The 56,852-nt window shown below is 64.5% G+C and carries 44 protein-coding genes and 1 tRNA gene (1 of these 45 running past the window's edge); 17 read left to right on the top strand and 28 right to left on the bottom strand.

What is annotated here, in order from left to right; all coding sequences use genetic code 11:
- The 3 genes from ABD919_RS16110 to ABD919_RS16100 all read right to left on the bottom strand — a co-directional run.
- Positions 1 to 107, bottom strand: the start of a protein-coding gene (locus tag ABD919_RS16110) for a T9SS type A sorting domain-containing protein (protein ID WP_345237063.1). Its footprint begins 1,855 nt before the window's first position; only the first 107 of its 1,962 coding nucleotides appear in the window; its start codon is at positions 105 to 107; its stop codon lies off the left edge, out of view.
- Between the two features lie 229 nt (positions 108 to 336).
- Complete coding sequence (locus ABD919_RS16105; RefSeq protein WP_345237062.1) at positions 337 to 1,101, bottom strand: PASTA domain-containing protein; 765 nt, start codon at positions 1,099 to 1,101, stop codon at positions 337 to 339.
- Positions 1,102 to 1,140: 39 nt separating this feature from the next.
- Entirely contained in the window at positions 1,141 to 3,915 is a 2,775-nt protein-coding gene (locus ABD919_RS16100) for a D-alanine--D-alanine ligase family protein (RefSeq protein ID WP_345237061.1), read from the bottom strand.
- 421 nt (positions 3,916 to 4,336) lie between these two features.
- On the opposite strand from ABD919_RS16100, the gene ABD919_RS16095 reads away from it, so the two are divergent.
- The 5 genes from ABD919_RS16095 to ABD919_RS16075 all read left to right on the top strand — a co-directional run bounded on the left by ABD919_RS16095 (position 4,337) and on the right by ABD919_RS16075 (position 13,560).
- Positions 4,337 to 5,536: a phosphoglycerate kinase gene (locus ABD919_RS16095; RefSeq protein WP_345237060.1), complete on the top strand. Its 1,200-nt coding sequence runs from the start codon at positions 4,337 to 4,339 to the stop codon at positions 5,534 to 5,536.
- A gap of 577 nt (positions 5,537 to 6,113) precedes the next feature.
- Entirely contained in the window at positions 6,114 to 6,656 is a 543-nt protein-coding gene (locus ABD919_RS16090; protein ID WP_345237059.1) for a phage tail protein, read from the top strand.
- Between the two features lie 147 nt (positions 6,657 to 6,803).
- Positions 6,804 to 7,514: a phage tail protein gene (locus ABD919_RS16085; protein ID WP_345237058.1), complete on the top strand. Its 711-nt coding sequence runs from the start codon at positions 6,804 to 6,806 to the stop codon at positions 7,512 to 7,514.
- Between the two features lie 71 nt (positions 7,515 to 7,585).
- Positions 7,586 to 11,956, top strand: a complete 4,371-nt coding sequence (locus ABD919_RS16080) for an Ig-like domain-containing protein (RefSeq protein ID WP_345237057.1) — start codon at positions 7,586 to 7,588, stop codon at positions 11,954 to 11,956.
- 332 nt (positions 11,957 to 12,288) lie between these two features.
- Positions 12,289 to 13,560: a cation:proton antiporter gene (locus ABD919_RS16075; protein ID WP_345237056.1), complete on the top strand. Its 1,272-nt coding sequence runs from the start codon at positions 12,289 to 12,291 to the stop codon at positions 13,558 to 13,560.
- A gap of 415 nt (positions 13,561 to 13,975) precedes the next feature.
- Here the strand turns inward: ABD919_RS16075 and ABD919_RS16070 are convergent, their stop codons facing one another.
- From ABD919_RS16070 to ABD919_RS16050, 5 genes are all read right to left on the bottom strand, one after another.
- Positions 13,976 to 14,323, bottom strand: a complete 348-nt coding sequence (locus tag ABD919_RS16070) for a hypothetical protein (RefSeq protein ID WP_345237055.1) — start codon at positions 14,321 to 14,323, stop codon at positions 13,976 to 13,978.
- 99 nt (positions 14,324 to 14,422) lie between these two features.
- The gene (locus ABD919_RS16065) at positions 14,423 to 15,922 is read right to left on the bottom strand and encodes a hypothetical protein (RefSeq protein ID WP_345237054.1); all 1,500 of its coding nucleotides are present in this window, start codon (positions 15,920 to 15,922) and stop codon (positions 14,423 to 14,425) included.
- Positions 15,923 to 16,079: 157 nt separating this feature from the next.
- Entirely contained in the window at positions 16,080 to 16,718 is a 639-nt protein-coding gene (locus ABD919_RS16060; protein ID WP_345237053.1) for a hypothetical protein, read from the bottom strand.
- A gap of 35 nt (positions 16,719 to 16,753) precedes the next feature.
- On the bottom strand, positions 16,754 to 18,010 hold the full coding sequence (locus ABD919_RS16055) for a site-2 protease family protein (RefSeq protein ID WP_345237052.1): 1,257 nt from the start codon (positions 18,008 to 18,010) through the stop codon (positions 16,754 to 16,756).
- Positions 17,970 to 18,632, bottom strand: a complete 663-nt coding sequence (locus ABD919_RS16050; RefSeq protein WP_345237050.1) for an HAD family hydrolase — start codon at positions 18,630 to 18,632, stop codon at positions 17,970 to 17,972. Before ABD919_RS16050 ends, ABD919_RS16055 begins: the two co-directional genes overlap by 41 nt.
- 185 nt (positions 18,633 to 18,817) lie before the next feature.
- On the opposite strand from ABD919_RS16050, the gene ABD919_RS16045 reads away from it, so the two are divergent.
- A tRNA-Ile gene (locus tag ABD919_RS16045) sits at positions 18,818 to 18,891 on the top strand.
- Between the two features lie 235 nt (positions 18,892 to 19,126).
- On the opposite strand, the gene ABD919_RS16040 is transcribed toward ABD919_RS16045, so the two are convergent.
- Positions 19,127 to 19,555 carry a hypothetical protein gene (locus tag ABD919_RS16040; protein WP_345237049.1) on the bottom strand — a complete coding sequence of 143 codons (429 nt, stop codon included), beginning with the start codon at positions 19,553 to 19,555 and terminating at the stop codon, positions 19,127 to 19,129.
- Between the two features lie 198 nt (positions 19,556 to 19,753).
- Between ABD919_RS16040 and ABD919_RS16035 the strand changes: the two genes are divergently transcribed.
- Positions 19,754 to 20,227, top strand: coding sequence for a LexA family protein (locus ABD919_RS16035; protein ID WP_345237048.1), 474 nt, complete (start codon positions 19,754 to 19,756; stop codon positions 20,225 to 20,227).
- A complete protein-coding gene (locus ABD919_RS16030) occupies positions 20,202 to 21,497 on the top strand; it encodes a Y-family DNA polymerase (RefSeq protein ID WP_345237047.1) in 1,296 nt (431 codons plus the stop codon). Before ABD919_RS16035 ends, ABD919_RS16030 begins: the two co-directional genes overlap by 26 nt.
- A 54-nt stretch (positions 21,498 to 21,551) precedes the next feature.
- Here ABD919_RS16030 and ABD919_RS16025 read toward each other — a convergent pair whose 3' ends face one another.
- From ABD919_RS16025 to ABD919_RS15990, 8 genes are all read right to left on the bottom strand, one after another.
- On the bottom strand, positions 21,552 to 22,550 hold the full coding sequence (locus ABD919_RS16025; RefSeq protein WP_345237046.1) for a DUF1259 domain-containing protein: 999 nt from the start codon (positions 22,548 to 22,550) through the stop codon (positions 21,552 to 21,554).
- Between the two features lie 47 nt (positions 22,551 to 22,597).
- Positions 22,598 to 23,932 carry a chromate efflux transporter gene (chrA, locus tag ABD919_RS16020; protein ID WP_345237045.1) on the bottom strand — a complete coding sequence of 445 codons (1,335 nt, stop codon included), beginning with the start codon at positions 23,930 to 23,932 and terminating at the stop codon, positions 22,598 to 22,600.
- A gap of 143 nt (positions 23,933 to 24,075) precedes the next feature.
- Positions 24,076 to 25,191 carry a VWA domain-containing protein gene (locus ABD919_RS16015; protein ID WP_345237044.1) on the bottom strand — a complete coding sequence of 372 codons (1,116 nt, stop codon included), beginning with the start codon at positions 25,189 to 25,191 and terminating at the stop codon, positions 24,076 to 24,078.
- A gap of 153 nt (positions 25,192 to 25,344) precedes the next feature.
- Positions 25,345 to 27,651 carry a DUF5682 family protein gene (locus tag ABD919_RS16010; RefSeq protein WP_345237043.1) on the bottom strand — a complete coding sequence of 769 codons (2,307 nt, stop codon included), beginning with the start codon at positions 27,649 to 27,651 and terminating at the stop codon, positions 25,345 to 25,347.
- A gap of 143 nt (positions 27,652 to 27,794) precedes the next feature.
- Positions 27,795 to 28,298 carry a hypothetical protein gene (locus ABD919_RS16005; RefSeq protein ID WP_345237042.1) on the bottom strand — a complete coding sequence of 168 codons (504 nt, stop codon included), beginning with the start codon at positions 28,296 to 28,298 and terminating at the stop codon, positions 27,795 to 27,797.
- Positions 28,299 to 28,325: 27 nt separating this feature from the next.
- Positions 28,326 to 29,405: an ATP-binding protein gene (locus ABD919_RS16000; RefSeq protein ID WP_345237041.1), complete on the bottom strand. Its 1,080-nt coding sequence runs from the start codon at positions 29,403 to 29,405 to the stop codon at positions 28,326 to 28,328.
- Between the two features lie 57 nt (positions 29,406 to 29,462).
- Positions 29,463 to 31,016 carry a DUF5691 domain-containing protein gene (locus ABD919_RS15995; protein WP_345237040.1) on the bottom strand — a complete coding sequence of 518 codons (1,554 nt, stop codon included), beginning with the start codon at positions 31,014 to 31,016 and terminating at the stop codon, positions 29,463 to 29,465.
- A 120-nt stretch (positions 31,017 to 31,136) separates the two neighbouring features.
- Positions 31,137 to 32,492, bottom strand: coding sequence for an SWIM zinc finger family protein (locus ABD919_RS15990; RefSeq protein WP_345237039.1), 1,356 nt, complete (start codon positions 32,490 to 32,492; stop codon positions 31,137 to 31,139).
- 279 nt (positions 32,493 to 32,771) lie between these two features.
- Between ABD919_RS15990 and ABD919_RS15985 the strand changes: the two genes are divergently transcribed.
- Positions 32,772 to 33,713: a 1-phosphofructokinase family hexose kinase gene (locus ABD919_RS15985; protein WP_345237038.1), complete on the top strand. Its 942-nt coding sequence runs from the start codon at positions 32,772 to 32,774 to the stop codon at positions 33,711 to 33,713.
- 120 nt (positions 33,714 to 33,833) lie between these two features.
- Here ABD919_RS15985 and ABD919_RS15980 read toward each other — a convergent pair whose 3' ends face one another.
- Both ABD919_RS15980 and ABD919_RS15975 read right to left on the bottom strand, forming a co-directional pair.
- The gene (locus ABD919_RS15980) at positions 33,834 to 34,901 is read right to left on the bottom strand and encodes a DUF6268 family outer membrane beta-barrel protein (RefSeq protein ID WP_345237037.1); all 1,068 of its coding nucleotides are present in this window, start codon (positions 34,899 to 34,901) and stop codon (positions 33,834 to 33,836) included.
- A gap of 86 nt (positions 34,902 to 34,987) precedes the next feature.
- Positions 34,988 to 35,443: a DUF2147 domain-containing protein gene (locus tag ABD919_RS15975; protein ID WP_345237036.1), complete on the bottom strand. Its 456-nt coding sequence runs from the start codon at positions 35,441 to 35,443 to the stop codon at positions 34,988 to 34,990.
- A 342-nt stretch (positions 35,444 to 35,785) separates the two neighbouring features.
- Between ABD919_RS15975 and ABD919_RS15970 the strand changes: the two genes are divergently transcribed.
- The 3 genes from ABD919_RS15970 (at position 35,786) to ABD919_RS15960 (ending at position 40,394) form a co-directional block, all read left to right on the top strand.
- Entirely contained in the window at positions 35,786 to 37,921 is a 2,136-nt protein-coding gene (locus tag ABD919_RS15970) for a carboxy terminal-processing peptidase (RefSeq protein ID WP_345237035.1), read from the top strand.
- Between the two features lie 131 nt (positions 37,922 to 38,052).
- Positions 38,053 to 38,694: a sce7726 family protein gene (locus ABD919_RS15965; protein WP_345237034.1), complete on the top strand. Its 642-nt coding sequence runs from the start codon at positions 38,053 to 38,055 to the stop codon at positions 38,692 to 38,694.
- A 113-nt stretch (positions 38,695 to 38,807) separates the two neighbouring features.
- Entirely contained in the window at positions 38,808 to 40,394 is a 1,587-nt protein-coding gene (locus tag ABD919_RS15960) for a glycerol-3-phosphate dehydrogenase/oxidase (protein ID WP_345237033.1), read from the top strand.
- Here ABD919_RS15960 and ABD919_RS15955 read toward each other — a convergent pair.
- Positions 40,326 to 40,913 (bottom strand): hypothetical protein, encoded by a 588-nt coding sequence (locus ABD919_RS15955; RefSeq protein ID WP_345237032.1) that lies wholly within the window; start codon positions 40,911 to 40,913, stop codon positions 40,326 to 40,328. The genes ABD919_RS15960 and ABD919_RS15955 overlap by 69 nt on opposite strands.
- 174 nt (positions 40,914 to 41,087) lie before the next feature.
- Between ABD919_RS15955 and dinB the strand changes: the two genes are divergently transcribed.
- Positions 41,088 to 42,128, top strand: coding sequence for a DNA polymerase IV (gene dinB, locus ABD919_RS15950; protein WP_425556417.1), 1,041 nt, complete (start codon positions 41,088 to 41,090; stop codon positions 42,126 to 42,128).
- A 75-nt stretch (positions 42,129 to 42,203) separates the two neighbouring features.
- Positions 42,204 to 42,881, top strand: coding sequence for a YceI family protein (locus ABD919_RS15945; RefSeq protein ID WP_345237030.1), 678 nt, complete (start codon positions 42,204 to 42,206; stop codon positions 42,879 to 42,881).
- A gap of 222 nt (positions 42,882 to 43,103) precedes the next feature.
- Here the strand turns inward: ABD919_RS15945 and ABD919_RS15940 are convergent, their stop codons facing one another.
- Positions 43,104 to 43,688, bottom strand: coding sequence for an HPP family protein (locus tag ABD919_RS15940; RefSeq protein ID WP_345237029.1), 585 nt, complete (start codon positions 43,686 to 43,688; stop codon positions 43,104 to 43,106).
- A gap of 191 nt (positions 43,689 to 43,879) precedes the next feature.
- On the opposite strand from ABD919_RS15940, the gene ABD919_RS15935 reads away from it, so the two are divergent.
- Positions 43,880 to 44,629, top strand: coding sequence for a TIGR04283 family arsenosugar biosynthesis glycosyltransferase (locus tag ABD919_RS15935; protein WP_345237028.1), 750 nt, complete (start codon positions 43,880 to 43,882; stop codon positions 44,627 to 44,629).
- 16 nt (positions 44,630 to 44,645) lie between these two features.
- Here the strand turns inward: ABD919_RS15935 and ABD919_RS15930 are convergent, their stop codons facing one another.
- From ABD919_RS15930 to ABD919_RS15920, 3 genes are all read right to left on the bottom strand, one after another.
- On the bottom strand, positions 44,646 to 45,683 hold the full coding sequence (locus tag ABD919_RS15930) for an NAD(P)H-dependent oxidoreductase (RefSeq protein WP_345237027.1): 1,038 nt from the start codon (positions 45,681 to 45,683) through the stop codon (positions 44,646 to 44,648).
- A gap of 126 nt (positions 45,684 to 45,809) precedes the next feature.
- Positions 45,810 to 46,739, bottom strand: a complete 930-nt coding sequence (locus ABD919_RS15925) for an NmrA family NAD(P)-binding protein (RefSeq protein WP_345237026.1) — start codon at positions 46,737 to 46,739, stop codon at positions 45,810 to 45,812.
- A gap of 373 nt (positions 46,740 to 47,112) precedes the next feature.
- On the bottom strand, positions 47,113 to 47,955 hold the full coding sequence (locus ABD919_RS15920) for a phytanoyl-CoA dioxygenase family protein (protein ID WP_345237025.1): 843 nt from the start codon (positions 47,953 to 47,955) through the stop codon (positions 47,113 to 47,115).
- A 127-nt stretch (positions 47,956 to 48,082) separates the two neighbouring features.
- Here ABD919_RS15920 and ABD919_RS15915 point away from each other — a divergent pair, with 127 nt between their 5' ends.
- The gene (locus ABD919_RS15915) at positions 48,083 to 48,502 is read left to right on the top strand and encodes a hypothetical protein (protein ID WP_345237024.1); all 420 of its coding nucleotides are present in this window, start codon (positions 48,083 to 48,085) and stop codon (positions 48,500 to 48,502) included.
- A 103-nt stretch (positions 48,503 to 48,605) separates the two neighbouring features.
- Here ABD919_RS15915 and ABD919_RS15910 read toward each other — a convergent pair whose 3' ends face one another.
- Together ABD919_RS15910 and ABD919_RS15905 are read right to left on the bottom strand one after the other, a co-directional pair.
- On the bottom strand, positions 48,606 to 50,096 hold the full coding sequence (locus ABD919_RS15910; RefSeq protein WP_345237023.1) for a phytoene desaturase family protein: 1,491 nt from the start codon (positions 50,094 to 50,096) through the stop codon (positions 48,606 to 48,608).
- A 38-nt stretch (positions 50,097 to 50,134) separates the two neighbouring features.
- Positions 50,135 to 50,746, bottom strand: coding sequence for a lipase maturation factor family protein (locus tag ABD919_RS15905; RefSeq protein ID WP_345237022.1), 612 nt, complete (start codon positions 50,744 to 50,746; stop codon positions 50,135 to 50,137).
- A gap of 468 nt (positions 50,747 to 51,214) precedes the next feature.
- Between ABD919_RS15905 and ABD919_RS15900 the strand changes: the two genes are divergently transcribed.
- Positions 51,215 to 52,693, top strand: coding sequence for an NCS1 family nucleobase:cation symporter-1 (locus ABD919_RS15900; RefSeq protein ID WP_345237021.1), 1,479 nt, complete (start codon positions 51,215 to 51,217; stop codon positions 52,691 to 52,693).
- A gap of 36 nt (positions 52,694 to 52,729) precedes the next feature.
- Here ABD919_RS15900 and ABD919_RS15895 read toward each other — a convergent pair whose 3' ends face one another.
- Both ABD919_RS15895 and ABD919_RS15890 read right to left on the bottom strand, forming a co-directional pair.
- A complete protein-coding gene (locus tag ABD919_RS15895; protein WP_345237020.1) occupies positions 52,730 to 53,167 on the bottom strand; it encodes a hypothetical protein in 438 nt (145 codons plus the stop codon).
- A gap of 292 nt (positions 53,168 to 53,459) precedes the next feature.
- Complete coding sequence (locus ABD919_RS15890) at positions 53,460 to 56,708, bottom strand: AsmA family protein (RefSeq protein WP_345237019.1); 3,249 nt, start codon at positions 56,706 to 56,708, stop codon at positions 53,460 to 53,462.
- Between the last annotated feature and the right edge of the window lie 144 nt (positions 56,709 to 56,852).

The raw sequence follows: 56,852 nt of genomic DNA, 5'->3' as shown, positions 1-56,852 counted from the left end.
GGGTCGGCTGTCAGCGGCCGGATAAGCTGCTGGGCCTGCAGGGGCCCGCTGGCCAGCAAAAAACCTGACAAGGCCAGGGCGAACCCGCTGCGGAGTAGTGTCGTCATAAAGTATGCCTTTAGAAGCTCAACGCGCCGGGTAGCCGAAAAAGTGCTTAAATGCCCGCGGTGCTGCCATAATTTACCTGTTGCCTTACTTACTGCTGTTACGGGGTGGCTGCCGAAGCTTCGGTTTTGGTTTCTGGTTTCTTATTAGAACGACACCCAGAAACTAGCAACCAGAAACAAGAAACATTCTGCTACAGTGCGCATCGCATAAGTTCGGGGAGAGCCGCAGTTACTTAGCTATCCACAAATCGACCAGCGCGCCCATGCGGATGGTAGCATCGGGGCCCGCTACCGGGCGCTGCCGCACCACGGTGCCGGGCGTTTGTCCGTCGGCAGCGGCCTGCTCAAACACTTCGCCTACCTGCAGGCCCTGGCCAACCAGTAGCGTGGTGGCTTCGTCCTGGGGCATGTTGATGAGGTTGGGCACGGCAAACTCCTGGTTGCCCTGCCCGTCGCCCACCACCAGGTCGACCTTGGTGCCTTTGGCCACGGGGGCGCCCGGTGCAATCTCCTTGCCGTCGACGAGCTGCTTGAGCACCTGCCCGGCGGCCAGGTCAGGCACCAGCTGCAGCTGGCCCACCACCAGGTCGTAGCTTTTCAGGATGAGCATGGCCGTCTTCGACGAGTTGCCCGTCAGCGTGGGCATCTTGATGACCGGCGGGTTTTTCATGGACACCTGCAGGTAGATTTTGCGGCCTTCCTTTACCTTTTCGCCGGGGGCAGGGTCCTGGGTGAGCACCGTGAAGGGCGCTACGCCGGGGTTGTAGCTGGAGTCGTCCACGAAGTACGCCAGGTTGCGCTCGTCGAGGTAGTCTTCCAGCGTGGCCAGGTTCATGCCCGTCACCTTGGGCACCGTAATGGTTTCGCCGTGGTGGGTGCTGATGGGCAGGTACACGTAAAAGAAGCCCAGCAGCAGCAGCAGCGCCACCACCACAATGATGAAGAGGTGCTTGAAAACGTCGGCTGGGGTATCGGCAGATAAGAACTTAGACATTAGACATCAGACGTTAGACATGAGAAGAAGACTACAGGGTTAGCGAGACAATTTCTCATGTCTCTTGTCTAACGTCTCTTGTCTCTTTTTTCCAAACTCCAGAATCTTATCTACAAACTGGTAGGGCGTGTAGCCGGCGATGGCCGTCTGGTGGAAGATGCAGGTGGCGGGCGTCATGCCGGGCAGGGAGTTCACCTCGATGATGAGCACCTCCACCTCGCCTTCCGGCCGCACCCGCACAAAGGCGTCGATGCGGGCATAGCCCTGAATGTCGAGCACTTCGGCCACGCGGCGCAGCACAGCCTTCACCTCGTTGGAGATGCGCTGCCGCTCGGTGGGGTCGGTGGCGTAGCGGGCCGGGGTGATGTTCTGGCCTTCGCCGGCCAGGAACTTCTCTTCCAGGCTCAGCACCTCGCCGGTAGCCAGGGCCTCGCTGGCTTCAAACACCTCAATCTGCAGCTGGCCCTGCTCGTCGTAGCTGGTGAGCAGGCCGCCGGTGACTTCCAGGAAGTGCGCCGCCCCGTCGCGGCCGATGAGGGTTTCGACCAGGAAGGCATCCTTGCGGGGAAACTCTTCCTTAAAGCCCAGGCTCAGCACCGTGGCCGGGCCTTCGAGCAGGTCTTCCTCGCTGCGGAAGATGAGCTGGCAGAAGGCTTCCAGCTCCGCGCGGCTTTTGATTTTCTTTACGGCCGAGGAGCAGCCGTCGTCGGCCGGCTTGGCAATGAAAGGGTAGGGGAACTGGGTTTCCAGCGCGCGGTAGAAGCCCTCGGCGTCGGCCTGCCACTCCAGCTTGGGGGCCATGCGGTGGTCGGCCACGCGCAGGCCGGCCTCGCGCAGGCGCTTGTTGGTTTCGAACTTGTTGATGGTGACGCTGCTGCTGGCCACGCCCGAGCCGTTGTAGGGCAGGCCGTACTTTTCCAGCTCCTGCTGCAGGGCGCCGTCTTCGCCGGGGCGGCCGTGCAGGGCAATAAACACCTCGTCGGCCAGCTGGGCCAGCTCCTCGAAGGAAATGCGGCGGGGCTGGGCCACCGGCTGCCCGGCGTAGGTGCTGGTGATGCTGCTGGCTTCGCGCCGGATGCGCTCCAGAATGGGGTGGAAGCTGTGCCCGGCCTCGGCGTGCTCAATCTTCTCGCGGATGTCGTCGGCGTTGTCCTTGAGCATTACGTTGATGGGCAGCACGTACAGCTTGTGCTCCTGGGCCGAGCCGGTGAGGAACACCGGCACGGGCGCGTACTTCACCGAGGAGCTGAGCTTCTCGTAGATGTTGCGCCCGCTTTCCACCGAGATGTGGCGCTCGGAGGAGTAGCCGCCCATAATCACGGCCACCCGAATCCGCTCGCTGGCTTCGTGCTGCCGCGAGGCAATGGCGTCGTCGAGCTGGCCGAGCAGCTGGCCCAGTTTCACGGGCCGCAGCCCAGCCCGGCGCCGCGCCGCCAGCGAGGTGCGGATGAGGTATGTCAGGAACTGCGAGGGGTTGAGCCCAATCTCGGCCGCCTGATGGAAGAAGAACGAAGCCGGCAGCATGCCGGAGGTGGTGTTGGGGTCGTTGAGAAAAATCTGTGAGGAGGTGACGGGGTGATGAGGTGAGGAAGGCTCACCTTTTACTTCATCACCATTTACCTCATTACCTACCACGAACCCATCCAGGCGCGCATACACCTGGAAGCCGAAGGTGCGAAACATCTCCTCGCAGGCTTCCCGGATGCGCTGAATCTCGGCTTCGGGCAGGTCGATGGGCGTCACCTTGCGGGCCAGGCCGGGCAGGTACTTCGAGCGGTAGTCGAACACCTCGCTGCCTTTCACAATCTCGGTGGGCGGCAGGGCCAGGGGCAGGCCGTTCGGGTCTTCCACCACAATGCAGCTGAACTCGCGGCCGGCCACGAAGCTTTCCACCAGCACCTGGGTTTCGCCGTCTACGTTGGTCAGACGCACTTGCTCGGCCGTTTCCAGCCGCTCATTCAGGGTGAAAAGCAGTGTTTCGGGGTGGTAGATGGGGGCGGTGTCGTCATCGAGCACCACGGGCAGGCCAATGCCTTCGCGGATGTCGGTCAGGTGCTGCACCCAGGCCAGCTTGTCCTGCTCGCCCAGGCGCTGCCACTCTGCACGGCTTACCACCTTGCGGAACAGGCTGCGCTCCATGGCCGCCTCAAAGCGGGCCAGGTCGTCGTTTTTCAGGATGCTCACGCCAATGCTGGAGCCCTGGCGCGGCGACTTCAGCACCAGCGGCAGGCCCAGCTCCTTCACCAGGTAGCTCAGCGTGGCGCCGTGGTTGGTGCTGTCCCACTCCTGGGCGGTAATTACGCGGTAGGCTGGCGTGGGGCGGCGCAGGGCATGCAGCAGGTTTTTCTGCGCAATCTTATCAATGCCAAAGGCCGAGGGCAGAATGCCCGAGCCGGAGTAGGGGATGCCCAGCCACTCCAGCAGGCCCTGAATGGCGCCGTCCTCCCCGCCGGGGCCGTGCAGGGCCAGGAAGGCGAAGTCCATGAGCAGGGGCAGCTCCTGGGCCTTTACCTCGCGCCCTACCTTGGCAATGGCCCGGAACCGTTCTTCGTGGCCGAGCTCGCCCAGGCTTTCGATGTACACCTGCAGCTGGTGCAGGGACGGTGGCTGCGACTCCACCGGCGGGTAGAAGTCGCGGATGGTGCCTTTATAGATAAACTGCCAGTCGAGCAGAATAAACTGCCCCAGGCTGTCCACGAAGATGGGCACCGGCTGAAACAGGCCCTTGTCCAGGTTGTCGAACACCGTGCGGCCACCGGCAAAGGAAATTTCCCGCTCCCGGGAGGTGCCACCGAAGAAAATACCGATTCTCATAATTGCGCAAAGGTAAGGCGGGGAAGAGGGTGATGAGGTGATGAAGTGATGAGGTGATGAAGGCAGAACGGTAAGCTCCCCTCCTTTTTAAGGAGGGGTTGTTTCAGCCACCGGCTGAAACGGGGGTGGTGCGCGTCGGCAGGCCTTTCGAGCTGTTAAAGCCGAAAGGGAAACCACGTCGGCTTGTGCCTAAAGCGCATGCTGCCCGGCTCGGTTCCGGTTTCACCAACTCACCAAGCCGGCTTTAAAGTCCTGCCGACGCGCACCACCCCAATTTTGCCGCCGGCAAAATATCCCCTCCTTAAAAAAGGAGGGGAGCTTATCGTTCTACCTTTGCAGGCAGCTTCCTTTCACCATCACTCCATCACCTCATCACCTCATCACCTCATCACCTCATCACCTCATCACCTCATCACCACCTATGAACACCCTGGATACCTACAACTTTGCCGGCAAGCGGGCCGTGGTACGCGTCGACTTCAACGTGCCCCTGGACAAAGACCTGCAGATTACCGACGACACCCGCATCCGGATGGCGACGCCCACGGTGATGAAGATTCTCAACGATGGGGGGAGCGTGGTGCTGCTCTCGCACCTGGGCCGGCCCAAGGGCGGACCCGAGGCCAAGTACTCCCTGCGCAGCCTTGTGCAGCGCCTCAGCCAGGAGTATGGCCGCGAAGTGCAGTTTGCCGACGATGTAGCCAGCGACCAAGCCGTAGCAATGGCCCGGGCCCTGCAGCCCGGCCAGGTGCTGCTCTGCGAAAACGTGCGCTTCTACAAAGAGGAAGAAGGCGGCGACGCCGCGTTTGCCGCCAAGCTGGCCCGCCTCGGCGAGGTGTACGTGAACGATGCCTTCGGTACGGCCCACCGCGCCCACGCCTCCACGGCCGTGATGGCCAACTCGTTTGGCGTGCAGGACCGCGTGGGCGGCTACCTGCTGCAGGGCGAGCTCGACAACGCCCGCAAGGTGCTCGACCACGCCGAGCGGCCCTTCACCGCCATCATGGGCGGCGCCAAGATTTCCGACAAAATCCTCATCATCGAAAAGCTGCTCGACAAGGTCGACAACCTGCTCATCGGCGGCGGCATGGCCTACACCTTCGCCGTGGCCGAAGGCGGCTCGGTGGGCAGCTCCCTGCTGGAAGCCGACAAGGTGGAGCTGGCCAGGGAGCTGATTGCCAAAGCCCAGGCCAAGGGCGTGAACTTGGTGCTGCCCACCGACTCGGTCATAGCCAATAAGTTCGCTAACGACGCCGAAACCGGCGAGGCGGCCAACCACAGCATTCCCGAAGGCTGGATGGGCCTGGACCTGGGCCCCGAAAGCCAGGAGCGGTTCGCGGCCATCGTGCGCGACAGCAAAACCATCCTGTGGAACGGCCCCATGGGCGTGTTTGAGATGAGCAACTTCGCCAAGGGCACGGAGGGCGTGGCCCAGGCCATTGCCGATGCCACCGAAAAAGGGGCCTATAGCCTCATTGGCGGCGGCGACTCGGCCGCGGCCGTGCAGCAGCTGGGCTTTGGCGAGCAGGTAAGCTATATCAGCACCGGCGGCGGCGCCCTGCTGGAGTTTATGGAAGGCAAGGAGCTGCCCGGTGTGACGGCCCTGGAAGCCACGGCCTAGCTGCTACCCAGCATGATAACAGAAAAAGCCCCGGTACCCAGGTACCGGGGCTTTTTTGTGGCCGCGCCCCGGCAGCTGGCATCGCGTGCGGATGGTAGCAGTCCCGGCCGGAGCTACAGCAGCTGTAAGTATTCGTGCTTGAATCTGAACAGATAAAATAAGCAAAGTGAAATTGATTCCTGAAAAAAAGGCTGATTGATGGTACAGATATGAATTTGATTTCCGACATTTGGCCCGCTTCCACATATAGGATATAGTTGCTTCTACCCCTTTTTCGCAACGGATGCGCCGCCCCCTGGGTGCATCTTACTGCTCTACTGATAAAGCGCTGACATTCGGCGTTTTTATTGAGCCATCCTTCACTTGTACTGGTTAGGAAAGGGCCTAGCTCTTGTGTCCCTTCCCCTCAAGCCAGGGTTCCCGTCAGTCATTGGTGGCCAAGTGTGCCTACCCTTGATTTCCTGCCCGGATTAGGCCCGTCACGTTCGGAATAACCCCGCCTGTATGGCCTGGGCAGCTCCTGTGTGGCTTTTGCACACTGCAAAAGCCTGGTACCATCTTTTTCTTTTTTGAATTCATGGATGAATTTATAGGCATCATCAAAATTTTTGCCGGCAACTTCGCGCCCCGCGGCTGGGCCATCTGCGACGGCAGCCTGCTTCCCATTTCTCAGAACACGGCCCTTTTTTCGCTACTGGGCACCATGTACGGGGGCAACGGAACAACCACCTTTGCTTTGCCCGACCTGCGGGGCCGCGTGCCGGTAGGCGTAGGGCAGGGCCCGGGCCTGAGCCCGTACACCCAGGGCCAGCTCTCGGGCTCGGAAAATGTGACGCTGACCACCGGGCAGATGCCGGCCCACAACCACCTGCTGAACGGGTCCAGCACGCCGGGCACCACCGACGCGCTGGCCGGCAACTTCCTGGCCCTGCCCAACGGCACCACCAACAACACCGAAGAAGCAGTGACGGTACACGCCTACGGGCCCAGCGCCAACGTGACGGCCAACCCCGCCGCCATAGGTGCTGCCGGCGGCAACCAGCCCGTACCGGTGCTGCAGCCCCTGCTGGCCATCAACTACATCATTTGCCTGGAAGGCATTTACCCTTCCCGCAACTAATGCCCCGAAGCGAGAAAAGCCCCGGCTTTTCTCGCTTCCTGCTTTGGGGCCGGCCCTGGCGACAAGCGGCCAGCGCCACCTTAAACCGAAGATTGGCCACAACTCTGACAAACAAGCTTTCACTCACCTTTTTCCCCCACAACACTTATGAGACTACTCGCTACATCTTCCGGTTTTGTTTCGGTAGGCCAGCAGGCCGCCCAGGGTGCCGACCAGGAGCGCCGCAGCTGGCTAAAGCGCCTGGGCGCCGCCATGGGCCTCGGCCTGCTTGGCGGCCCCGCCATGGCTGCCGCCCGGCCGGCCGCAGTACAGGGCACGGAAGCCTACATCGGTGAAATCATGCTCTTTGCGGGCAACTTTGCCGTGCAGAACTTTGCCATCTGCAACGGGCAGCTACTGTCGATTGCGCAGAACACGGCCTTGTTTTCCATTCTGGGCACCACCTACGGCGGCAACGGCCAAACCACTTTCGCCCTGCCCGACCTGCGGGGCCGCTTTCCGATGAACTTCGGCCAGGGACCGGGCTTGCCCAACTATTCGCTGGGGCAGGTGGCGGGCACGCCTACGGTCACCCTGCTCAACACCCAGATGCCGGCCCATACCCACGCCCTGAACGTGTCGGGCAACGCGGCCAGCAGCGCCACCCCGGGCGGCAACTACCTCGCCGTGCCCAATGGCATCACGGCATCCACCGAAGAATCGGTGGCCATCAATGCCTATGGCGGTGCGCCCACGGCTCAGGCCAACCCGAGCGCCATCGGTGCTTCCGGTGGAAGCCAGCCGTTCAGCATCATGAATCCTTACCTGGCGCTGAATTTCCAGATTTGCGTGCAGGGAATCTTCCCGCCCCGGCAATAGCCGCCAGAAAATAGCGGCGGGCTTCAGGCGCATTGGCAGCTTGGCTGCCTTCATCTTTTCTTTTACTTCATATGAAAAACAGACATAGAACCCCGTGGTGGAGGCCACTGCTCCTTCCCGGCTGGGCGCTGGTTGCGCTGCTGCTCGGCCTGGCCCTGCGCGGGCAGGCCCAGGTGGTGTACACCCTGGTAGATGCCGGCGCTGGCACCACTGCGGATGAGCTGCGGCGCGTTAACCTGAATGGAACCGGCGACGCCGTGCTGCAAACCAACTTCGCGGCCACACCGGGGACGGTGGTGGTGGACCTGGCCAACAACCGCCTGCTGGTGGCCGACGTGCGCACGGCCACGGCCACCAACCCCGAATACATGAAGATTGTGGCCGTGAGCCTGGCCCCCGGCAACGCCGTAAGTACCTTTTTTACCCCTGGGCTAATTGGCGGCGCCAATACCAGCCTGCGGGGAATGGCGCTGGATAAGGCCAACAACTTCCTCTACTACACCGTGCAGGATGCGGCGGCGGGCACGACCGCCGACCAGCTGCGGCGTATCAACCTCGACGGCACGGGCGACGTGCTGATTAAGGACAACTTCGCCGCCTCGCCGGGCCCCCTGGTGGTGGACTTGGCCAACAACCGCCTGCTGGTGGCCGATGTGCGCACGGCCACGGCCACCAACCCCGAGTACATGAAGATTGTGGCCGTGAGCCTGGCCCCCGGCAACGCCGTGACCACTTTCCTGACCCCGGCCCTGATTGGCGGCGCCAACACGGCCCTGAACGGCCTGGCGCTGGACAAGGTGAACAACCACTTGTACTATAGCATCACGGATGCCGCGGCCACCACCACGGCCGACCAGCTGCGGCGCATCAACCTCAACGGGACGGGCGACGTGCTGGTGAAGGACAACTTCGCGGCCACGCCCGGCACCATTGCCCTGGACCTGGCCAACAACCGCTTGCTGGTGGCCGACGTGCGCACAAGCACGGCGGCAGCCCCCACCAACAGCAAAATCGTGGCCGTGAGCCTGGCGGCGGGCAATGCCGTCAGCACCTTTCTCACGCCCGGCCTGATTGGGGGCAACAGCACCATGCTGAGCGGACTGGCGGTGTTCGACCAGGACCTGGCCACCGTAACTACCGCAGTAGCCAGCAGCATCACCACCACTGGGGCTACCCTGGGCGGCAACGTAAGCTCGGATGGCGGCGTGAGCGTAAGCGAGCGGGGGGTGGTGTATAGCACCTCGAACATGGTGCCCACCACGGCCAATACCAAGGTTATTATTGGCAGTGGCACGGGGGCTTTCTCCCAGGCGGTAAGCGGGCTGAGTGCCAGCACCACCTACTACGTGCGGGCCTACGCCATCAATGCCATCGGTACCGCCTACGGCGCGGTTCAAACCTTTACCACGCCGGCGGCACCCACCACGGTGACGGCCATCAACCGGGTAGGGGGCAGCCTGACCAACGCGGCCAGCGTCAGCTTTACCGTGACTTTTGCGGCGAGCGTTACCGGGCTCAGCGCCAGCAACTTTTCGCTGACCACTTCCGGCCTGAGCGGCGCCAGCGTGAGCGGGGTGTCGGGCTCGGGCACGACGTATACCGTGACTGTGAATACAGGAACGGGCAGCGGCAGCCTGCAGCTAAACCTGGCCAACAGCACGGGCATGTCGCCGTCGGTGTCGAACGTGCCCTTTGCCGGGCAGTCATTTACCATCGACCGGGTGGCGCCGCCGGCCCCGGTACTGCTGACGCCGCCCAATGGCAGCACGTTGAACAACCCGACGCCATCGTATACCGGCACCGGGGAAGCCGGCACGACCATTATCATCATCGTTGATGGAAGTCCCATTGGTACCACGCCAGCCGATGCGGCAGGTAACTGGTCGTTTACCCAACCCTCAGCTCTGACCCAGGGTGCCCATACGGCCCGCGCCACTGCTACCGATGCGGCCGGCAATATCAGTCCCAGCAGCAACACCAACACCTTCACGGTAGACACCGTGCCGCCGGCTGCTCCAGTGGTAGCCCTGCCGGCCAATGGCAGCCTGCTGAACACGGTCACGCCAACCTACAGCGGCACAGCCGAAGCCGGCAGCACGGTCACGGTCATCGTCGACGGCAGCCCCCTGGGCACCACTACCGCCAGTGCCGGCGGAGCCTGGTCGTTTGCCCAACCCACGGCCCTGACGCAAGGAGCCCACACGGTACGGGCCACGGCGACAGATGCGGCGGGCAACGTCAGCCCCAACAGCAACACCAACACCTTTACCGTGGACACTACGGCTCCCACGGTGGCCGTCAGCAGCACGGCCAGCAACCCGACCAACAGCTCGCCCATTCCCGTAACGGTGACCTTCTCGGAGGCTGTGAGCGGCTTTGTGGCTGGCGACGTGACGGTGAGCAACGGCACAGTAAGCGGCTTCAGCGGCAGCGGCAGCGTGTACACGTTCAACGTGACGCCGACGGCTGGCGGCACGGTGACAGTAAACATTGCGGCGGGCGTGGCCCAGGACGCGGCCGGCAACGGCAACACCGCGGCGCCGACCTTCACCATTACCTACAACGCCCCGGTGACGGCCTCGACTTGGACCGGGGCCGTGAGCACCGACTGGTTTGTGGCAGCCAACTGGACCGACGGCGTGCCCGGCTCGACCGTCGACGCCGTGATTGGCTCCGGTGCCCCACGCTACCCGGTGATTTCGGCCGGCACGGCCCTGGCCGACGACCTGACCCTGAACGGCGGGGCCACCCTGACCATGACCGGCGGCACGCTGGATGTGAAAAACACCTGGACCAACAACGGCACGTTCACGGCCCCGGGCGGCACGGTGGCTTTCACCAGCGCCGGCGGGCAGACGGTGGGCGGCAGCAGCGCTACGCGCTTCTGGAACCTGCGCATCAACTCAGCCGGGGCGACGCTGAACGGTGCCGCCAGCGTGCAGCGCCTGCTCACGCTCAACGGCAACCTGGACGTGAACGGGCAGCTGTTAACGCTGGAGTCGACGCCGACCTTGTCGGCCATGGTGTTCAACAACGGCGGGGTGCTGATTGGCAACGCCACGGTGCAGCGCGCCATCGACCCCAGCCTGAACCCCGGCGCCGGCTACCGCCACCTCAGCTCGCCGGTGGTGAGCACCACCGTGGCCGACCTGGCCACCAGCGGCTTCACGCCCGTGGTGAACCCGGCCTATAACAGCGCGGCCGCCCCGGCCAACGTGACGCCTTTCCCCACCGTGTTTGGCTACGACGAGGCCCGCCTGGGCACGGCCAGCAACAACCTGTCGGCCTTCGACAAGGGCTGGTTCTCGCCGGCCTCGCTGGGCAGCGTGCTGGAGCAGGGCCGCGGCTACACTGTCAACCTCAGCGCCAGCCAGACCGTGGACTTCGTGGGTGCCTTGCACAACGGCACCCTGGCCAAGACGCTGAGCCGCGACAGCGGCCCGCTGGCTTCGGAGGCCGGCTGGCACCACGTGGGCAACCCCTACGCCTCGCCCCTGGACTGGACCCTGGTGGCCCCGGCCGACCGCGCCAACTTGGACGCGTCGATGTACGTGTTTGAAAGCACCAGCCAGTACGGGGGCATGTACCGGGCCTACGTGAACGGCATCGGCGGCAACCCGCAGATTGGGGTGGCCCAGGGCTTTTGGGTGCGCGTGAGCAGCGGGCAGACCAGCGGCACGCTCACCTTCCGCAACAGCCAGCGCCTGACCGCCTTCACCAACGTGCCCGTGCGGCGCGGCGCGGCCGATAGCCGGCCCCTGCTGCAGCTGCAGCTGCGCAGCAGCACCGGCCTGACGGATGCGGCCTACGTGTACTTCGAGGCCGGCGCCACGGCCGGCGCCGACGCGGCCTTTGACGCCGTGAAGCTGGCCAACCCCACGGGCCTGAACCTGGCCGCGCTGGCCGGAAATGAGGCCCTGGCCATTCAGGGCCTGCCCCTGCCGGGCAGCACGGAAGTGGTGGTGCCGCTGCAGCTGCGCGTGCCGGCCTCCGGCAGCTACACCCTGCACGCGGCCGAGCTGGCGAACCTGGGCAGCACCCCGGCCTACCTGCGCGACCGGCTTACCGACGCCCTGGTCGACCTGAGCCAGCAGCCCAACTACTCGTTCACGCTCAACGCAGCCAGCACGACCCCGCGCTTTGAGCTGGTGTTCGGGCCCCGGCAGCTGCTGGGCACGGCCGCGGCCAGCCTGAGCGCCCAGGTGGCCCTGTACCCCAACCCGGCCCGCCAGGCCGTGACGGTGGAGCTGCCCGCCAGCCTGAGCCGCTCGGCATCAACCGTCGAGCTGGTCGATGCCCTGGGGCGCGTGCTGCGGACGCAGGCACTGACCGCCGGGCTGGGTACGCAGCAGCTCTCGCTGCACGAGGTAGCAGCGGGGGTATACTCCGTGCGCATTGCTACTGCCCAGGGAGTGGTGGTGAAGAAGCTGGTGGTAGAATAGGCTTCCACTGGCTTCGGGTTTGATAAAAACGGCCCCTAACTATGCTTTTCGTATAGTTGGGGGCCGTTTTGTTTGAGAGTCAATAGTGCTAGGCGAAGCGTTAAGGAGTATCTCTAGCTACTCTGGATATTGGCTCGGAGTAAGATATAGGCAGTTGATAAACAGGGGCTGTTATAAATCTGGCCACACTTTTTAAGGAGAAAAGCTGACCTGTGGCCCACATTTGAAGCGGGGAATTAAATTGGGTTGAAGGTGGAGTGTGCTTGCTGTGGAACGCCGGCGAGCAACCCGGGCGCGTAACTTGCAGCCCGACTTTTTCGCTAATCCCTGCTATGGAATTATACTCTGCCCTTTCCCTGCTCGTGGTGCTGGCCGCGGCCTTCGCCTATGTAAACCACCGCTACATGCGGCTGCCCACCACTATTGGGCTGATGGTGCTGGGGCTGGCTTCCTCGCTGCTGGTGGTGGGGCTGGGGCGCCTGGGCGTGGTGCCGATACTGGATTTGGGCAAGCTGGTGCGCAGCCTCGACTTCAGCGAGCTGCTGATGGAAGTGATGCTGGGCTTTCTGCTATTTGCAGGGGCGCTGCACACCGACGTGCGCTCGCTGGGGCAGGAGCGGGGCGCAGTGGCTTCGCTGGCCTTGGTAGGCACGGTGCTTTCCACTCTGCTGGTAGCCGGGGCTATGTACAAGCTGCTGCCGCTGGTAGGGCTGGGGCTGCCATTTATCGACTGCCTGCTGTTTGGGGCGTTGATTTCGCCCACCGACCCCATTGCTGTGCTGGGCATTCTGCGGCAGGCGCGCATTCCCCCGCAGCTGGAAATCAGGGTGGTAGGCGAGTCGCTGTTCAACGACGGCGTGGGCGTAGTGATTTTTATGAGCCTGCTGCAGGTAGCGCACCAGGGCGCCGACAGCCTCAGCGCGAGCGACATGGCGGGCTTATTTGCCCGCGAGGCCGTGGGCGGGGTGCTGCTGGGCGCCGGGCTGGGCTTCGCTGGCTACTGGCTGCTGCGCTCCATCGACCAGTACCAGGTGGAGGTGCTCATTACCCTGGCCCTGGTGATGGGCGGCACTGCCCTGGCCGGGGGCCTGCACACCTCGGGCCCCCTGGCCATGGTGGTGGCTGGGCTCATCATTGGGACGAAGGGCCGGGCCAAGGGCATGTCGGATGTGACGCGGGAGTACCTCGACAAGTTCTGGGAGCTGGTGGATGAGGTGCTGAACGCCCTGTTGTTCGTGCTCATTGGCCTGGAGATGCTGGTGCTGCACTTCGAGCGCCTGTACCTGGCCGTGGGCTTGGGTGTGGTGCTGGTGGTACTGGCCATCCGGGCGCTGTCGGTAGGATTGCCGCTGGCGCTGCTGCGGCCGCAGCAGCGCTATGGCCTGAAGGGCCTGGCCGTGCTCACCTGGGGCGGCTTGCGGGGCGGCATTTCCGTTGCGCTGGCATTGTCGCTGCCCACCGCCCTGGCCTCGCGCGACATGCTGATTGGCATCACCTACGTGGTGGTGGTGTTTTCCATCCTGGTGCAGGGCCTGAGCATAGGCAAGCTGGTGCAGCGCCTGGGCCTGGCCGGGCAGGGGCCCGCGTCAGACGGGCATCATTAGGAGGAATTAGGGATTAGGGATTAGGGATTGAGGATGTTCTCGGGAAGTTCTCGTGCATTGTGCTCCTCTGGCATGCACGTAGTGCAGCATCTCTGCGCTTCTTTGAACGACTCAGACGAAGCCACAGGGAGGCTGTACCGCACGCATGCTGGAGGAGCAGGCGATTTATGCTCGTCCCAAAGTGCATTGCGGAACGTCTGGCGGATGTAGAGACGCAACATTTTGCGTCTCATTGTTGAACGATACCCGAACGATACTAACGGAGCAATTCCGGCTTTAATGGCGCAGTCCCGCAGACGCAAAATGTTGCGTCTCTACATCGTTCAGGTTTCGCAGACCATTTCGCGAGAAGTATAATAATTACCAGGCAACTACCTGAACATCTAATCCCTAATCCCTAATCCCTAATACCTAATTACTCTTGGCCTTCGAGCAGCTGCAGCAGCTCGTCGGCGGCTTTCTCGATATCGGAGTAGCCTTGCTGGGCGGCGCGCTCCTTGGCGGCGATGAGGCCGTCGCGGTGAACCGTCTTAAAGTCACCGTAGGGGAATTTGTAGCGGCCTTTGCTGTCTTCGCCCTTGCTCATGTCCAGGCCCAGGTGCCAGTTGCCGTACTCTTCCAGCTCGTGCTCTTCCAGGAAGGCGTTTTCCTGGTCGGTATCGGGGTTGTGCTCGCGCCAGTGGCCCTGGTCGTTCTGGAGCTTGCCGTCCTGAATCAGGCGCCGGGCGTAGATGACAGCTTGGGGATTTAAGGAGACACTCATGGTAGCGGCGTGAAAGGTGGAACGCAGGCTTTACGGGCCGGCTGCCGCTTCGTTAGGCCGAGCTTACTGCGCTGCCCGGTGGCATAGGGCTGGAGACGGTTAATCGTCGGTTTCGCCGCAGGTGCAGAGTACCTCGCGCTGCGGGGGGGAGTATCGGTAGTCAGGCAAGGATACTTCCTTCATGTACACCACGGTAAGGGAGCGCAGTGGCGGGTGGGCGGGGTTTTCGTGCCAGATGCGCAGCTGGTAGTTGCAGAAGTAGCCCCGCATCCAGGTGTTGCTGATGAACAGGTGGTTTTCGGAGTACTTGCGCCAGCGGTCATTCTTGAACAGTGCCACCACCGAGGGCGGCTTGGCGTAGCTTACGGGCCGGCCCTCACGGTTCAGGTCAAGCAGGCGCCCATCGGCGGTACGGCCTTCGAGCACGTACCAGCCATCGTCCTTGAACACGGTAGGCGCAAACATGCCCCAGTGTTGGTCGAGGCGAAGCAGGAAGGCCGGCCAGCGCGCAGATTCAGGCATAAGCCAGCGCCCGCCGACGCAGTCGCTCAGGTTCCACCAGCCCACATAGGCCAGGGCGAGCAGAACCAGGCCTTCGCGCAGGCTCTGCAGCAAGCGTCGGCGGCCGGCACTCAGCGCGGGGCCCGTTTCCAGGCGCAGCTGCCAAGGCAGGCGGGGCAGGCGAGGCTGCCATCTCCGCAGCCGGGCCAGGCGCGGGCCCGCCCGGCAGCTCAGCCAGTCCAGGTCCCGGCCCGGCAGCAGCCCCAGCACCGACACCAGGTTAATCAGCCAGAAGAGCCCGACAAACAAAGTGAGGCTGATGCCAAGGTGGAAGCCAAAGATGAGGGCGAGAAACAGCAGCCGCCACCAGCGTACCCCCACCGGAATGAAAAGCACAAAGGGCAGCAGCAGCTCCAGGTACCAGGTGGCGAAGGTGAGAAAGCGCAGCACGCCGGGGTAGGGGTAAAGCAGGCGCCCGGCCGGCAGCAGCACCTGGTCGAGGCTGAAGGCGTAGTACAAGGCCGTGCCTTCGTGCGTCCATTCGGCGCCGCTTTTCAGCAAGGCCGTCACCCAGTAGAGAATGGCCAGCTGCACCACGTAGGCTACCGTGGCGGCGCTGAAGTAAGTCAGCTGGGCTGGCAGGGGCTGGCCTTTGGCATCGTGCGAATACACCCGGCCCCAGGGCAGAAACAGGCCCCAGAACAGCAGCATGCGCAGTAGGTCGTCGCCGCCCTGCCCGATAAGCGGGTTGCGGTTGTGCAGCGACAGCAGCAGCACCCAGGAAGCCAGGGTGGCCAGCCGGGTGTGCCAGCCCAGCAGCAAAGCCAGGGCCGCGCCGGCCGCCAGCCCAAACAGCAGGGCCTGCACCTGCCACAGCCCGCTGCTGGCGTGCAGCGAAAACTGCGAAGCCGACCACAGGTGCTCGTGCAGCGCGGCCAGCGGCAGCACGCCCAGGTTGGCGTAGTGGGCCTCCAGGTCGGTGGCCCGAATGGCGAGGTCGACGAGCAGCACGGCTCCCACACCCATGCGCAGCAGGGCCAGGGCGCGCAGGTCGAGGGTGAAGGGGCGGCGCAGCCAGGCAGGTACAGCAGGATGCATAGCGAACGAAAAGTGAGCTGGGCTCTGGGCGCTCTACGCAAAGAGTGCTCGGAAGTAGCAGCCGGGCCAGCCGGTTGGTAGCGGCAAGCAGCGCGGCAACCCGGGCCTGCGCCTCAGAGGTCTTTATCCTGTCAACAGGCCCGCGCTTTCCGGGGGCTTAGTTCACGTACGGTGCCTCCAGCTCCTGGCCCATGCTGCGCAGGGGCGTAGCCGTGAGGCGGCCGGTGAGGCGGGTAGACAGGGCCGTGGCCTCGGGCCCGCTCAGCACGTTGAGCTCGCGCAGCCAGGCCACGCGGCGTAGCTGGGGCTCGATAAAGCCCAGGGGGTTGACGGCGGCGTACTCGCGGCGCAGGTAGCTTTTGGTGCGGGCCTCCAGGGTTTCGGCAAAGTCCAGCAGAGCCCGGCGGTCGGAGCGGCGGTCGGCCAGCACCACCTGGCCGCGGCCGGTGTGCAGCACCAGCTGGTACCACCAGTTGCGCACGCCGTAGAGCACCACGGCCAGCAGGCCCAGGCCCAGGCCAATGGCCCAGAGCCAGAACTCGTCGGATGCCGCCTCCCCCTGGCTCAGGGAGCGGGAGGCACTGCTGGCCGCCCAAATGAGAAGGAAAAGCACGCCCGGCAGCTGGCGCTCGGGCCGGGTGTTGCGCCGCTCAATGCGGAGGGGCAGCACTTCCTCGTAGGGCATCTCCACCTCCAGGCTCATGCGCCCGCGTCCGTCGCCCTGGCCCAGGTACAGCCCGTGCTCGCGCAGGGCCAGCAAGGTAGTACGGGTAAATTGACGCTGCTGAAACTGCATGATAGGCAAAAGAACAGGGAGAATGCCGCCTTGTTCTACTGAAAGGGGGTGGGCGTGAAGCAAAGCACAAAAATAGCCACCATTACCCAGCCCAGCACTTTGCGGCCGGTGCTAAGGGGCCGCTCGTCGGGAGCACCGGGGTGGTAAATGCCTGTAAACCGCCCCAGTAGCAGGCCAAAAATCAGCCAGCCGGGGTTGCCGGCAATGCCCGGCACGGCCGTGGCCAGGGCCAGCTGGGCCAGCCAGATGCTGCCGGCCAGCAGCAGCGCCTGCCGGGCCGTGGGCAGGGCGCGCCGCATCACTGCCCACAGGTACAGGGCGTAGACCGGCCCGCCGTACAGCCAGGTTTCCCAGCCGTCCTGCAGCGAGAAGAGGCCCAGCCCGGCGTAGAAAATAAAGCTCACAAACAGCAGCAGGGCCAGGCGGTTGAAGCGGTGCCGGCCCAGCAGCCCGTACAGGATGTGGCCGCCGTCGAGCTGGCCCAGTGGCAGCAGGTTGAGGGCCGTGAAAAACAAGGACAGGGCGCCGGCCATCAGCACCGGGTAGTGCATGAGCTCGGCCGGGTGGGGCAGCCGGGCGGGGTCGGCAAAGGTGGCTTCCAGCAGGCGGTAAAGCAGGGGCTTGGCCAGCAGCGTGGTATTCTGCAGCACCTCCGGCGAGTAGGCAAACTCCGCGTAGCGGGCCCCGTACCGGGCCAGCTCGGGGTGGAAGTGAAAGGCGTAGGCCTGGGGGTCGGGCAGGTGGGTGAAGCCGTAAATCAGCAGGGGAACCGCCACCAGGAAGCCGGCCAGCGGACCCGCCAGGCCGATGTCGAAAAACTCCCGCCGCGAGAATATCCGGTCGCGTATGCGGATAATGGCGCCAAAGGTGCCCAGGCCCAGCGGAAACGGAATGTAGTAGGGCAGGGAGGTACGCACCCGGTTGTAGCGGGCCGTGCAGTAGTGCCCGAACTCGTGCACCGTGAGCACTCCCAGGAACGGCAGCGCAAACCACAGCCCGCGCTGCAGCTCTTCCTGCAGCAGGGCGCCGCGGTGGGTGAATACCGCAAGGGGCAGAAATCCCAGCCCGCCGGCTGTGAGCTGAATGCCGGCCAGGGTGGTCGTAATCAGCGTGACCAGGAATAAGCCAATATGCACAAACGCCGTGCGGGCCGGGGAGGGCGGCCGCTCAAAGCGACGGAACGCGGCCCGGGCAGCCGCCAGCCGGGTGTGCGGGGCGGCATGGACGACCGGGGGTGTCGGCTCGTCGGAATCAGCGGGAGGCAGCGGGGGAATATTCAGCGGGAAAGACACGGAGGGCTTCGGGCAGGGCAGTGGTAAGGGTAAGCGGCGGGGCCAGGTGCAGCACCCGCAAGCCCAGCCGACGGGCCGTAGCCACGTGCTGCGGACTGTCTTCGATAAACAACGTATCGGCGGCCTGCCAGTTCATCTCGCGCAGGGCATAATGGAAAATATCGTCGCCCGGCTTGCGCAGGCCCACTTCCTGGGAGTAGAACACGCGGTCCAGCACGTCGGCAATACCGTTTCGGAAGCCATATTGTTGGGCCAGGCGCTGGTTTATTTCGCCAATGTGCAGCACGTTGGTGTTGGAGAGCAGGGCGGTCTGGTGCCCGCGGCGGCGCAGCTCGCCAATCAGGGCCAGGCGCTCGGCCGGCACGTCGAGCAGCATGGCGTGCCAGGCGGCGTCCAGCTCGTCGTCGCTGGCCTGCAGCTCGTAGCCGGCCCGCAGGCCGTCGCGGAACTGCGCCGGCGTGATCTGCCCGGTTTCGAGCTGGTCAAACAGCTCGGCCTGCTGGGCCTGGGTGAATTCAATGGAGCTGCCGGCGCGGCTCAGCCGGCGCATGGCCGCCAGGGTGCGGTCGTAATCGATGTTGATGATGACGCCGCCAAAGTCAAACAGGAGGTGGGGAAGCATGAAACGGGTTTCTGGTTGCTTGTTTCTGGCTTCTGGTTACCGGCTTTTGGATGTTTGCCGGAACAACAACCAGAAACCCGTAACCAGAAACTAGCAACTTCTTCGCGAAGGTCGTACTTTTGCCCCGTCGGAGGGCCATTCGGTGGCATGGGTTTAGAGGTGAAAGAATAAACGCCTCCGGCAACGGGCCTATAGCTCAATCGGTTAGAGCAGCTGACTCATAATCAGCAGGTCCTTGGTTCGATTCCAAGTGGGCCCACGAAAAAGCCCCTCACGGTAGCGTGAGGGGCTTGTTTTGTATTGCAGGGGCATCTACTCAGCGGGCAGCGGTTGATAGGAGCCGGCTAGGGAGCTTGCGGTTCCGACGGCCATCAACGGGCGTGAGTCGGGCATTGCGCCCCTCGTTTTGACCGCATTGCAGCTGCCGGGGCACCAAGCCAGGTGGCATGGTGGAGGAGTAGGCCGGTGTCCGCCAGCAAAGAAGACCTGGCCGGCTACGCAACCAGCAAATCCTCCTCGTAGTAGCAGTCCCAGAACCCATTGTCGAGGCGGTACACGTTAACGCGGCGCACCAGGCCCGAGGGGGAGTGTCGCTGCTTTACCTGCCCCCGCCAGACGACGGCGCCGGTTCGGTTGTCCAGGGCGGGCTGCACGCGCTGGCCCAGGCCGTAGGCAAAGGTCAGTCCCGGAGCTGGAGCCGGTGCGGATGGGGTTTCCTCAGGAGCTGCCGGCTCCGGAGGCGCGGCTTCGCAGCGCGCTTCGTGCCAGGCCAGCAGCTCGCCGCACCGGGGGCATACCTCGGCTGCCAGTGTGTCGTCGAGCAGCGTTTCGTCCTGGGCATGGGGAGTTGCCGTAGCCGCCGCTTCCTCATATTCATCCTGCCGCCCTTCCTCTACATAGTATAGTTTTCTCGCCGTAGCCATAATCGTAGCCTTTAAACTAACCGCTAAATTAGATGGTGCTAACTGGTTTGGCAAGCCAGGGGTTGCGAAGCATCAGAAAAGTGCTGTGTTGCCGAATAGCATAATAACAGCAGAGATATTGCCAATACAATTGGTGGTATTTGCCAACATTTTTAGTAATTGTGACGTTATTTGCGTCCTCCTAAACCTGTTGGCCCTATGTGTAGCGTTGATATCCTTCAGATTGCCCGCGAGCCCGTCTGGCTCATTGAGTGCGAAACCCGTATTCCGGCCGGCTTCCCCAGCCCGGCCGAGGACGAGCGGGGCGTGCCGATTGACTTAAACAAAATTCTTCTTCCTCACCCCACCCACACGTACCTGGCGCGGGTGAACGGCACGAGCATGGACGGGCCGCCCTCCCACATCACCGATGGCGCCCTGCTGGCCATCGACTGCGCCCTCAAGCCCCAGGCCGGCCAGGTGGTGGTGGCGGCCGTGGAAGGCGAGTTCACGGTGAAGCGCCTGGAAAAGCGCGGCAGCACCTACTGGCTGGTGCCCGACAACCCCAGCTACGCGGCCGTCGAGATAATGGGCCGCGAGCACGTGCAGGTGTGGGGCGTGGTCACCCACGTCGTGACCGAACTCATCAACGGCAAGCTTCACGACCATGTTCGCGCTCGTCGACTGCAATAACTTCTACGTCAGCTGCGAGCGGGCCTTTCAGCCCCGGCTGGAGGGGCAGCCCGTGGTGGTGCTGTCCAACAACGACGGCTGCATCGTCTCGCGCTCGGCCGAAGCCAAGGCCCTGGGCATCAAGATGGGGGAGCCCCTGTTTCAGGTGCGCTCCCTGGTGGAGCAGCACGGCGTGCAGGCCCTGTCCTCGAACTATGCCCTGTATGGCGACATGAGCGGCCGGGTGATGGGCTACCTGGCCTCCGTGGCACCCGAGCTGGAGATTTATTCCATCGACGAAGCTTTCCTGAGCCTGCACGGCATGGAGCGCTGGCACGGCCGCCTGGACGACTACGCCCGCCGGATTCGCCGCGAGGTAAAGCGCCGCACCCACATTCCCACCTGCATCGGGCTGGCCCCGACCAAGACCCTGGCCAAGCTGGCCAACCGCGTGGCCAAGAAAGACCCGGCCCTGGGCGGGGTGCTGCTGCTGGACTCGCCCGAGCGCCGGCAGTGGGCCCTGGAGCAGGTGCCAGTGGAAGACGTCTGGGGCGTGGGGCGGCAGTACGCCACCAAGCTCTACAGCCTGGGCATCAGCACGGCTGCCGGGCTGGCCCGCTGCTCGGAGGCCATGGCCCGCAGGCACCTGGGCGGAGTGGTGGGCGCCCGCCTGGTGCGGGAGCTGCAGGGCTACCCCTGCCACCACCTGGCCCCGAGCGAGGACGGCAGCCTGGCCCGGCAAAGCATTGCCTGCACGCGCACCTTCGGCCGGCCGCTCAGCCAGTTTGAGGATGTGCTGGCCGCCGTCGCGGCCTTTGCCTCGCGGGCAGCCGAGAAGCTGCGGCGGCAGGAGTCGGCCGCCAGCGTGCTGACGGTTTTTCTTTCCCAAAACCGCTTCGGCACCACGCCGCCCCCGCACACGCGCTCGGCCCAGGTGACGTTGCCCGTGGCGACCAGCGACACGACGGAGCTGGTGCGCTTTGCCCGCTCCCTGCTCGGGCGTATCTGGCAGCCGGGCTCCGTGTACGTGAAGGCCGGGGTAATCCTGGACGGCTTTGAAAGCGGCGAGCAGAAGCAGCTCAGCCTGTTCGCGCCCGATGGGAGCGAGCGGACGGCCCGCCTGATGCAGAAGCTCGATGCCCTCAACGCCCGATTTGGCGGCAACAGCGTGCAGGTGGCGGCAGCCATTGGAGCCGTGGGCCGGCAGCCCGGTGTATGGAAAGGGCAGCAGCGGCGGCGCTCGCCGGCATTCACAACCAACTGGAACGAGCTGTGGGAGATAAAGGCTTAAGAATACTGGCCGGCAACGACGTGGCTTGTAAGCTGAATGTGGCCGTGTAGCCGGCTAATGCTTCATCCCGCCCATGCCATGCCCATGGGGCTGGGGACCTTTCCCTAGCTGGTCGAGCGCGGCCCGGAAGCCCTGGGCGAGCTGGGCGGCGGGCCCGCGCCCGTAGTAGTGCAGAAATATCATCCGGGGCTGGTCGAACAGCATGTGGTTGTGCACGGCCACTACTTCCAGCTGGTGGGCCCGCAGGGTTTTGATAACCGGGTTCACCTCGTGCTCCAGCATGGCGATGTCGCCGGCAATGTGGGCATTGGCCTGAGTGCCGGCGAAGGCCGCCCAGGAGTTCAGGCCGATGGCAGTGGTCATTTCCGTGTTCATCATCACGACGCGCAGGTCGTCGCGGCCCACGGTGTACTTGTAGGTGGCGCCGTTCACAGCGCCCGGCTGGCCCACCACGTTGTCCAGCGCGGGCAGGTCGAACAGCTCTTTGCCGGTTTGCGCCGGAGCCGCGGGGGCGGGCGGCTGGTTGGCGGGCAGCAGGCGGGAGTCTTTCAGCGTGGCGGCAAACTTGGCGGCCAGCTCGGCCGGGCTGCCCATGCCGTGGACGTGCATGTAGAAGATGCGGGGCTCCTCGTAAAAGAAGTGGTTGTGGACGGCGCCGATTTCCAGGCCGTTGGCCAGGGCGGCCGACATCAGCGGGTTTACTTCCTCCTGCCGCAGCACGGTGTCGCTCATCAGCATGGCCGACTTGCCGTCGAGCGTGTGCTTGATGGCTACCCAGCCGCCAAAGCCGAAGGAAGTAGGCACCGCCTCGCCCTTGATGCTGACCTGTAAGTCGTGGCGAGGCAGCGAAGTGGAATGGGTGGCCTGGGCCTCGTGGTAAGTGCCCTTTTTGCCCAGGGCAGCTTCGATGCCGGCAATTTCGGCGGCCGTGAGCGGGGGCGTCTTGCCTTTGGGGCCCGGCGCGGCCTGCGCTTCGTCGAGGCGAAGCAGGGAGGTGGCGCCGAGTAGCGCGGTGGCACGCAGCGCTTCCCGCCGGGAGAGAAAATGAGACATGGAAATGGGAATGGGAAAGGTGCAGGAATAGCCTGGCTACGGAAAAGCTAGAGCCCGGGGCCAGCCAGGTGATAAAACAGCCCCGCCAGGGCACTGATGCCAATCCACAGAATGAGGTTGAGGCGGAAGCGGTGCAGGGCCAGCAGCGAAACGGCCACCCACAGCAGGCTGGGCCAGTGCAGCTCGGCCCAGCGCAGGGGCCCGGCCGGAAACAGCACACTGCGCCCCAGGTACACGGCCAGGTTCAGGATAACGCCCACCACGGCAGCGGTGATGATGCTCAGCACGGCCTTAAGCCGGGCATTGTGCCGGCTGTGCTCGATAAGCGGGGCGCCCACGAGGATGAAGACAAAGCAGGGCAAAAAGGTGTAGTAAGTGGTAGCCAGCAGCCCCAGCGCACCCAGCGCAAGCGAGCCGCCAAAGTGCGTGTAGCCGCCCATGAAGCCCACAAACGCCAGCACCATGATGAGGGGGCCGGGCGTGGTTTCGCCCAGGGCCAGGCCGTCGAGCATCTGCCCCTGGCTTAGCCAGTGCAGCTTTTCCACGCTCACCTGGGCCACGTAGGGCAGCACCGCGTAGGCGCCGCCAAAGGTGACCAGCGCGGCCTGGGTGAAAAACTGCGTAAGCCCGCGCCAGAACGGAAAGTCGGGCGCGGCCAGCCCCAGCAGCCCCAGCGGCAGCCCCCACAGCCCCAGCGCTACGGCCAGCTGCCGCACCAGGCGCGGCCCGGAAAAACCAGTGCCGGGCACTACCGACTGCATGGTCAGGTAGTAGCCTTCTTCGGCCTGGGCAGCCCGCGCCTCGCTGCCGGTCGTGGCCGGCGCTGAAAAGAAGGCATGCGCCAGCAGTCCCACCGCCCCAGCCCCGAGGATGAGCAGCGGAAACGGTACGTTCAGCCAGAAAATACCCAGGAAGCTGGCCAGGGCCACCGCATAATGCAAAGGGCTCAGCAGCGACTTCTGGCCGATTTTGACCATAGCCAGCAGGATAATGGCCACCACGGCCGGCTTCAGGCCCAAAAACACCGCCTGCAGGGCCGGCAGCGTGCCCACTGTGACGTAGAGCACACACAGGGCCAGCAGAATAAACACCGAGGGCAACACAAACAAAATGCCCGCCGCCAGCCCGCCCCGGCTGCCGTGCAGCAGCCAGCCAATGTAGGTAGCCAGCTGCTGGGCTTCGGGCCCGGGCAGCAGCATGCAGTAGTTGAGGGCGTGCAGAAACTTGGCGTCGGAAATCCAGCGCTTCTCCTGCACCAGCGTCTGGTGCATGATGGCAATCTGCCCGGCCGGCCCGCCAAAGCTGATGAAGCCCAGCTTCAGCCAGAAGCGCAGCGCTTCGGCAAAGCTGGGTTGGGGCGGCGGGGCGGGAGGCTGGGGCATTTTTTAGTAAGTGGTAAGACCCCGCGCCATCAGCGCGGCTGCGTGACATCAGGTAGGTAGTAAGAAAAGATGCTGACTATTTTTGGCGTAGGCTGTTCATCTGTATCGAAAGTAGGAAGCTTGAAGAACCGCCAGGTCACTTTTCAGCCGGAAATGCCACTCAGGCTTTGGCCCTGGATAGCTGCCGCCATCAAATCGGGGAAGCGGGCGGGGGTGCAGGCAAAGCTGGGGACGTCCAGGGCGGCCAGCTTTTCGGCTACGCGGCGGTCGAAGCTGGGGGCACCCTCGTCGCTGAGGGCCAGCAGGGCGACCACCGTCACGCCGGCCGTGCGCAGGGCGGCGGCCCGCTTCAGCATCTCGTTTTCGTTGCCGCCTTCGTAAAGGTCGGACACGAGCACCAGGATAGTGTCGGTGGGGCGGGAGATAAGCTGCTGGCAGTAAGCCAGGGCCAGGTTGATGTCGGTGCCGCCGCCCAGCTGCACGCCAAACAGCAGGTCCACCGGGTCGGTGAGGGTGGCGGTGAGGTCCACCACGGCCGTGTCGAACACCACCATGTGGGTTTTCACCGCCTTGAGCGTCGCCAGCACGGCGCCAAACACACCGGCATACACCACCGACGAAGCCATGGAGCCGCTCTGGTCTACGCACAGCAAAATTTCCTTCAGGGCCTGCCCGCGGCGGCCCATGCCCACCAGCTTTTCGGGGATGATGCTGCGGTGGGTGGGCTGGTAGTGCTTCAGGTTGGCCCGGATGGTGGCGTTCCAGTCGATTTCGCGGTAGCGGGGGCGGGGGTTGCGCACGGCCCGGCTCAGGGCGCCCTGCACAGCCTGGCGCAGCGGGTTGCTGAGCTTCTGCTCCAGCTCGCGCACCACCTTGGTAATCACCTCCCGCGCCGTGCTTTTGGCCTTGGCCGGCATCACCCGGCTTAGGGAGAGCAGGGTGCCCACCAGGTGCACGTCGGCCTGCACGGTGCGCAGCACTTCGGGCTCCAGCAGCAGCTGCTGCAAACCCAGGCGGGTCATGGCGTCCTGCTGCATCACGGCCACCACCTCGCTGGGAAAGTAGGTGCGGATGTCGCCCAGCCAGCGGCTTACCCGCGGGGCCGAGCCGCCCAGGCCCGCCTTCCGCTCGGCGGGGTCGCCGTCGTAGAGGGAAGTCAGCACCTCGTCCATCTTGCCGTAGTCGGGCGGCATGGCTACGGTATCCTGGGCGTCGGCGGCGCTGCCCAGCACGAGCTTCCAGCGGGAGGCATTGGACATGGCGGGGTGGGGTTTAATGGTGAGGAATTAGTGGGTTGAAATTTTTAGTGTTGCAGGCGTTCAGCCCCACCCCCGGCCCCTCCCCTGCGGGGGAGTCTGGCGGCAAGTGGAGTGGCACCTGCGAAAGCTGTACATGCTGCCTTAGCGTTTACATCAGTGTGTTGCCGGGCCGGCCAGCAGGCCTTGCAGGGTGGCAAGCACTGGCTGGGCCCGGCTCCAGTCCAGGCTGCTGGCTGCGCCGGCTGCTGCCGGGGGGCGGGCCTCGTGGCTGGCCAGGTCCAGCAGCTGGCGGCGCTCGGGCAGGCTGAAGTCGGTAAAGGCCCGGCGCAGCAGGGGCACGATTTCGCGGAAGGTGTCTTCCGGCAGGCTGCCCAGCCAGGCGTCGAGCAGCTCGAACAGGGGGCGGTGGTGGATGAGCAGCAGGCCGCTGCCGCGCAGGAAGCCCTCAATCCAGGCCGTGGCGTAGTCGGTGGGCTGGGCCGGGGCCAGGGCCAGGCCCAGGGCCGTGGCCGTAGCCTCCGGGTCGGCCTGCTGGGCGTCGAACAGCAGGCGGGTGGCGGCGCCGGCCAGCAGGCCATTGCTGCCGGGGTGGCGCTGCACGGCCGCCAGCGCCGCGTACCAGTCGGCTTCCTGGCTGGCATCTTGCAGCAGGCGCAGGGCCTGGTGGGTGGCTTCGATGCGCTTGAGCAGGGGCTTGGCGGCGTCGTAGTCGAGGCCGGCACAGGCGGCAGGCAGGCCGATGCACAGGCGCGGCAGCAGCTGGTGCACCACCTGGGCCACCTGCCGGGTGTCGGTGCGGCGCACGTTGCCGTAGCGCAGCACCTGCACCAGCGGGGGCAGGGCCGCCAGCAGGTGCGTGACGTCGCGGGTGCCGGCCCCGATGGTTTCGAGCCGGCCCACCAGGGCCGGGATGGCCGGGCCGAGGTCGGCGCGCAGGGCTTCTTCCAGGAGCAGGCTCACCGCTTCCAGGTCCTGGGCCTCCGTGGCGCGGTGGCGGGCGCGGGCGGCGGCGGCTTCCAGCACGGTGTTGCCCCAGCGGCCGGCCTCAATCACGGCCAGGGCCATTTCCGGTGCCCACCGCAGGGTCCACAGCTCGTGGAAGGTGCCGCTTTTGCCGGCCACTTCCTCGGGCTCGCCCCAGGCGATGCCCAGCAGGCGCAGGCGGTGCAGCAGGTAGCTGCGCTCAAGCTGGGCCGGCTGGCGCAAATCCAGGTCGAGGTCGCGGGGCTGGGGCTCGGGCTTGAGGCGCAGGCTTTTCTGCTGCTGGGCCAGGTCCTGCTGCAGGGGGGTGGCGGGCAGGCCGGCGGGCACTTCGCCCAGCTTCTCGCCAATCACCAGCGCCCGCTGCACCAGGTCCAGAGGCTCGGCGTAGCCCCCACCCAGGATGGCCACGGCTGCTTCCTGCAGCTCCTCAATGCCGGGCAGCTCCAGGCCGCGCACGGCGGCCAGGGCCTGGGCCAGCCGCGTGCCCTCGATGGCGTGGGCCGAGGAGGCATCCATGTCCTGGCCCCGCAGCAGGCGGGTGGCCCGCACCATCCACTGCGTCACCACTTCGGCCCGGGGCTGGGCAAACAGCAGCTCGTACCAGGCCGGCGACAGCACGCCCGCGCCGTAGCCCGAGCTGTAGGACAGCCGCTCGTAGGTCCAGGGAATCCAGGTGGTGGCGGTGGGTACCTTCTTTAGTCCTTTGAGCCGGGCTTTGTCTTCTTTTTTGAGCAGCTCCGGCCGCAGCACGGGGGCGTGCCAGGCCCCGCACACAATGGCCACCCGGGGGTAGCCCTGGGCCAGGGTAGCGCGCAGCGTTTCCCGCATAAAGGCCTCGCGCAGCAGCGTGTCGTCGCTTTCCGGGCGCTGCAACTCCTCGCGCAGGGCCGTCATCATATCCAGCACTACCTCGAAGGTGTCGGCGTGGCCGGGGGCGTGCTCAAGGCGGGTTTCCCACCACTGCTCGGAGTCGGCATGGTTGTCGAGCCGGGCCAGGTAGGCAATGGGGTCCTGGGCAACCCCTCCCCCCGACTCCCTCCCCGAAAGGGAGGGGGAGCCTGACGGGTCGTTCTGCTGGTCGGCCTCAGCCTCCGGCTCGGCATCTGCTTGGGGCTCTGGTGCGTCTTGCTCAGAAAGTTCGGTTACCTCTTTGGTAGCAAAGCGGATGGCGGCGGGCAGGTCCATGCAGCGCAGGTGGGCACCGTGGCGCTGGCACCAGTGTATGGCCTGCCACTCGGGCGAAAACTCGGCAAAGGGCAGGAAAGAGGCCTGGCCCTGCTGCTTGGGGTTGTAGACGAGCAGGGCCACGGGCGGCTTCAGCTCCGGGTGGGTGGCGGTGGCCAGGGCCGCTTCGGCATCGGCGGGGCACTCCAGCAGCAGCATGTCGGGCCGGAAGGCATCCAGGGCCTTGAGCAGGCTGGCCGCGCTGCCGGGGCCGTGGTGGCGAATGCCGAAAATGCGCAGGTCGGTGGGCATGAGGGGAAAACTTGTTTTGGCCGATGATGGCGTGGGATACAGGCGCCTCCCGTCGTTCAGCACGATGCTTTTTAGTTGTCAGTTGTTCGTTGTCAGTTGTTCGTTGTCAGTTTCCGAGTAAACATTTGACTGACAACTAACAACTAACAACTAACAACTAACAACTGACAACGAACGGAAGCCCGCATCCGTGCACGGCACGCCATCAGAGGACTCTGGGCAGCGGGGGGGGGTAACAGCCGTTTTGGGACAAAGGCACTGTGCAGCTCCTCCGGAATCTGCTGCCACACGTGTTCGGGAATGCCGGGCTTGAACTTGACCGGTTTCAAGCGGCTGCCCTGCACCAGGTCGAGAAACTCCCAGTAAACCAGCAGGAAGGAGTCGGTTTGCACAAACTCCATCCAGCCTTCGGCTATCCATTGGTTGGCTGCATCGAAAATGCCAATGCCGGAGTAGTTTTCCAGGCGGCCGTCGAGGTGGCCGGCATCGTGCCCTTCTATGCAGCTCTGCGACCAGTCGAACTTTACCGTTGGCTCATCAATACCGTAGTGTCTCAGGTCAGCGGTGAGCTGCTGCTCTACAAGCTCCCGGAGCTGGGGGGGCATTTCGCTGGACATTCCCATGTCCTGGTAGTTAGGGGTAGGCATGGCTTCAATAAGGGCGATTTAAGGTTTCTACTCTACAACTTCGCGGCAGGCGCGGTACAAATCCTTCCAGCCTTCGCGCTCCTTCACCACGGTTTCCAGGTACTCCAGCCACACCACGCGGTCGGGCGCCGGGTCTTTGATAACGGCGCCGGTTAGGCCGGCGGCCAGGTCGTGGGCGCGCAGCGTGCCGTCGCCGAAGTAGGCGGCCAGGGCCAGGCCGGAGTTCATCACCGAGATGGCCTCGCCCGTACTGAGCGTGCCGCTGGGCGTTTTGAGCTTGGTTTTGCCGTTTTCCGTCACGCCGCTGCGCAGCTCCCGAAACATGGTCACCAAGCGCTTAATTTGCTCCAGGGCGGGCTTCTCCGCCGGAATCTGCAGGGACTGCCCCAGCTTTTCCACCCGGGTTTGCACAATGCGCACCTCCTCGTCCAGCGAGGCGGGCAGGGGCAGCACCACGGCGTTGAAGCGGCGGCGCAGGGCGCTGCTGAGCTCGTTCACGCCGCGGTCGCGGTCGTTGGCCGTGGCAATCACATTGAAGCCCTGCCGGGCCTGCACCTCGGTGCTGAGCTCGGGAATGGGCAGCACCTTTTCCGAGAGCATGGTGAGCAGCGTGTCCTGCACATCAGAGGGAATGCGGGTCAGCTCCTCGATGCGCACCAGCTGCCCGGTTTCCATGCCCTTGTAGAGCGGGCTGGGCACCAGCGCGTCCAGCGACGGGCCCTGGGCCAGCAGCTGGGCGTAGTTCCAGGAGTAGCGCAGGCTGTCTTCGGCGGTGCCGGCCGTGCCCTGCACCAGCAGGTTGGTGTGCCCGCTGATGGCCGCCGTCAGGTGCTCGCTCACCCAGCTTTTGGCCGTGCCCGGCACGCCCAGCAGCAGCAGGGCCCGGTCGGTGGCCAGAGTGGCCACGGCAATCTCCATCAGCCGCCGCTGCCCGATGTACTTGGGCTCAATCTCGAAGCCATTATCAAGCGTGCCACCGAGCAAGTAGGTAACCACGCCCCAGGGCGACAGCTGCCAGCCCGGCGGCCGGGGCCGGTCGTCGGCCTGACGGAGGGCGGCCAGCTCCTCGGCATACAAATCTTCGGCGTGGGGGCGGAGCAGGGACATTTTTGTGGAATTATGAATTATAAATTATGAATTATGAGGGGGTGCTGTTTCGGGTGGCTATGGCTCGCTGAGGCTGGCGGTGAGCTTTTGGCGAAACTGCAGGGTGTCGAAAAAGTCGGCAATGAGGGGGGCGAGGTAGAAGCTGGTTGTGGCCAGCGGGGCCAGCAGCTCGGTGCATAGGCCGGTCTGGGCCGGGGCTACGGCCCCACCCAGGTGGTAGAGCAGCAGCGAGCAGCGCTGGTAGGGCTCCCCGTACCGGTTGCCGACCTGGCCCGCCATCACCTCGGTCAGGTAGCGCAGGGCAGCGGCTACTACATCGGCCGGCCAGGGCGGGCCGATAAAGGCCAGCAGCTCGGGTAAAAAGGACAGCAGGGCTCCGGCCTGGTACGGGAGCTGGCTGCGCAGCAGCTCCAGCTTTTCGGCATCAGTCAGCAGGCCCGCCAGCTGGGCGGCCTGGGCCTGCGACAGGCGGGCTTTCTCCAGGTGGCGCAGCAGCAGGGGCGCGGCAAACGCCTTGTCCTGGTGCAGGATAGCCGCGCGGGTCCAGGCCCGCAGCAGCAAGGCAGCCCAATCGCTGCTTTCCGCCAGGGTCAACAGCTCGTCCGGGGTCAGCTGCAGGTGGGCAGTCCAGCGGCTGGGGGGCAGCAAGGCCAGCAGCTGGCCCAGCTGGCCGGCTTTTTCGCCGCCTTCGAAGCTGGCATCGCGCTGCTCAACGCCATCGGCCAGCCAGGATTTGTCCCAGGCTTCCGGCAGGGTTACCAGCAGCTTGCCGGGGCCCGCTGCCGGGGCCTGCACCGCCAGCAGGGGCCGGGCCCGCTGCCAGAGCCGCTGTAGTAGTACCGACTGTGGCAGGCGAGCCAACAGCTGGGCCGCCGTTTGGCGCACTTCCTTGCTTTTGGCCGTCAGGTAGGGCTCCAGCAAAGGGGCATCGGCGGCGGTGAGGCCGGAAGCCAGCTCGCTTAGCAAAGCTGCCTGCTGGCTGGCTGGCTCAGCGGGCAGGGCGGCGGCCAGCAGCTCCCGGGCCTGGGCGGGGTCGGTCTGGTGCAGCTGCCGCAGGTGGGCGCGGCGCTGGGCCGGGGTGCCGGTTTCCCAAATGGCAGGGTCAGCGGGCGCCTCGGTATCAATGGCCAGGGCCTGCCACTCGGGGTTTTGGCGGGCCAGCCAGCGGCCGCGCTCCCCCAGGATGTTGGTCAGGTCGCCGGCCAGCAGGGAGCGGAAGGTTTTGTGGTGCAGCACCGGCACCAGCAGCGCCGATGGTATCAGGCGGCGGTGTGCCCGCAGCTGGCTCAGGTAGTCGGCCAGCAGGCCATGGTAGCGGTTGTCGTCCAGCAGCGCCCGGATGCACTCGGCCCCGCGCCGGCCCAGGGGCTGCCAGGCTTCGGTCGGGGCCGGCGCGGGGAGAAGAGGTGCGGCCACGGCCTGAAATCCTGCCTTCTGCGCCAGGGCCAGGGCCCCGCTAGTGAGCAGCAGCAGCTTTTCGCGGGCGTCGGCATCCTCCGGCAGGTCAGTGTTCATTCCCGGCAGGGTAGGCACGGCTTCTCCGCTCTGCCGGGTGCCCAGCAGGGCCACACGCAGCAGCTGGGCCGGGGCAGAGTCGGGGAGGATGCTCATTTTTTAAGTTAAAAGTTGAGAGTTAAAAGTTAAAAACAGCAGTGAAAAGAGCAACAGTGAAGCTGAGTCAGGGGTATGTTTTAACTCATAACTCATAACTCATAACTCATAACTCATAACTCATAAATAGCTCCAGCTGCCCAGGGGGCGCAGGGCCTGCCCGTCCCACTCGCCAAACACGCTAAGCGGGTGGCCGCCGCTGAGGGCCAGCAGCTGCCAGCCTTCGTCGGCCGAGCTGAGGCGCAGGGGCAGGGCCAGGTTTTCCGGGCCGTGGGTGAGCACCCAGCTGTCGTCGGGCAGCCGGGCCGGCACCACTTCGGCCAGGGTAGCGGGCCACTCGCGCAGCCAGGGGTGCCGGGCCAGGGCTTCGGCGTAGCCTTGCAGCAGCTGGGTAGGCGAAAGGCCCGGCGGGGCCGCGTGCGCTTTCCCGGAGCCCGTAAATTTCAGCTCCAGGGGGGTGGCCCGCAAGGGCAGCAGGCCGGGGTAAAACACCAGGCGTCCTTCGTAGTAAGCATTGGGCACCAGGTGAGTGGCAAAGGGCTGGCTGCCGAAGGCGTACTCCAGCAGCAGGGCGTAGCGGCCGGTGCCCAGGCCGCGCAGCCAGCAGCGGCGGACCGTCAGCCGCTCTTCCTCCGTGATGCGCAGCCCCAGCACCTGCCACTCGTCGGTAATGGCGGGCGCCTGCGTCAGCAGCTCTTCCTTCTTGATGGTGATGCCCACCTGCTGCAGCACTTCCTGGTGGGTGTCGGCCGGCAGGTGGTGGCGGTTGCGAAAGGCGCGCGTCAGCCAGTACAGCTCGCCCAGGCGGCCGAGCAGGCGGGCGGGCCAGTCGGCATGGCTGTGGCGGAGGGTAGCCAGCTCGCGCAGTGTGCCCGCCAGCCCCGGCAGCTGGTTGTCGACCAGCCGCGCCGCCTGGCTTTCCCAGAAGCTGCGCGGCTGCTGGTCGAGGGCTGCGATTCCGCTGCGCATCAGGTCAATAAGCCACAGCTCCAGGTCGGCGGCGCCCTGCTCCATGCGGGCCAGGCGGGCGGGGGCTACCTCCAGGCCGGGCCCCGCGTCAGCCGGGGCGGTCGGACGGGTCGTGGGAGTATCCTCCGCCTCCTCAGCAGGCACCGGAGCGGCGGCTTTGCTTGTTTTTTTCTCCTGGCTTTGCTGGCGCTTGCCCAGCCAGTCGGCCAGCCAGTCGGGCGGGGCCGCGGTGGGCAGCAGCTCCGGCTGCCCGGCCAGGAGCAGGAAAAGGCCCGCGCCGTGCTTGCAGGGAAACACCCGGCTGGGGCAGGAGCATTTAAACGCCGGCTCGCTTAGGTCGATAGCGGTGAGGTAGGGCCTGCTGCCGCTGCCGGCGCAGTGGCCCCAGGCGGCGGTATCCGTCTGGCCCAGGTTGCTCCACTTGCTGGGGCTAGCCAGCTCCTGGCCCCGCTTCAGCGTGCCGGCGTCGGTTACCAGCGCCCGCACCTGTTCTTCTGTCCAGGCCAATTTTTTCAGAGGAATGCGGTGAGACGAAGGGAGAGGGTGTGCAGACAAAAATAGGCCCGCGGCCCAGAAAGCCCGCTCACTCACCCAGTTCAGGCTGCATTTTTTGGCTGTGCCGAGCTTCGTTGGCTTGTTTGGGAGGTGCCGGAAGCGAATGCGCCGGAGGAGAAGGAAGGGGCCGGTGCCTGCCCACCGGGGCGGCGGGACGCTCCATTACCCCTTGTTTCCTAGCTTTATCCCGCATATAACAGGCAGCCCGGCCTCACACCTTTCAACTTACCTATGCCCCACGTTGTCACCCTCACCCTGAACCCGGCCATCGATAAAAGTACCGTCGTGGACCGGATGCTGCCCGAGCACAAGCTAAACTGCACCCCGCCCACGGTAGAGCCGGGTGGTGGGGGTATCAATGTGGCGCGGGGGCTGCGCCGGCTGGGGTTAGATGCCCGGGCCCTGTTTGTGGCCGGTGGTCCGCCCGGCGCGCTGCTGGGGCAGCTGCTGGCCCAAGAGGGCATTGCCGGCCTGCCCGTGCCCGTTGCGGCCTGGACCCGCGAAAACCTCACGGTAGTGGATGCTGCCTCCAACCAGCAGTACCGCTTTGGCATGCTCGGTGCCACGCTCAGCCCCGCCGAGCAGGACCAGGTACTGGCCAGCCTGGCAGCGCTCGACCCTGCGCCGCAGGTGCTGGTAGCCAGCGGCAGCCTACCCCCGGGCGTGGCGCCAGCGCTCATGGGCCGCATTGCCCACTGGGCCCGCGCGGTCGGAGCCCGCTTGGTTGTCGACACCTCAGGCGAGGCCTTGCAGAGCGCCCTTAGCGAGGGCGTATATCTGCTCAAGCCCAACCTGAGCGAGCTCAGCAAGCTCGTCGGCGCGAGCGAGCTCGACAGCGAGTCGGCCGGGCAGGCAGCGCAGGAGCTAATCAATCAGGGTAAATGTGAGGTAGTGCTGGTGTCGCTGGGCCCCAGCGGGGCTTGCCTCGTCACCTGCGAGGGGGTAGACTACATTGCGGCGCCGGCTGTGAAAAAGCAAAGCACCGTGGGAGCCGGCGACAGCCTGGTGGCCGGCACCGTGTACGGCCTTTGCCAGGGGTGGCCACTGCGCGAAGCTGCCCGCCTTGGAGTAGCCTGCGGCACCGCAGCGACCATGAATCCCGGGACGGAGCTCTTTCATAAAGCCGATGCCGAGCGCCTGCACCGCTGGCTGCTGCAGACGATGGCCCCCTAATCGCCAGGCAGGTCTTCTACTCCGGAAAACGGAAGACAAGAGCGGCGAGGACTACTAAAAAAAGAGGAGCTTCCGGCCGGAAGCTCCTCTTTTTTGGTTCAGCCAGGCTTAACCTCCGGATTAGGGGCTAACCAGGTTGAGGCTGAGGTTGAAGTACAGCGGGTTGGTCAGCTTGTTTTTGAACAGCGACGGCTCCGAGCCCAGCAGGCTTTCCTTTTCACCGGTGGGGTTCTGGTGGTGGAAGGCGTCGTTGCGGTAGTTGTAGCGCAGGCCGGCCTGGGCCGATACCCAGATAAAGCCCGCCAGCTTCTGCTCGTAGGTGAAGCGGGGCTTGAGCTCACCGCGGCGCAGGTACACCTCGTGGCCGTTGGCCTGGCCCAGGTAGTAGGTGTTGCCTTCCAGCTCGTAGCCAAACTTGAGCAGGGCCGTGGTGCCGAAGTTGCGGCGCAGCTCGGCGCGGGCCGGGAACACCACTTCGCAGCCCCACTTGGGCGAGAAGGTGCGGTTGTAAAGTATTACCGGAATGTAGAGCAGCTGCCCGGCGCGGTAGGTGCGGCTCAAGCCCAGGCCCCACTGCAGGTTGTCGTTGGGCTTCCAGCCAAAGATGGCGGTGCCGCTGTACGTCATCTGCTTGCGCGAGAGGTCGCCAAAGCCGCGGTAGTTGCCGTTGAGGTCGGAGTTGGCCTGCAGCAGCAAGAAGTGCTTGTTGTCGAAGGGCTTGAAGATGGTAACGTTCAGGCCGGTAGTGCGCAGGCCTTCGTCGAGCTGCTCAAAGTAGCGCGAGGACTTGGCGTTGTCGATACCGAGGTCGGTGTTCCAGTACGTCAGGCCCAAGTTTACAATGAGGTTGTTGCGCGAAATCACCGGGGCGTTGAAAGCCAAGCGAACGCCCCGGGCGGCGCTGATGCGCGTCTCGGCCGTGGTGCTGGCATTGCTCAGGTGGGGCCCCGTGCTGGTGAGGTCGTAGGGCAGCTGGGCCTCGTAGCCTATCGAAATCAGCTTGGTGGGGCTGATGTACAGCACCTTCTGGGTGTTGTAGGTGCCACCACCGGCCGAGGCATCGCCAAACTCATCGAAGTTGAGGTCGTCGCCGGCGGGTGTGGCCGTGCGGGTGGTGTCGGTGACTTGCGCCAGGGCCGGCGCGGCAGACAGTAGCCAGCCGGCTAGTGCTAAGTAGGTGTATTTCATGCGGCGGGCAGTAAAGTAAGGCAGCCTAAAAATGAGTTATCCCGAGCCGCGGTCTGCAGCTCGGGAAGATTACACAATGCGCAAGGTTATTTCTTTACCTGCCGCTTCCATACGTCGGTGCGGCCGAAGAGCGACACCCCGATGTAGCCCCGCACTTCCAGGGTGTTGGGGTCGGTCAGGGTCATCTCGCAGCTGTAGTCGCTGCCGTTCTTGGGGTCATAGATTTTGCCGTTCTCCCACTTGTTGTCGCCGGCGTAGGTGAAGTCGCGCATGTTCACCAGGCCTTTGAGCGGGGTTTTGCGCTTGGCTTCTTCGGGGTTGTTCATGTCGGTGCGGGGGGTGCCGTCGGGGTTGTTGGGCACTTTCAGCCACACCAGCCGGCCGAAGTATTTGTCACCTTGCTTGAAAATCTGAATCATGCCGGTGCCTTCACCGTTTTTCCATACCCCGAGTACAGCGTCGGGGTTGCCGGCGGCCATGGCCGAGAAAGTTGTCAGCACGAGGCCGAGGAGCAGGACGAATCCCAGAAAACGTTTGGTCATGGTGGGGTTTGATGTGAAATGTTTGAAAAATGGAAAGCAAATGTAGCCAGCGACTGCAAGGAAGCCAATAAAATTATGCTGCATGCCGCATATTATTCATTGGTATAGGTAGAAGCTGTGGCTGCAGGGGCTATGCAAGGGCAGTGCCAAGAATAAACAAGCCGTATTTTAGGGCTGTTACGCCCGCAAAGTGCCCTGGTGCCGGGGAGCAACTCCGGGCTGGGGCCAGCGACTTTTCCCGCCGCCTTTCTTCCAAAAAGGTAGCAGCCCGGTGCCCAGGCCAATGCCGAAAGCAACCCCCACGCTTTTCCGCAGTCCTCTGACTTCAATTTCCTATCGGCAATGTATTCTTCCCGCTTCAAGCTTGGCTTGTATACTTCTTCGCTGCTGGCCGTACTGGGGCTGGCCTCTTATACCGCTTACCAAAGCACGGTGCCGCCCCGCGATGAAGTGGTGCTGGGCACGGTGCTGCAGGGCCTGCAGGTAGGCCACTACCAGCCGGGCAGCCTCGACGACCAGTTTTCGCAGCGGGTATTCGACCTCTATCTCAAGCGTATCGATGTGCGCAAGCAGCTGCTGCTGGCGCCGGAAGTAGCCCAGCTGCGGCAGTACCAGAAGCAGATTGACGACCAGGTAAAGCAGAGCAGCTACGAGTTTCTGGACGTGAGCAGCCAGCTGCTGGGCAAGCGCCTGCTGGAGATTCAGGCCCTGTACCGCGAGATTCTGGCCCAGCCCTTCGACTTCACGCTGGAAGAAACCTTTGAAACCGATGCCGCCAAGCTGGATTACGCCCCCACCAAGGCTGCCCAGCGCGAGTACTGGCGCAAGCTGCTCAAGTACCAGACCCTGGCCCAGCTCTCGGACCTGATGGACGAGGAGGCCCGCAAAAAAGACAAGCCCCTGGCGGCCTCCGAGGTAGCTGCGGCGCCCGCTACCACCAGCGCCCGCCCCCGCACGCCGGCCGAGCTGGAGGCCGAAGCCCGCAAGCGCATCCTGAAGTACTACGACGAAGCCTGGGACGACCAGCTCAAGCTCGACGCCAGCGACCGGCTGGCGCAGTACGTCAACGCCATTGCCAACACCCAGGACCCGCACACCGAGTACTTCGCGCCCATTGCCCGCGACAACTTCGACATTGCCCTCTCGGGCCGTCTGGAAGGTACCGGCGCCCGGCTGCAGGCGGAAGACGGGCACATCAAGGTGGCCGACATCGTGGCCGGCTCGGCTTCTTACCGGCAGGGCGAGCTGAAAGTGGGCGACTACCTCCTGCGCGTGGGCGAAGGCAGCGCCGAGCCCGTAACCGTGGAAGGCATGCGCCTGGATAAAGTGGTGAAGCTGGTGCGCGGCAAAAAAGGCACCGAGGTGCGCCTGACCGTGAAAAAGCCCGACGGCAGCATTCACATCATCCCCATCATCCGCGACGTGGTGGTGATTGAGGAAACCTACGCCCAGTCGGCCCTGGTGCAGAAGGGCGGGCGCAAGTTCGGCTACATCCACCTGCCCGGCTTCTACGCCGACTTCAACGGCAAAGGGGGGCGCAGCAGCGCCACCGACGTGAAAAAGGAGCTGGAAAAGCTCAAGCAGGAAAACGTGCAGGGCGTGGTGCTGGACCTGCGCTCCAACGGCGGCGGCTCGCTGCAGGACGCCGTGGAAATGGCCGGCCTGTTTGTCGACAAAGGCCCCATGGTGCAGGTGAAAAGCCGGCAGCGCGGCACCAACGTGCTCACCGACCCCGACCCGCAGGTGCAGTACAGCGGCCCGCTGGTGGTGCTGGTGAACAAGTACAGCGCCTCGGCCTCCGAGATTCTGGCCGCCGCCATTCAGGACTACAAGCGCGGCGTGGTGATGGGCGCCACCACCTACGGCAAAGGCACGGTGCAGACTTTGTTCGACCTGGACAATGCCGTGAACGACGAGGTGAAGGCTATGAAGCCGCTGGGCTCGCTCAAGCTTACCGTGCAGAAGTACTACCGCATCAGCGGGGGCTCCACGCAGTTCAAGGGCGTAGTGCCCGACATTGCGCTGCCCGACACGTACAGCGCTTTCAGCAAGGGCGAGCAGGACACCGACTACCCCTTGCCCTGGGATGAGATTGCGCCCGCCCAGTACCAGACCTGGGGCAGTGCTCCCAACCTGGCCAAGCTCAGCGCCGCCAGCCGGCAGCGGGTGGCCAGCAGCCCCGGCTTCCGCCTGCTCAGCGAAGCCGGTCAGCGCGCCGAGCAGCGCCGCAAGCAAACCCTGGTGCCGCTGGGCCTGGCAGCGTACCGGGCCCGTCAGCAGGAGATGCGCGAGGCCAGCAAAAAGCAAACCGAGGCCCAGAATGCCCTGCCCACGCTGGACGTCGCCCAGCTCAGCGTTGATGCCCGGCCGGCCGTTACCGACTCGGCGGCCACCAAGCGCCAGGCCCGCTTCATCAAGCCCCTGAAAAAGGACGCCGCCCTGGCCGAGGCTGTAGCCGTGCTGCAGGATGCTCAGTAATAGTTGTCAGTTGTTAGTTGTTAGTTGTCAGGATTGTTCTGGAGCCAGCTTTTAATCAGAACAACCTAACAACTGACAACTGATAACTGACAACTGATAACTGACAACTGCCAGCTAAATTCGGGTTAGCAATGAATGACCCTGAAATCCGCGCCCTGCTTTACCCGCTGCTTGCTGGGGGCGTGTACGTCGACGAGCTGCCCACCGGCACCACCCGGGCCGACGTGGTGCACATTACGCCCGACTTCATGCACGGCTATGAGGTGAAGGGCGACGGCGACACCCTGCAGCGCGTGGCCCGGCAGCTGAGCTGCTACGGCAGCGTGTACGACTTCGTGACCTTCGTGGTAACCGAAAAGCACCTGGCCAGGCTGCTGCCCCTGCTGCCCGAGTGGGTAGGGGTGATGGTGGCCTCGCCCCAGGGCCTGCAGCCCCACCGCGCTGCCGCCTACAACGCCACCGTGGAGCGGGCGCCCATCGCGGCCATGCTGCTGCTGGAAGAAGTAAAACAGTTTCTCATGGCCCGGGGCCTGCAGGGCGTGAGCACGCTGCGGGGGCAGGAGGTAGCCAAGTTCCTGCGCTACACCCAAACCATTCCCTTGTCCAGCCTAGCCCAGTACGTGCGCGAGCGGCTCATTGCCCGCATGCCCGAGCGCCTGCTAATCCGGGCCGAGCGCAAAGCCGAGCGGGAACGGCTGGGGCCGGTGAAGCGCAAGCGGAAAAAGAAGAAGGCGGCGAAGAAGAAGGTTTCTCCCTCTTTAGTTAAAAGTTAAAAGTGAAGAGTTAAAAAGCAGACCGCCTTTTAACTCTTCACTTTTAACTTTTAACTAAGAAGGTCACACGGCTTGCCCACAACTTCCGCTACCTCCGCCAAGTATCAGGGCTGATGACAGCTAACCCGAATGTATTCCGGCGTGAAGTCCTTATCCGGCAGCTGGCGGAGGCGGTCGACTGGGACTTACTGGTGATTGGCGGGGGCGCAACCGGCCTGGGCGTGGCCCTGGACGGACTGAGCCGGGGCTTTACGGTGCTGCTGTTGGAGCAGGCCGACTTTGCCAAGGGCACCAGCAGCCGCAGCACCAAGCTGGTACACGGCGGGGTGCGCTACCTGGCCCAGGGTGATGTAGGGCTGGTGCGCGAAGCCCTGCGGGAGCGGGGGCTGCTGCTGCAGAATGCGCCCCACCTCTGCCACAACCAGGCGTTTATCATTCCCAGCTACGACTGGTGGGGCGGGCCCTACTACACGCTGGGCCTCAAGCTGTACGACCTGCTGGCCGGCCGCCTGAGCCTGGGGCCCTCGCGCCACCTGGGGCGAGCCGAAACCCTGCAGCGGCTGGGCAACGTGCGGACGGAAGGCCTGCGCGGCGGCGTGCTCTACCAGGACGGACAGTTCGACGATGCCCGGCTGGCCATCAACCTGGCCCAGACCGGCATCGAGATGGGCGGCACCCTGCTGAACTACTGCCGGGTGCAGCAGCTGCTGAAAAACGCCCAGGGCCGGCTGCAGGGTGCTGTAGCCGAGGATGTGGAGACAGGGCAGACCTACGAGGTACGCGCAAAAACCGTGGTGAATGCCACCGGCATCTTCGTCGATGAGGTGCTGCAGCTCGACCAGCCCGGGGCGCGGCGGCTGGTGCAGCCCAGCCAGGGCGTGCACCTGGTGCTGGACCAGACTTTCCTGCCCGGCCCGGACGCGCTGATGATACCCAAAACCGAAGACGGCCGCGTGCTGTTTGCCGTGCCCTGGCAGGGCCGCGTGGTGCTGGGCACTACCGATACGCCCGTGGCCGCGGCCAGCCTGGAGCCCCGGGCGCTGGAAGCAGAGGTTGACTTTCTGCTGCGCACCGCGGCGCAGTACCTGGCCAAAGCGCCAACACGGGCCGATGTGCTCAGCATCTTCGCCGGGCTGCGGCCGCTGGCGGCTGCGCAGGAAGGCAGCACCAAAACCAAGGAGATTTCGCGCAGCCACAAGATTCTGGTATCGCCATCGGGCCTCATCACCATCACCGGAGGGAAGTGGACTACTTACCGGCGCATGGGCGAGGATGTAGTGGACCGGGCTGTTTCGCTGGGGTGCTTGCCCAAGGCCGGCAGCCAGACCGCCAGCCTGAAAATTCATGGCGCAACGGAAGCAGGCGAGGGACAGGGCCACCTGGCTGTGTACGGCAGCGACCTGCCGCAGCTCCGGCAGCTGGTTGCTGAGCAGCCTGAGCTGGGCGAGAAGCTCGACCCGGCGCTGGAGTTTCTCAAAGCCGAAGTGGTGTGGGCGGCGCGCTACGAGATGGCCCGTACCGTGGAGGACGTGCTGGCCCGGCGGGTGCGCCTGCTGTTTCTGGATGCGCGGGCGGCCCTGCGCGTGGCTCCGCTGGTAGCGGAGCTGCTGGCTGATGAGTTGGACAAAAACTCAACGTGGCGAGAAGAACAGGAAGCGGCGTTTGCGCGGCTTGCTAACGGATACCTTTTGGGCCGCTAAGGCAGGGTCGAGGTGGTAGAAAATGTAGTCGCGTGTTTCCGAGGTGAGGGTACCGGTCCAAGCCCGTTTTTTATGGGCAATCTCGCTGTCTTCGCAATGATAAATAGCGCGCATCCTGCACTCAGTGCTGTAGCCTTTCTCATTCAAGACAGAGTTGTACCAGTAGGGACGATGCGTGGAGTCGTTGTCGAAGTTTACGTCAAAGACAAACGAGCGGCCAGCAGGAATAACAGTGGTGGAAGGAAAGTTACGGTACCAATTTTCGGCACCTTTCGAAACAGTCTTCTTTCGGCCGTCGGGATAAGTTAGTTCGAAAAACAGGTTGTAGTAGCCCCAGGTGTTCCACTCCTCAAAGATGTTGATAGGCTGCGCAGAGGTATTGGTTAATAATACATGAAAGTGACTGCTGGAGTCAGCAATGCTGATGATGTCCTGTTGGCGCACTATGTTGGGGTAGGCGTGAGGAATAATGGTTAGCGTGAGCCCTTGTTGGGGTTGAGCTACAGCTGGGAGGCCCATAGGCAATAGCAACAGGACTACTATTGGAGCTAAAATTCGGTTGGGCATTGCTGTGGAGTTGTAGCCGAGCCAGAGAATAGGTAGACCTAAAGTAGGGGGTATCTTCGTAGTCAGAAAAAGTATGCTGGCGAAGAAGTGAGCGAGGCGGCCGTCCGTAAGATTATTCACCTGGACATGGATGCATTTTATGCCTCCGTGGAGCAGCGCGACCACCCCGAGCTGCGCGGCAAGCCGGTGGCCGTGGGCGGGGCCCGGGAGCGGGGCGTGGTGGCGGCGGCCAGCTACGAGGCCCGGCAGTACGGCGTGCGCTCGGCCATGGCCTCCACCACGGCCCTGCGCAAATGCCCGGAGCTGGTTTTCGTGAAGCCGCGCTTCGAAGTGTACAAGGACATTTCGCGGCAGATACGCGCCATCTTCGCCGAGTACACGCCCCTGATTGAGCCGGTGTCGCTGGACGAGGCCTACCTCGACGTGACGCACAACCTCAAGGGCATGAGCTCGGCTACGCAGATTGCCCGCGAAATCCGGGCCCGCATCTGGGAGCAAACCCAGCTGACGGCCTCGGCCGGGGTGTCCTACAATAAGTTTCTGGCCAAGCTGGCGTCCGACTTCCGCAAGCCCAACGGGCAGTACGTGGTGCCGCCCGAGCGCGGGCTGGCCTTCGTGGAGCCATTGGCCGTGGGCCAGTTCCACGGCATCGGGCCCGTAACGGCGGCGCGCATGAACCAGCTGGGCATCTTCACCGGGGCCGACCTGCGGGCCCAGACCGAGGCGTTTCTGCTGCAGCACTTCGGCAAGTCGGGGCGCTACTACTTCGCCATTGCCCGGGCCCAGGACGAGCGGCCCGTGGAGGCCGACCGCCTGCGCAAGTCCATCGGCTCGGAAACCACCTTCGCCCAGGACCTGAGCGAGTTTACCGACCTGCTCGAAGGCCTGCAGCCCTGCGTGGAAGACGTGTGGGAGTACTGCCAGCGCACGGGTATCCGGGGGCGCACCGTCACGCTGAAGGTGAAGTACGCCGACTTTCAGCAAATCACGCGCAGCCGCACGGGCACGGCCCTGGTGCAGCGGCAGCACGAGCTGGAGCGCATCTGCCGGGAGCTGGTCGAAGGCGTTTTCCCGCTGGCCAAAGGCGTGCGCCTGCTGGGCGTGTCGCTCTCTAACCTGAACAACGCGGAGAAGTCGGCCGGGCAGCAGCTGACGCTGGACTTCTAGGCCAGGGTCGCAACATCCTGAGCCTGGCCTCAGTAAAGCGCGTATGTTTTCGTTTCGCTTATCTATTTCTTACCCATGAAAAAGAACGTGCTTTCAATAGCGGCCAGCTTGGCGTGTGCCGCCAGCCTGCTGCTAACCGGCTGCGACCAGGCCCCCAAGGGCGACAACGCCACTATCAAAGATGCCCAGCAGGCCAGCGACGCGGCCGGGCAGACCTTTGCCGTGGACACGCAGAACTCCAAAATCCGGTTTACGGGCAACGGCGTGGGCAAAAACCACCCCGGCACGTTCCGCCTGGCTTCGGGCTCGGTGGCGGTGGCCGGCAACCAGATTACCGGCGGGCAGTTCGTCATCGATATTAAGTCGATGGAGCTGGAAGAGCAGGGTGAGATGTTTCAAACCAAACTCAAGCCCCACCTGATGAGCGGCGACTTCTTCGACGCCGACAAGTTCGGCACCGCCAAGTTTGAGATTACCAAGGTGGAGCCCTATCAGGCCAGCGACCAGCAGAAGTCGCTGGTAGAGGGCGCCAACTTCAATGTGAGCGGCAACCTCACCCTGAAAAACTCCACCAAGAACATCACCTTCCCCGCCCGCATCGACCTGGACGAGAACACCCTAAAGGCCAAAGCCAACTTCGACATCGACCGCCGGCAGTGGCAGATGAACTACGGCAACGACAAAACCCTGGGCGACAAGTTCATCTCCGAAACCGTGAACATCGAGCTGGATTTGCAGGGGAAAAAGGGTTGATTTTTTGATGTGCTGATTTTTTGATGTGCTGATGTGCTGATTTGTTGATTCAAAAAAGAACGTCATGCTGAGCTTGTCGAAGCATCTTGCCGGCGGCAGTAACTCTCCTTAAAAAGGGTTTACTCTCGTGGTAAAGATGCTTAGCCTCCGCTCAGCATGACGTTCTTTTTTGAATCAACACATCAGCACATCAAAAAATCAGCACATCAGCACATCAAACAATCAGCTACCGTAGCGGCGCTGCCAGATTTTGTACCAGCTTTTGTTGGTGGGGTAGCTGCGGTTGGGGGTGATGTTGTTGAAAATGAGGGCCACCAGCAGCAGGATGAGCACGCCGGACAGCACGGGCATGAGCACGTACCAGTAGCCCAGGGCTTTGAGCTGGGCCGAGCCCGCGTTGGCGATGAGGGCGGTGGCGCCGCCGGGCGGGTGCAGGGTTTTCGTTATTTGCATCAGCACGATGCTCAGGGACACAGCCAGGGCGCAGGCCAGCCACAGCTCGGTGGGCAGGAGCTTGTGCACCGTGACGCCGATGAGGGCACTGAGCACGTGCCCGCCGATGAGGTTGCGGGGCTGAGCCAGAGGGCTGTTGATGAGGCCGTAAAGCAGCACCGAGGTGGCCCCGAAGGAGCCGACCAGGAGCAGGGTGTCGGCAGGGCCCAGCAGGTAGCGGTTGAGCAGGCCGATGAGGGCAATGCCGATAAAGGAGCCCAGGAAAGTCCAAAAATGCTCCCAGTAGTTGAACAGGGTTTCCTGGTAGATGACCAACTTCACCCGGCGGGCGTGGCCCCGCAGTCGTCTGCGCATGTGATGTCGAGGATTGTGCAGGCAAAGATACCGGGTGCAAACAGGGCTGCCTCAGCCCGGTTAACGCTACATGCGCAGCGGTTTGGGCGGCGGGACAACAACGCGACGGAGTTGGGTGCGTAGTAAAAAGCCTCAACTGTATAGTACCGCAGTAGCTGGCAGCTTGCCGGTGCTGTTGTGAGCTTTATCCTATGTCGCACAGTGCCACTGCCGCTGGAATTGCCCAGGCCCGCTCCGCGGGGGTACCGGCCGTGGGCATCATTATTCCCACCTACAACGAAGCCGACAGCATACGGCGTTTGCTGCGCTACCTGCAGCAGCACGGCGCGAAAGCCAGCAACATTGTTGTGGTGGACGGGGGCAGCACGGATGCTACCCCTCAGGTGGCGCTGGCGGAGGGGGCCACCGTGCTGCATAGCCCCCGCAAAGGCCGGGCGGCGCAGATGAACTACGGCGCCAGCCATACCCAGGCCAGCCTGCTGTACTTCCTGCACGCCGACTCCTACCCGCCGCCGGGCTTCCTGCCCGACCTGGCCCGGGCCGTGGACCAGGGCTATGGCAGCGGCTGCTACCGGCTGGCGTTCGACCACCCGCACTGGCTGCTGCGCTTCAGCGGCTGGTGCACGCGTCTGCCCTTCACCGTTTTTCGCTTCGGCGACCAAAGCCTGTTCGTGACCAGGGAGCTGTTTGAGCAGGTGGGCGGCTTTCGCGAAGACCTGCTGCTACTCGAAGACCAGGACATGGTGAGCCGGCTGCGGGCGCGTGCTCCCTTCGGCCTGTTGCCGGGCACGGTAACGACCTCGGCCCGCAAGTACCTGGAAAATGGCGTGGTGCGGCTGCAGACCATTTTTACGGGCATCGTGCTCCTGTACTGGCTGGGGGTGCCCCAGCAGCGGCTGGTGCAGCTCTACCGCCGGCTGATTCGGCAGGGCAAGGTGTAAGGCCCGGCCAGCGTGCCTACTCTAAATCCGGCCGCAGGGGCGTATCCTGGTTGAGGCCCATTTCCTGCTGAATGCGGGGCGAGGAGCCTTCGGGGGCCATGCCCAGCGCCATTTGGGCGGTGCGCCAGCCCAGCTTGATGTCGGCCCAGGTGTGGCGCGGCGCTTCGTAGCCGTAGGCGCGGAAACGGCCGGGCGTTACGGGCCCTTTGGCTTCCACAAAGTCGCGGATGGCTACCGTCCACTGGTCGAACTGGGCCATGAACTGCTCGTCCTGCACCATGTCTTCGGCCTGGTCGTCGGAGTACTTCTTGCCATAGCCGGTTTCGGCGTACTGCCAGAGCTGGTCGGGCACTTCCACGCCGCCGTAGCGGCACTGCCACACCAGGGGCGCGTAGGCGTCGCGCATGTGCTGAAACGGCTCCTGGCTGGGGTCGAAGTAGTGCTTGTGGCGCAGGATTTTGGGGCGGCCGGTTTCGTCGAGCTCGTCGCCACCGCCGTCGCCGTAGCAGAAAAACGCGGCGCTGCGGCCTTCAAGGTGGTTGAGGCTGAGCTCCTGCCATTCGGGCTGTTTTTCCAGCTGCATGGCTTTCTCCGGGTCCTTGTGGTCGATGAGCTCCTCCTTTGGGTTGCCGCCGTTCATGCACACCAGGCGGTCGAACAGCTGCTTGAGCACCGAGCTGGGGCCGTACCAGTTCACCGGCCCGATGATGCACCAGGCATCGGCCTGGTCGAGGCGGCTGTAGAGGTCGAGGTTCCACAGCAGGTCGGGCTCGAGGTGGCTGTTTTTCTCGTAGCAGTTGCAGGGCCACACGCACAGGGCCATGCTGGTGCTCACGCAGGCGTTGCAGGTTTGAATGCGGGCGCGGCCGTACACGTTGCCCAGGTCCACGGTGTCGACGTCCCAGGTGGCGGGCAGGCGGTCGGCCAGGCGGTTCATCAGGCTGCGCGCCTTGCTATCTACGCCGGGGCAGTTGTACTGCCGGCGGTTGGAGCCGGCAATGAGCAGCACGCGCAGGCGGCGGCCGGCGGTGGGTGAAGGTGTTTCAGAAGCCATAAGCACAAGGGTATGGTGGGGCTTATGGTTACGAGGAGCAGCCTTGCTTTGGATGAATAGCTGTGCCGTACCGCTTCAAGCCAGTAGCTCTGCTCCACTCATAAGCCGGTTCCGGTAGCTGCGCGCTTAGTTGCTTTCCCGCGTGGCCAGCACTTCCCGCACGGGCGTCCAGCGGATTTCGGGGTAGCGGGCATTGTCCAGGGGCTGCAGCTTGGGCAGGCCCCCGAACATGTTGTGCAGGTACTGCATGCCCTGCCAGGCCGGAAACACCTCCCTGGACTGGGGAAACAGCGTGCGCGTTACTTTAATCATGAGCCCAAAAGCGCCAAGGCTGCCCATGCGCAGCAGCTTGTAGGGCTGGCCGGTGGCCTCGGTGGCGGCCTGCTGCAAATCACGGATGCTGGCTTCCTGGCCGGCTATGCGCAGGTAGCGGGGCGTGCCGGGGTCCAGGGCCACGGCGGCCGTGAACTCCGCCGTGTTTTCGGTGGTGGTGAAGTCCATGAGCTGGTCGGCAGAGCCCCAGTACAGCACGCGGCGCGGGCCGGCCAGTACCACCGGCGCCTGCCCCGACAGCAGGTCGGTAAACATGCCGTTGAGGATGGAGGTGGCCTGAATCGGGGCCTTGTCGAGCTCTAGATTAAACTCCCGGCGCAGGTCCAGGTTGCGGTTGCTGCCTTCCGGCAGCCGGGTGTAGTCGATGCAGAAGTCGGACGGAATGAAGCGGGGCACCTGCGTGGCCAGGGCCGCCTTGAGCAGCCGCGACTGCCCGCCCACAATGACTTCCCGCAGCCCCGACAGCGCCGACACCACGCAGCTGCCGCCTTCGCAGGCAGCCATCAGCGAGGTGATGCTATTGAGGTCGGCCTCCACGATGCTGGCGCCCTGCCGCCGCAGCAAGTCAATAGCGGGCGAGGCGCTGCCAAGCCGCACCAGGGCCCGCACCGCTGCCCCGCGCTGCAGCAGGTGAAAGGCAATGCGCTGCCCGAGGGCACCGGTGGCGCCGGCCAGGATGATGGGGCCCGGGTGGGCGGTGCTGCGGGAGGTGGAATTGGTCAAAATCAGAAGATGAGAGGTGGAAAAAAGGCCGCGCCCAGCCACGCTGAGCAGCAGGGGAGGAGCTGAGAATACAGGCCCGCTGGTGGAAAGGTTTGATACGCAGGCGCCCCGCAACATCTCTGTTGCGGGGCGCTAGGCTTCATGGCTAAGACGAGCCAACCGTCGATGGCGCGCAGCTTGTGCTACAATTAAAAGTAGTGGCTTATGAGCCTCCCAGCTAAGGCCAGCAGTTCGACAGGAATGAGCTTACTCGACAGTCAGTCCACTGACAACCGCCCCGCAGCGCGTAATGTGGGGCTATGCAAGGTATTCCAAAGTATATATTCCTTAGAGGTTTATTTGTCAGAGCATTTCTAAGGTCTAACGTTATACTTCAGGCTTCGCCCATCATCAGCCCCTCAATGGTGTGGGCCTGCACGATGGGCTCCAGGGCGTCTACTATGCGGCAGGTGAGGTGGGCCTTAAGCTGGTCGGGCAGGGCCTCGTAGTAGCGGCGGGTAAACTGCAGGTCGTGGCGCTCGGCGTTGGTGGCCGTGGGGGCGTCTACGCCCAGCACCAGGGCGGGGCGGGCCTGGTCGGAATGGTTGGCCGTGCCGCGGTGTATGGTCAGGGCCGAGCGGGCGGAGATGTCGCCCATCTGGGGCAGCTTGCGCTGGGCCCGCTGCTCGTAGCGGGGGCTGTTGGCCTTGGGCGGAAACATGCCGTGCTCGAAGCCCGTGGGTAGGTCCCACTGGGTGCCGGGGGCAATTTCGAAGGGGCCCATGTCCTCGGTCACGTCCACGGTGGTGAGGTTGAAAGCCAGGGAGTTGAGGCGGCGGCCGGTGATGGTGTCATCGGGGGCGGGGAAGTCGCGGTGCCAGGGCTGATTCATAGCCCCGGGGTTGGGCACGTCGAAGCCGATTTCCACGATTTTGTAGTCGGGCCCCAGCACGGCCTCGCACACGGCCACCACCCAGGGGTGGGTGGCCAGCTCCACGAAGCCGCGGATTTCCTCGGGGTGAATCTCAACGTAGTGACGCTTGGGGCCGCGGCCCAGCGCCCCGCCGGGCCGCTGCAGGGCCTCGGCGTAGAGGCGCAGCACGTCGTGGTGCAGCTGCCGGGCCCATTCGCGGGAGAAGGCGCCTTTCAGCGCAATGAAGCCGTCGCCGTAGAGGCCGCCCATGATGTGGGCCACGTCGTAGGCTGGCTGAAGCAGGGGCGAGGCAGTAGTTTCCATAGTTGGAGCAAGGCAGAAGGGTAGGGCTGTTCTAACGGCATTCACCCGGTGCGGGTGGCGTTGGCAGCGGAAAAGCCAGGAGCGTACTTTGTAGGCCGGCCCGCTGGGCTGGCTTCTCCGCTTTCGCATGAAAAATTTCTTTACCCCGCGCTTTGCGGCTTTGGCCATGCTGTTCATCCTGGCGCTGGTGGTGCTGTTTCACCTGCTCATTGTGGCCGGCATTATTCCCTACACCATCGTCTGGGGCGGGCGCCTGAAAACCCAGGAGCAGATGCTGCGCTTCGAAACCGTATCCATTGCCCTGAACCTGCTGATGCTGGCCGTGGTGGCCGTGAAAGCAGGCCTGCTGAAAGTCCGGCTCAGCCCGGCCGTAGTGCAGGCGGCGCTGTGGATGATGTTCGGGCTGTTTCTGATGAATACCATCGGCAACCTGTTTTCCACCAACGAGCTGGAGCGCATGGTGTTTACGCCCCTCACACTGTGGCTGGCCTTGTTCAGCCTGCAGCTGGCCCGGGACAAGGCCGGGGAGGCCAGCCGGAGCAGATAGTCACGGGTTTTTAGAGCGGTTTGCCAGCCGTGTACCGCGGACTCTGCGAGTCCGCCCGTGTGAACGTTCAACCGCGCGGACTCGCAGAGTCCACGCTACAGCCCTAGCCTTCCACGAAAAGCGGGCTGGCTTCCAGCCCAAAAACGTCGTCGAGGGCACGGCGGGCGGCGTGGTAGCCGCACATGCCGTGCACGCCCCCGCCGGGCGGGGTGGCCGACGAGCACAGGTAGAGCCCATTGAGCGAGGTGCGGTAGGGCGAAGCCCGCAAGGCCGGGCGGGTGAAAAGCTGGCTCAGGTCGAGGCGGCCGCCGTTGATGTCGCCGCCCACGTAGTTGGGGTTGTAGGCTTCCAGCTGGCCGGTATCGAAGGTGTGGCGGGCCAGAATACGGTCGCGGAAGCCGGGCGCAAACCGTTCTACCTGCTGCTCGATGGCGGCCGTCATGTCGACACGGGAGCCGTTGGGCACGTGGCAGTAGGCCCAGGCCGTGTGCTTGCCGGCCGGGGCGCGGCTGCTATCGAACAGGCTTTGCTGGGCCAGCAGCACGAAGGGTTTTTCGGGGTGCCGGCCGCGGGCCACGGCCCGCTCGGCCGCGGTGATTTCGGCCAGGGTATTGCCCAGGTGTACGGTGCCGGCCTCGGCGCATTCGGCTGCGGTAAAGGGAATGGGCCCATCCAGCGCCCAGTCGACTTTAAACACGCCCATGCCGTAGCGGTAGCGCTTCAGCTGCCACTGGTAGAGGCCGGAGAGGCGCTGCCCGGCCATCTGCAGCAGCTGGGCGGGCGTGACATCGAGCAGCACGGCCCGGGCCGCTGGCAGCTGCGCCAGGGACTTGACATAGGTGCCAGTCTCCACTTTTCCGCCCAGGGCGACGAAGTGCGCCGCCAGGGCATCGGCAATGCTTTGGGAGCCGCCCCGGGGCAGGGGCCAGCCCACGCGGTGGGCCGCCACCAGAAGCACCAGGGCAATGGCCGAGGTAGTGACCTTGCTCAGGGGCTGCATGGAGTGGGCCGCCATGCCCGCCAGCAGCCCTTTGGCATGCGCGCCGGAAAAGCGCCGCGCCAGTGCCGTGGCGGGCAGCAGGGCGGGCAGGCCGAAGCGGGCCATGTCCAGGGGGTGGCGGGGCAGGCTCAGCGGGCCCAGCACGTCGGGCGCGATGCCCGGCCACTGCGCCACCAGCGGCTCCAGCAGCCTGCGGTAGGCCGCTGCATCGGGGCCCAGGCTGCGGGCCGTGTCGGCCAGGGACGTAACGGCCGCGGCCGCCGTGCCGTCATCGAACGGGTGGGCGGCGGCTACGGGCGGAGTAAGGTATTCCAGGCCGTACTGCGCCAGCGGCAGGGTCTGGAAAAAAGGAGAGGACGCCGCCAGCGGGTGAATGGCCGAGCAGACGTCGTGGCGGAAGCCGGGCAAGGTCAGCTCGGCCGTGCGCAGCCCCCCGCCCAGCTCCTGCTTGCCTTCGATGAGCAGCACCGACAGCCCCGCCTGCTGCAGCACGATGGCCGCCGCCAGCCCGTTGGGGCCGGAGCCGACAACCACCGCGTCGTAGTCATAGCTGAGCGCCGTCTTCGATGGCTGGGGAGGGGTGTAGTCGTTCAAAGTAAAGGGGATTGGTAGAGATGGAAAGAGAAGGCTTATTACGGTGCATCCAAGTACTCGGCCGTAAGTAAGGGTATGCCCGGCCCGTTAACCTCACCCCCGGCCCCCGCCCTGAGCATGATGCGGAACTCCAGCCAGCGAAACAGCACGAGGATGGGCATGGGCGGCGGGTGCCGCGGAAAGGGCCGGGCATCGAGCAGCGGGCACAGAAAAATGGCCAGGAAGCCGGTTTCCGTCAGCTGAATCTCCCAGCCGTAGCCGTACCATTCCTGGCCCACGTGCACATAAGACAGGTACAGAAACCACAGCGCCGCCAGCAGCGGCACGTTGGCGAAGCCGGCCACAACCACCAGCGAAAGCAGCGGCCCCGCCCAGGCCCCAGTGAGCAGGGCCGCGTCGGAATGCCCCAGCCAGAACAGCGAAGGCAGGCGCAGAAGCGCCGCGCCTTTAGAGCCCAACATAGCGCTTAGCTGCTCCAGGTACGGCCCCACCGGCAGCAGGCCCTGGGAGCCAATCAGGGGCAAAATCTGGTTGATGGCCACCAGGAATGCCACCGCGTAGAGGGCCCCCAGCAGCCGCAGGATAACGAAGCGCGTCAGCCAATAGGTAGGCGGTGAGCTGGGTCGCGTGTTCTGGTCGCCGTTTTCCATGAGCTGGGGCAGAGTAGGAGCGAGGAGCTGGAGCGGTTTTCGAGTTGCTGTACAGAGTTAAAAGGTGAGAGTTAAAAGTTAAAAATCATCAAGTTATAGTTTTCACTTATGTTACACGTCGAGAGCGTGATAGCGCGGGGCTTTGCCCCGTGTCTACTATTGGCAGGCCTCTGGCCTGCAACGGCAGAACGTCCCGTGCTGAAATCGTTCTGCCGCCGTGGGCCGGAGGCCCACAAATAGTCTGCACGGGGCAAAGCCCCGCGCAATCAGCACTACCTACGCAACAGCAGCTGTTAACTCTCAACCTTTAACTCCTTCCAAAGCCGGCAGATACTGACGGAAGCGCGGCGAGGTTCATGCCGAGCTTATCGTTATTTCATGTTTGAGGCCAGGGGGCGCGGAGAAAGTATTGACCTTCATAGGCCATTCCGCTTACATTGCAAGCCCTTACCTGCCAACTGCCTTGCCATGAACCCCACTTTACCCCGCCCCAGCGAGCAAACCACCTCCTACGACGCCGGCCTTATCAGCGAGGACTTGGCGCCGGTGCTGCCGGCCCAGCGCACCTGGGGCACCGGCAACTACGCCGCGCTCTGGATTAGCATGAGCCTGTGCATTCCCACCTACATGCTGGCCAGCTCCCTCATTGAGGGCGGCATGAACTGGTGGCAGGCCCTGCTCACCATCTTCCTGGGCAACACCATCGTGCTGGTGCCCATGCTGCTGAACGGCCGGGCCGGGGCCGAGTACGGCATTCCCTTCCCGGTGTTTGCCCGGGCCAGCTTTGGTGTGCGCGGGGCCAACGTGCCGGCCTTGCTGCGGGCCTTCATCGCCTGCGGCTGGTTCGGCATCCAAACCTGGATTGGGGGCTACGCCCTGTACCAGATGGCCGTGCTGTGGCTGCCCGGCCTGGGCACGCTGCCCGCCGTGTTTCCCGCCAGCTGGGGCCTGGCCACGGGGCCGGCGCTGCTGTTCGTGCTGTTCTGGGCCCTGAACATGTACGTGGTGCACAAAGGCGTCGAGAGCATCCGCAAGCTGCTGGTGTTTAAGGCGTTTTTCCTACCCGTGGCCGCCCTGGCTTTGCTATGGTGGGCAATTTCGGCCGGCAATGGCCTGGGGCCCATTCTGGCGCAGCCGGCCAAGTTTGCCGATTCGGCGGCGTTCTGGGCTTTCTTCTTTCCATCCCTTACCGGCATGGTGGGCTTCTGGGCCACGCTCTCGCTCAACATTCCCGACTTCACCCGCTACGCCACCAGCCAGCGGGCCCAGGTGTGGGGGCAGGCCCTGGGCTTGCCGCCGTCCATGACCATGTTTTCCTTCGTGGGCGTGGTCGTGACCTCGGCCACCTTTGTCATCTACGGCAAAACCATCTGGGACCCGGTGGTGCTGGCCGGCAAGTTCGACAGCAAGCTGCTGGTGAGCTTTGCCATGCTGGCCGTGGCCCTGTCCACGCTGGCCACCAACATTGCCGCCAACATCGTGAGCCCGGCCAACGACTTTGCCAACCTCGCGCCCAGCCGCATCAGCTTCAAGACCGGCGGCTACATCACCGGCGTCATTGGCCTGCTCATCTTCCCCTGGAAGCTCATTGCCGACCCCTCGGGCTACATCTTCACCTGGCTGGTGGGCTACTCGGCCCTGCTGGGCCCCATCGGCGGCATCATGATAGCCGACTACTACCTGCTGCGCAAGCAGCAGCTGGTGGTAGATGAGCTGTACCGCTACCAGGGCCGCTACAGCTACGGCAAGGGCATCAATTCGGCGGCCATGCTGGCCCTGGTGCTGGGCGTGCTGCCCAACATCCCCGGCTTCCTGGTAGCCGTGGGCGCCCTGGATAAAGGCGTGGTGTGGCCCTGGCTGGTGGCAGTGTACAGCTACGCCTGGTTTGTGGGCTTCCTGCTATCCGCCATCATCTACCTGGGGCTGATGCGCCGGGGCGCGGTGTAGCAGCCTACGCTACCCAAGTGGCGCATAAGCGGCCGGCTATTCCGCCTGGGCGTGGCTTACGGTCAGCACGGCCCGGGTGGCGCGGGTGGGCAGGTCAAAGCGCACAAACTCATTGCGGCTGCCACCGGGAGGCATGGGGCCAAAGTTGCCGGTAGTAGTTTGCAGGGGAATGTTTTGGGCGTTGAAGAACGTGACGGAGTAGTGGCCGCCGTTCACCGCGGCCAGCGTGGCGTTGTTTATCAACACGTACACAAAGCCGTCGTAGCGAAGAATAACCTCGGAGCTGAGAAACTGCCGGATGTTGCGGGTCTCATAGGTCAGCAGCTCGCGCACGAGCCGGGCATGCTCGGGCCCGCGCAGGGAAAGCTTGCGCTCTTCGGCGGGGCTGTCGGCTACAGGTCCTGCCGACTGCGCGGCCGCGGTGAAAGACAGGGCAAAGAGAAGGCCGGTGAGGGCAGGCAGCAGCCGGGTCATAAGCAGGCAGGGCAAAAGGCTTGGCGCACCAAAGCCGTGGTTGTATAATTCCGTGGCAAGATAAGACTTGCGTTGGCGGAATGGCAAGAGTAGCCGACTTAAATCTAATATCAGCTTAAATGTTGGCTGCCTTTGTGGATTTGCGCACTCGCCGGCATCAGCCAGGTACGGGTTTTCAGGAGTGAAACCGTGCGTGGGCACCTGGGAATGGGCCCGGTAGGAGAAAGGGCCCGGCCGGCTGGCCGGGTCTTTTTTGTGAGCCAGCACTTCGTGCCTGGCCTACAGCCTGTGTCTACCGCAACAGGTGCAGGGTGGTGTCGAGGCGCTGGCTGAGGAGCTGGCGGTACTGCAGGCGCAGGGCAGCCTGCTGCTCGCGGTGCTCGTCTTTCTGAAACAGGCGCACCTTGTACTTCACACCGGGATAGGGGCGGCTCAGGCTCACGTAGGTGAGCTTGCTCTTGGGGCGGGCCAGCAGCTCGCCGTTCTGAATGCGCTCCACCCGCTTGTCGTTGTTGCCAAACAAAGCCTGCAGCGGGCTCAGGCCCACAAAGAGGTTGGCGCGGCCATCGAGCACGTAGGTGCCGCTGATTTCGAGGTTAGACAGGTTGCTGTTCAGGCGCAGGCGGGGAATAAGCAGCTGGCCCTGGGTTAGGATGAAAGAGCTGCTCACCGGCTCGAAGTAGAGGTGGCTGGTGCGCTCGGCTTTCATAAACTTGAGACTCTGCTCCAGGGCTTCCACCTCAATCAGCTCCAGGCCGCTGATGTCGGTGCGCAGGTAGCCGAAGGTGTGGTTCATGGCGGGCAGGAAGGCAGCATCCAGGTCGGTGTGCAGGTCGGCGGCGCAGCGCAGGGTGCCCCGCACATTGTCGCCGGTGAGCACGTTAAGCCCCATGGCTCGGGCCGTGGTGAACAGGTCGGCGAGCTGAATGTCCTGAAACAATGCCTGAACGTGCAGCGGGTGCTTGTCGCGGCCCTCCGTGGTAAGCAGGCGCCCGCGCAGGCTGATGCGGCCCTGAAAGGCCTCCAGCGAGCAGTCGTCGACCCGGGCTTCGCCATCGCGCAGGTGCGTTACCAGGCGAAAGTCACTGCCCTGAATATCGGCGTAGCGCACTTGGTCGGCCTGCACCCGCAGCAGGGCCGTGAGCACGCCGTTGGAGAGCAGGCCGCTGCTGTTTTCCTCGATGCGGCGGGCCTTGCGCTCGGCGCGGGCGGCCGTGCGGGCCGCCGGTACCGAGTCGGGCTTTTCCGTCAGGCTGCCAATCATGCGCAGCAAGTCCTGCACGTCGAGGGTGGGGTAGCGCAGGCTGACGTTGGCATCGGCGGCGGCAATGCGCATGTTGGCCACCCGGGCCGAGCCCGAGGCCGAGCCGGTGCCGCCCTGCGGGGCCTCAAAGCGCAGAAAGGGCATGCGCATGGTGGAGCCCGTTTTGTTCAGGCGCATGGCAAGGTTGCGCAGGTGCTGGCCGTCGGGCAGCTCCACGGCGGCAATGTCCCAGCTCATCTTGCCGTTGGCCGCCAGTATCAGCTCGCTCAGGGCGGGGCTTTTGGGGGCTTTGCTGGAGCGGCGGGGCGGGCGCAGCAGCCGGGCCAGCAGCTGCCGGTAGTTGATGGTGCCAAAGCGGATGCCCAGCTGGTAGTTCACCGGCGCCACGCGGTTGCTGGTGTCGGTGGGCCAGTCCAGCCTGCCCTGCACGCGCCCGCCCCACACGTCGCCGGCCAGGTCGAGCAGCTGCACCTGCTGCCCGTCGTGGCGCACCGTCACGGCCAGGTTGCTCAGCGTATCGGCGGCCAGCACCAGGCGCTGGCAGCGCAGGCTGGCCCGCAGGTGCAGGCCGGGTGGTATCAGGCTGCTGGCCAGGCTGGCGGCCAACTCGCCGGGGGCCGGCCGGGCCCGCTTGCGGCGCTTGCCGGCCCCCGGCGAGCGTTGGCCCTTCGGCAGCGGCCGCAGCAGCTGGCGCAGGTCGGCCACGTTGAGCTCATCCACCGAAAAATCCCCGGCAATTTCCGTGGTAGGGTGCTGGTCGGTGAGGTAGTCGAAGAGGTGCAGCGTAGTTGCCGAAGCCCGGAAGCGCATGCGGTCCAGCTGGCCGGCGGCGTTGGACAGCTGCCAGAGGCTGTCGCGCAAGCCTATGCGCACGTTCAGGTCCGACACGCTGGCGTTGCGGTGCAGCAGCAGGAAGGAAGCGTTCTGCAGCGTGACCGTGCCGCGCACCGACAGGTTTTGCTGGGCCTTCATGAGCGTGGCGCGCTGCCCTGCGGCCGGCAGGGGGCCGCGCAGGCGCACATCCACGTCGGCCACGCCGTGCCGGGCCTGCCAGAGGCCGGGCGCCACCACGGCCGCCAGCTCGGGCAGCTCGGTGCGGCCCAGCAGGTGGGCGTCGAGCACGGGCTGCAGGAAGTTGTGCAGGCGCAGGGCAATGTCGAGCTGCCCGGCCGAGGAGTAGAGGCGGCAGCGCTCCAGGGTAAGGGAGGCCGAGCGGGGCCGGTGCTCGGGGCCGTTGTCGTAGGTGCCGCGCAGGTCCCAGCGGCTGATGCGCCGGGAGCGGTCGACCCAGGCGATGCTGGCCCCGTCCAGCCCAAACTGCAGCACGTTGTGGGGCCGGATGGTGGGTGCGCTCAGGCCCGAGATGGTGTAGCGGATGTGGGCCTTGCTGCGGCTGCGGGCGCCTTCCAGAAAGGGCCGCAGGCTGGGCGGCAGGGCCGCTTCCAGCACAGCCAGCAGGGGCTGCTGCCCCTCAAAGCGCAGGTGCACTACCGTGCCCACCGGCCGGTCCAGCGCCGCTGTGTGCGTGCCGCTCACCCGGATGGTGTCGCCGTTGAGGGTGGCCGCCGTGTTCCAGATAAGGCCGCGGCGCTGGCCGAACAGGTAGCGGTAGTTTACCCGGGCCTGCACATCCTCGTTCCGAAACAGCACGCCCGTGCGGGTGCGCAGCGAGTCGAGCCGGCCGCTCAGCTGCCCGTCGAGCTGCAGCACGCCGCCGCGCAGCCGGGCCCGCAGCCGTCCCAGCTGCAGGTGGGCATTCACGGCGTTGCGGGTGTACTCATTGCGGGTCTGCACCCGGCAGTTGTCCAGCAGCACCGAGTCCAGGCCCAGCCGTGGGTCGGGGGGGCGGGCCGGGCCGCGGGCGCGGCGCCCGCGCAGGCCCCAGCGGCGGCCCTGGGGGTCGGTGCGCTCCTGAAACACGCCGTCGTAAAAGCTGAGCCGCGTCACGCGCAGCTGCCGCCGCAGCAGGTGGGCCAGGTCCAGGCGCAGGTCGGCCCGCGCAAAGCGCAGCACGGGCAGGGGCTGCCCGCCGGTGGTGTCGGTAAGGCTGAAGTGGTGCAGCGACGCCGTGAGGTGGGGAAAGTCGCGCCAGGGCGAGATGTCGACCTCAAACGGCGCCAGCACCAGCTCGGAGTCCTTGGTCAGGTGGCTGCGCACTTCCTGCTCGATGCGCTTGCGCCCCCAGGCCGAGCCCAGCAGCCAGGCCCCCAGCGCCAGCAGCAGCACCACGAGCAGGAGCCCGGCAGCCAGCATACGTCGGAGGGGAAATGAGTTCATGAGCAGCACCAGCCAAAAGAAGCTGTGCAAGATACCCTACCAAACAATATTGGGTTTGCCCCAGACTAAACGCATTCGGCCAGTTGGGCTAACAGGCGGTCAAGAAAGGTGTCGTCCCAGGCCAGGCGCTTGCGCTTGACTTTG

The sequence above is a fragment of the Hymenobacter saemangeumensis genome (genome assembly GCF_039541835.1).
GTDB classification, from domain to species: Bacteria; Bacteroidota; Bacteroidia; order Cytophagales; family Hymenobacteraceae; genus Hymenobacter; species Hymenobacter saemangeumensis.
Note: the sequence above shows the minus strand (reverse complement) of the source record. Positions and strands in the feature narration are given on the sequence as shown.

Excerpts from the sequence above, each read along its gene's own strand:
- ABD919_RS16080 (WP_345237057.1), top strand. The coding sequence starts at position 7,586 with ATGAAAAACAGACATAGAACCCCGTGGTGGAGGCCACTGCTCCTTCCC.
- ABD919_RS16015 (WP_345237044.1), bottom strand. The coding sequence starts at position 25,191 with ATGTCCAATGCCTCCCGCTGGAAGCTCGTGCTGGGCAGCGCCGCCGAC.
- ABD919_RS15985 (WP_345237038.1), top strand. The coding sequence starts at position 32,772 with ATGCCCCACGTTGTCACCCTCACCCTGAACCCGGCCATCGATAAAAGT.
- ABD919_RS16070 (WP_345237055.1), bottom strand. The coding sequence starts at position 14,323 with ATGAGTGTCTCCTTAAATCCCCAAGCTGTCATCTACGCCCGGCGCCTG.
- ABD919_RS16000 (WP_345237041.1), bottom strand. The coding sequence starts at position 29,405 with ATGTCCCTGCTCCGCCCCCACGCCGAAGATTTGTATGCCGAGGAGCTG.
- ABD919_RS16100 (WP_345237061.1), bottom strand. The coding sequence starts at position 3,915 with ATGAGAATCGGTATTTTCTTCGGTGGCACCTCCCGGGAGCGGGAAATT.
- ABD919_RS15980 (WP_345237037.1), bottom strand. The coding sequence starts at position 34,901 with ATGAAATACACCTACTTAGCACTAGCCGGCTGGCTACTGTCTGCCGCG.
- ABD919_RS15960 (WP_345237033.1), top strand. The coding sequence starts at position 38,808 with ATGACAGCTAACCCGAATGTATTCCGGCGTGAAGTCCTTATCCGGCAG.
- ABD919_RS15920 (WP_345237025.1), bottom strand. The coding sequence starts at position 47,955 with ATGGAAACTACTGCCTCGCCCCTGCTTCAGCCAGCCTACGACGTGGCC.
- ABD919_RS16040 (WP_345237049.1), bottom strand. The coding sequence starts at position 19,555 with ATGGCTACGGCGAGAAAACTATACTATGTAGAGGAAGGGCGGCAGGAT.
- ABD919_RS15930 (WP_345237027.1), bottom strand. The coding sequence starts at position 45,683 with ATGGCTTCTGAAACACCTTCACCCACCGCCGGCCGCCGCCTGCGCGTG.
- ABD919_RS16050 (WP_345237050.1), bottom strand. The coding sequence starts at position 18,632 with ATGCTTCCCCACCTCCTGTTTGACTTTGGCGGCGTCATCATCAACATC.
- ABD919_RS16030 (WP_345237047.1), top strand. The coding sequence starts at position 20,202 with ATGTTCGCGCTCGTCGACTGCAATAACTTCTACGTCAGCTGCGAGCGG.
- ABD919_RS15975 (WP_345237036.1), bottom strand. The coding sequence starts at position 35,443 with ATGACCAAACGTTTTCTGGGATTCGTCCTGCTCCTCGGCCTCGTGCTG.
- ABD919_RS16010 (WP_345237043.1), bottom strand. The coding sequence starts at position 27,651 with ATGCCCACCGACCTGCGCATTTTCGGCATTCGCCACCACGGCCCCGGC.
- ABD919_RS15895 (WP_345237020.1), bottom strand. The coding sequence starts at position 53,167 with ATGACCCGGCTGCTGCCTGCCCTCACCGGCCTTCTCTTTGCCCTGTCT.
- ABD919_RS15995 (WP_345237040.1), bottom strand. The coding sequence starts at position 31,016 with ATGAGCATCCTCCCCGACTCTGCCCCGGCCCAGCTGCTGCGTGTGGCC.
- ABD919_RS15940 (WP_345237029.1), bottom strand. The coding sequence starts at position 43,688 with ATGCGCAGACGACTGCGGGGCCACGCCCGCCGGGTGAAGTTGGTCATC.
- ABD919_RS16065 (WP_345237054.1), bottom strand. The coding sequence starts at position 15,922 with ATGCATCCTGCTGTACCTGCCTGGCTGCGCCGCCCCTTCACCCTCGAC.
- dinB (WP_425556417.1), top strand. The coding sequence starts at position 41,088 with ATGGATGCATTTTATGCCTCCGTGGAGCAGCGCGACCACCCCGAGCTG.
- ABD919_RS16105 (WP_345237062.1), bottom strand. The coding sequence starts at position 1,101 with ATGTCTAAGTTCTTATCTGCCGATACCCCAGCCGACGTTTTCAAGCAC.
- ABD919_RS15890 (WP_345237019.1), bottom strand. The coding sequence starts at position 56,708 with ATGAACTCATTTCCCCTCCGACGTATGCTGGCTGCCGGGCTCCTGCTC.
- chrA (WP_345237045.1), bottom strand. The coding sequence starts at position 23,932 with ATGCCCCAGCCTCCCGCCCCGCCGCCCCAACCCAGCTTTGCCGAAGCG.
- ABD919_RS16090 (WP_345237059.1), top strand. The coding sequence starts at position 6,114 with ATGGATGAATTTATAGGCATCATCAAAATTTTTGCCGGCAACTTCGCG.
- ABD919_RS15955 (WP_345237032.1), bottom strand. The coding sequence starts at position 40,913 with ATGGGCCTCCCAGCTGTAGCTCAACCCCAACAAGGGCTCACGCTAACC.
- ABD919_RS15915 (WP_345237024.1), top strand. The coding sequence starts at position 48,083 with ATGAAAAATTTCTTTACCCCGCGCTTTGCGGCTTTGGCCATGCTGTTC.
- ABD919_RS16025 (WP_345237046.1), bottom strand. The coding sequence starts at position 22,550 with ATGTCTCATTTTCTCTCCCGGCGGGAAGCGCTGCGTGCCACCGCGCTA.
- ABD919_RS16060 (WP_345237053.1), bottom strand. The coding sequence starts at position 16,718 with ATGCAGTTTCAGCAGCGTCAATTTACCCGTACTACCTTGCTGGCCCTG.
- ABD919_RS15935 (WP_345237028.1), top strand. The coding sequence starts at position 43,880 with ATGTCGCACAGTGCCACTGCCGCTGGAATTGCCCAGGCCCGCTCCGCG.
- ABD919_RS15905 (WP_345237022.1), bottom strand. The coding sequence starts at position 50,746 with ATGGAAAACGGCGACCAGAACACGCGACCCAGCTCACCGCCTACCTAT.
- ABD919_RS15970 (WP_345237035.1), top strand. The coding sequence starts at position 35,786 with ATGTATTCTTCCCGCTTCAAGCTTGGCTTGTATACTTCTTCGCTGCTG.
- ABD919_RS16095 (WP_345237060.1), top strand. The coding sequence starts at position 4,337 with ATGAACACCCTGGATACCTACAACTTTGCCGGCAAGCGGGCCGTGGTA.
- ABD919_RS16085 (WP_345237058.1), top strand. The coding sequence starts at position 6,804 with ATGAGACTACTCGCTACATCTTCCGGTTTTGTTTCGGTAGGCCAGCAG.
- ABD919_RS15945 (WP_345237030.1), top strand. The coding sequence starts at position 42,204 with ATGAAAAAGAACGTGCTTTCAATAGCGGCCAGCTTGGCGTGTGCCGCC.
- ABD919_RS16075 (WP_345237056.1), top strand. The coding sequence starts at position 12,289 with ATGGAATTATACTCTGCCCTTTCCCTGCTCGTGGTGCTGGCCGCGGCC.
- ABD919_RS16005 (WP_345237042.1), bottom strand. The coding sequence starts at position 28,298 with ATGCCTACCCCTAACTACCAGGACATGGGAATGTCCAGCGAAATGCCC.
- ABD919_RS15900 (WP_345237021.1), top strand. The coding sequence starts at position 51,215 with ATGAACCCCACTTTACCCCGCCCCAGCGAGCAAACCACCTCCTACGAC.
- ABD919_RS15965 (WP_345237034.1), top strand. The coding sequence starts at position 38,053 with ATGAATGACCCTGAAATCCGCGCCCTGCTTTACCCGCTGCTTGCTGGG.
- ABD919_RS16035 (WP_345237048.1), top strand. The coding sequence starts at position 19,754 with ATGTGTAGCGTTGATATCCTTCAGATTGCCCGCGAGCCCGTCTGGCTC.